Origin of the sequence: Paenibacillus sp. UNC217MF (assembly GCF_000686865.1) — a bacterium.
GTDB lineage: Bacteria > Bacillota > Bacilli > Paenibacillales > Paenibacillaceae > Paenibacillus_B > Paenibacillus_B suaedae.
Genome location: NZ_KK366027.1, coordinates 892,738 through 950,408, shown reverse-complemented (window position 1 = coordinate 950,408; position 57,671 = coordinate 892,738). Strand labels below are relative to the sequence as shown.

Genomic DNA, 57,671 nt, shown 5'->3' with positions numbered 1-57,671 from the left:
ATAGACAAATGGAATGAAAGGAAGGCCGGTCGATATGTTCGACTGGTCTTTTTTGCATGCGAACATGGATGACAGGTTGGTACAGAAATAGAAAAGACGATTTACTCATCGATATGCAAGATAATGTCATACTTCATTTCTAACTTCATATATCTGATTTGGAAGGCGTTTGTTGATACGACCTTTTGCGTTCGTGCCCAAGTGGGGGTCACTCACGGATGAGCATCACTATCTACTAGAACTGAATCATTTACGAAAAATGTTTTGTGTGAGGGGCATATTTATGCCATCTAGCAAATAAGATGTTACTAGTCCAAAAGCATGTACGAGTTGCGTCGAAATGCCCTTGTACGACGTGAAATCTCGGCGGCGAACACTGGCGACAACGGCAACAGCTCAATCCTAGCAACGGTGCCAATCGTTTCTGAAGGGCGAGAGGCGAACGTTGTCTCGTAGTCCGTCGGAAAAATTTGAGGAGGGGATATCAATTGGAGAAAGTGGACATTTTTAAGGACATAGCCGAGCGTACCGGCGGGGATATTTACCTCGGGGTCGTCGGTGCGGTCCGCACAGGGAAATCGACGTTCATCAAACGATTTATGGAAACGGTCGTATTGCCTAATATCACGAATGAATCCGACCGCATTCGCGCAGTTGACGAATTGCCGCAAAGCGCAGCAGGTAAGACCATTATGACGACCGAACCCAAATTCGTTCCGAATAATGCAGTTCAAATTAAAGTAGCGGAAGGCTTGGATGTTAACGTTCGTCTAGTGGATTGTGTTGGCTATGCGGTAACTGGAGCCAAAGGCTACGAGGATGAGAATGGCCCGCGCATGATTAATACGCCGTGGTTCGAGGAGCCGATTCCATTCCAGGAAGCGGCCGAAATCGGGACACGCAAAGTCATTCAAGAGCACTCCACATTGGGCGTCGTTGTGACGACTGATGGTACGATTGCTGAGATTCCTCGAAGCTCGTATATCGAATCCGAGGAGCGCGTCATTCAAGAGTTAAAGGAAGTTGGCAAGCCATTCGTACTGATTATTAACTCGACGAAGCCTCGCAGTGATGAGACGATTGCACTCCGCAATGAGCTGCAGATTAAATATGACATCCCAGTAATGGCGCTCAGTGCAGCGACGATGGGCGAAGAAGATGTAATGGGCGTTCTTCGTGAAGTTCTATATGAATTCCCAGTACATGAAGTCAACGTGAATCTTCCGAGCTGGGTTATGGTTCTGAACGATACTCATTGGCTGCGCTCCAGCTATGAGTCGTCGGTACGGGATACAGTCAAAGATATTAGACGCCTGCGGGATGTTGATCGTGTTGTGCAGCAATTTATGGAGTATGACTTTATTGCCCGAGCTGGTTTGAGCGGTATGGACATGGGTCAAGGTGTTGCTGAGATTGATTTGTATGCGCCGGACGAATTGTACGACCAAATTCTGATGGAAGTGGTCGGGGTAGAAATACGAGGCAAGGATCACTTGCTTCAGTTGATGCAGGAATTCGCACATGCGAAGCGGGAATATGACCGATTCGCGGATGCGCTTGAAATGGTGAAGACAACTGGCTATGGCATTGCAGCGCCTACCTTGAACGAAATGGCTCTCGATGAGCCTGAGCTGATTAGACAAGGCTCACGCTTCGGGGTACGGCTCAAAGCAACTGCTCCTTCCATTCATATGATTCGCGTAGATGTTGAATCGGAATTCGCTCCGATTATCGGAACGGAGAAGCAGAGCGAAGAGCTGATGCGTTACTTGATGCAGGACTTTGAAAACGATCCAACGAAGATTTGGGAATCTGATATTTTCGGTAGATCCCTGCATTCCATCGTTCGCGAAGGCATACAAGGCAAAATCGCCATGATGCCAGACAACGCTCGCTACAAGCTTCAAGAGACATTGGGCCGGATCATCAACGAAGGCTCAGGTGGATTAATCGCCATCATATTGTAATCGGATTGCAAGGAAGCCTAAGTCGCTATTCCAGATTGGATTAGCCACTTAGGCTTTTTGTATGTTCCTGTAAAAATTCATCGATCTTTTATTGCTAAATCAATTTACAGACTCGAAGGAAGCGGGTATATTTAAGAATAATGCCGTTAACGGTAAAAAGTGGGATTTATTCGTCATGCAAAAATCGAATGGATCAGTAAAGTTAAGAGGCGGGATAGAGATGAGCAGCGTATGGAAAACGCAAGGAGTATCAAACTTACGTTCCGCGCATGTCTCCGATACGGAAGCGGCAGGCGATTGTCAATTTGAAGCGGATTCAAATTTGTACATGCTTGGAATTACAAAATCGTATAATGGGCTATCTGTTCTGAAGCAAGTCAACTTTACTGCATCTAGCGGAGAAATTCACGCTCTTGTTGGCTCTAATGGAGCGGGGAAGAGTACGTTGATGAATATATTGTCAGGCGCATGCCGATCCGATGTCGGAGTCATCCAGTTAGGAAGCGAGCAATTATCAATTCATTCACCTGCTGATGCGAAGAAACAGGGAATTCATTGTGTATATCAAGAGGTAGATGTGGCACTTGTTCCCAAGCTTACAGTAGCAGAGAATATTATGATGGATGACTTTAGCATGGGGAGAAGTTCTTGCTGGATTCGCCCTGCACATCTGAAGAAGAGGGCTGAGAGCATCATGGATGCTATCGGCCTGTCGATTTCGCCTTCGCTGCGTATGGAGGAGTGCACATTAGCAGAGAAGCAGATGGTGCTTATATCGCGAATATTATTGAATGAAGCGAAGATTGTCATATTTGACGAACCAACTGCATCCCTTAGCTTTGAGGAGTCAGAGCGGTTATTTACGATTATGCAAACACTTCGAGATCAAGGAGTTATCGTTCTATTTATTACTCATCGCCTGGCTGAAGTGTTTCATCATTGTGATCGTATCTCTATCTTGCGTGACGGTGAATTGGTTCACAGTTCGCTAATCTCTGATATTTGCCCCAAGGAAGCAATTCAATATATGCTGGATAAAACCATAGAAGAAGAACCCGGGGTACATTCCTCTGTTCGTGAAGAGGTTCTGCTTACTGTGAAGGGAATCTCTTGCGGACAGAAGCTTAAAAATGTAAACTTCGAATTGAGACGCGGGGAAATTCTTGTATTTGTGGGGCTGATAGGAGCAGGGAAGACGAAGCTGGCTCGGATTCTTGGTGGGGCCGAGCTGTGCGATGGCGGAGAGATAACGTTGAATGGAGAAGTGCTTCAGCCGCGTTCTATTCGTGATGCGATTCGTGCGGGCATCGTGCTTGTTCCCGAGGAGCGACGCAAATATAGCTTATTTATGGATGAGTCGTTACAGAGCAATTTATGTATCTCTACATTGCCAAAATACTGCACAGCGGGTTTCGTATCAACCACGCGAGAGCGGCTGTCAGCAGAGCGCGTGATCGAGCAGCTTAATATCAAGACCGCTTCTGTGAAGCAGAAAGTGAGACATTTAAGTGGAGGCAACCAGCAGAAGGTTGCCATAGGGAAATGGCTTGGCACTGATGCGCATGTATTTGTCTTAGATGAACCTATGAATGGGATCGATGTCGGTGCGAAAAATGAGATTTTCCGCATCATTGGACGTTTGTCAGAGGAAGGAAGAGGAATCATTTACTTCACTAGCGACATGTATGAAGCGTCAATGGTTGGCGACCGCATTGTTGTTATGTATGACGGGGAAATGGTGCGGCTATTTGAGCGAGGAGAGGCTTCGGAAGAGCAGTTATTGTTCTATGCTTCAGCTGGTGGCAGGCTGCGAGATGTTGAAGATAGAGTGAAGGGAATATCAGATAAACAGTAGGGGAAACACATAGGCTTATCGTTGTTCTTCAGTCCCTACTTGCATTTGTAACAACGGTATATTACTATAAATTTGTTCTGTGAACCGATTTGGCAGCAGATTGGATATCGTATTGAACTGTTTTGCTGATGATAAGGTATAAATTCTAGAGAAACAGTAAAGAAAATGGATAACGATGCATACTTGAATCAGGAGGTGAACAGAATGAATAAATCTGAATTGGTAACTGAAGTAGCAGAGGCTACGGAATTGTCGAAGAAAGATGTGACGAAAGTAGTTGATGCTGTATTCGAAGCGATTTCGACTGCACTTCAGAACGGCGACAAAGTCCAATTGGTAGGCTTCGGTAACTTTGAAGTGCGCGAACGTTCCGCACGCAAAGGCCGTAACCCGCAAACGGGCGAGGAGATTGAAATTCCTGCAAGCAAAATCCCTGCGTTCAAACCAGGCAAAGCACTTAAAGATGGCATCAAATAAGTGAACTTACATACTTTTGTCTAATAGGGGAACGCAAGTGAGGTAGAAGCCGCGACATGAATGTCGCGGCTTCTGCTCCTTTTCAGAGGGGAAGTTGTGGAGTAGGATGCTCTAGATTACTCTTAGCTGCTCTAGAGCTCTGTGCACTGCCGCTGTAGGCGACCAGTACAATACGCTGACCACTTACTTGACTTAATTGCTCTTCCCACTGCTGAAGCAGCTGTAGCTGGTTAGATTGTAAATGTGCTGGGTGCATCGCATTAGCTCCTTTTAGATGAAACGTGCTACACTAGTAGTATGCCCGAAGAATGGTGATTCACATGGTTGACGCTGCAAGGAAGCCAATACATATGCAAGGAGGTCAAGCAGTTGGAAACACAAAATGACTTTATCGTAATAAAGGCCAAAGATCAGGGAGTTCAGGTGATCGGTCTGACACGCGGAACAGATACGAAGTTTCATCATACGGAGAAGCTGGACAAGAATGAAGTGCTTGTCGCCCAGTTCACGGATCATACGTCCGCAATTAAAATTCGCGGCAAAGCAGTTGTTATGACAAAACACGGTGTAATTCATACCGATACAGACGAATAGGAATGAAATTTTTTGTTTTCATGAGGGAAGCAGGCATAGCCTGCTTTTTTTCATTATAGACATGAGGTATGGACATACTCTGGAACGTCGACACTGTCTTTTATCTGGAGTGTTGACTTGATCTACAATATGTGGAGGTGCAAGGTTCAGAATGAAGAATATGCATCGCTATAGAACTCTGGTCATCGTGCTTTGCGTTACGATTATGCTTCCGCTAGGATTAGGGCTATTGTATTCACTGGGTGAGCAGAAGCCTGACGCAAATAAAGATGTGGCTGTATTTACCCCTTCACCTCGCATGGTCAAGCTCAATTCCGAGGAGATCGTGGATTATTTATCAGAGCTTCCACTTCAATTGAAGTTTAGTCGGGTTACTTGGGAGTCAGATAAACTGGTGATTGATGTAAAAGTGGCTGCAACAATTGTCCATCCAGAAATTATTTATCATGATATCCATGAGCTTCTTCGCTTCGCCTTCATACAAACAAGCAATGTCGAACGTCTGCAGCTCCGTGTCGTTATACAGGATGACATGGCTAAAAAGAGATATGTATTGCTTGGTATGGATGCGCAGCGTTCTCAAGTAGACGTGGAAAGTTTGAAGCTTCTCCAGAAATCGAAAGGAACAATGCCGAAGGAGCTTGAAGAAGCATGGCGGATTATTTATACACCGCATTGGGAGCGTCAGTTTCCGGCAGTCAGATGAGAGTAAGGGTCTTGGTCCTAAGAAATAGGAGAACGAAGAAATGTTGTCCTATCACTTTAAACATATGCTATAATGATTTAGATTGCGACATCCGTAAGGATGACTAACCGGTACAGTCGGAGGCAGCAGATGAATGGTTATCATATCTCGCAATTGGCTAAGCGGTATGTTGAACATGACATGATCCAGGCGCACACGGAACTGCCTGCGTTTCCTAACGCAAGAGTGGAGCTGATGTTCGCCTTTTTAAACCGCAGTAAGCCAATAGCGGAACATAGTGAATTATTTGCGCTAGTTACATCGCTCGTGCAGGTTGGATTAGACACGCATGATACGATTGAACTGGCAGCGGTGCAGCATAACGACCGCAACTTGCGTTCAAGGCAGCTGAAAGTATTGGCTGGAGACTATTTCAGCAGTCGCTTCTATAACCTGCTTGCGCAGCAAGGTCAGATTGATACGGTAAGGGCTTTGAGCCAATCCGTATGCGATATTAATCGTCTGAAGATGACGATGGTGGACAAGATGAAGCATTGGACAATGACCGCAGAAGAATATTTGCGGGCGAGCGTTACACTGAAGAAGTCGTTGTTCCAGTCCTTCAACGCTCAGATGAATCAAGAAGACATCTCCACATGGGAGGAACTGCTTGATTCGTTGACAGAGCTCGAAGTACTAGAAAGAGAACAAGAGCGAGCGGATCATTTCGAACGATTCGAAGGCAGCTGGTCATACTGGCATGTATGGCAGCAAGGCACGGATGAGGAAAGAAGAAAATTGAAGCAGAAATTGGTTGACGAGATGCTCTGGAATGCGCTCATGTCCAAGTATGAGGTGAGGGAGCAGCTGGCTTATCAAGTTCGTGTATCACGGGATAAATTGCATACGCTAGCGGTGACATTGCCGCTTGATGAGAGCACCAGACAACGTCTTGACACATTTCTTGCCTTACCTCGTCTGTAAATGATAGTGAGCGTTCAACCTCCAATAGATCGGCGATACGTTCGGCGAAGAAAGGAATAGGTGACAGATCGTGGAGACACATTCGCCTAAGACTGGCAAGACCAAAGAACATTATGTTCAAGAAGTATTTCAGAGCATAGCTCCGAAGTACGATATTATGAATGATATACTGAGCTTCAGACGTCACAAGGCTTGGCGCAACTTCACGATGCGCAAGATGGACATGAAGCAGGGGGAGACAGCGCTTGATCTGTGCTGTGGAACTTGTGACTGGACGATTCAGTTGGCGCAAGCGAGCGGCACAGGCAAGATTACAGGGCTGGACTTCAGTTCGAATATGCTGGCGGTAGGTCAGAAGAAGGTGGATCAAACAGGCCTGCACAGCCAAATTGAGCTTGTTGAAGGAAATGCAATGGAGCTTCCATTCCCCGACAACAGCTTTGACTATGTGACGATTGGTTTCGGTTTGCGCAATGTTCCGGATTTTGAGCAAGTCATTCGTGAAATGCGCAGAGTGGTCAAGCCGGGTGGACAAGTTGTGTGTCTTGAACTGAGCAAGCCAACATGGCAGCCGTTCAAGGGCATTTATTATTTCTACTTCCGCCATGTGCTTCCATTGCTTGGCAAGCTGATTGCGAAGCGGTATGAGCAGTATAAGTGGCTTCCAGAGTCGCTTGTTACGTTCCCGGGCCGCAAGGAGCTAGAACAGATGTTTAGAGTTAATGGACTTGATCGCGTACAAGCGTATTCGTTCTTCGGTGGCATTGCCGCTCTTCACATCGGGACGAAGGGGAATGGTCATGCTTAAAAAAGTACGTATCTTCTTAGAAATGATTAAGTTCGAGCATACGATATTTGCTCTTCCATTTGCGTTTATGGGCGCACTGCTGGGAGGAATGGTTGTTCATCAACGCTTCCCAACGCTCCCTGAATGGGGATGGATCCTCATGGCGATGTTCGGAGCTCGAAGCGCGGCAATGGCGCTCAATCGGTTAATTGACGCTGCCATCGACGCGAAGAACCCAAGAACTGCAAATCGAGCAATACCCGCAGGATTGCTGAAGGCAGGAGAAGTACTGTTATTTACGGCCGTGTCGTTCGGTCTTTTATTTTGGGCAGCGGCTAATCTGGAGCCATTATCTGTATACTTGCTTCCGGTTGCCGTCTTTATGTTAGTATTTTATTCGTTTACCAAGCGCTTCACATGGCTATGCCACGTTGTGCTGGGACTTACGATTGCATTGGCACCGCTCGGAGGATGGGTGGCTGTAACGAATGGAATCGATTGGGCAGCTCTCACCTTTTATTTAACCGTTGCGTTTTGGACTACCGGGTTCGATATTATTTATGCGTGCCAGGATTATGAGTTCGATAAGAAGGAAGGCTTGAAGTCGATTCCGGTACGTTTCGGAATTGCGAAGTCACTCTGGATTGCAAGAGGCTTCCATATTGCTACAGCGTTTGGATTTATACTGCTATTATTTTTAACTCAATTAAGCTGGTGGTATATCATAGGTACGGTTATTGCAAGTGCCCTGCTTATTTATGAGCATATGCTTGTGAAGCCGTACGATTTGAGCAAGCTGAACACAGCCTTCTTCACGATGAACGGTGTGCTCAGCATCGTTGTATTTTGCTTCACGCTTATTGACATGGTGGTGATGAAGTAATGAGTGCTGCATCTCGCAAGCATTACGTAGTTGGTATTACAGGAGCAAGTGGTGCTATATACGGTGTCCGATTGATTCAATGTCTGTTGGAAGCCGATTATGAGGTTCATCTCATCGTATCAGATGCTGGATGGCGCGTACTAAAGGAAGAACTCGGATGGAATGTTACGAAGCGTCAGCAAGCGATTGAGCTGGCATTCGGCGATTTGGCGCATCGGGTTACGTATCATCCGAACCAGGATATTGGGGCAAGCATAGCAAGCGGTTCATTTCGGGTGCACGGCATGGTGATCATGCCGTGCTCCATGGGAACCTTATCATCGATTGCACACGGCGCTTCCGATAATTTGATGGGGCGAGCTGCTGACGTTATGATGAAGGAAGGCCGTCCGCTTCTAATCGTTCCGCGCGAGACGCCGATGCATGCGATTCATTTGGAGAATATGCTGAAGCTTGCGAATATGGGTGTACGTATTGTGCCGGCGATGCCTGCATTTTATTATCATCCGCAGACTCTGGATGACATCATTAATTTCCTTGTCGGCAAGGTGTTGGACTGCATGGATATCGATCACCAGTTGTTTACAAGGTGGGGGAATTCGGAAGTACAGACTGCCGAAGATTCGGATCGGCCGAATGGATAACACAAACATGTGGCCGATCTTTTATCTTTTCGTGTCTGTATTTTTAAATTGCAATTGAGTTGGGACTTATTGATCTTGAGGTTCACTTGGAACTTGGGTCGGAAAATACAGTTGGTTAGGTGAAGGCATGAAACTGTGGGACATTTATGCGACAATGAAACAAGATGTAGCGTATATTGAACGTGAATTGGAGCGGAACATCCGCTCCGATCACGAGCTCCTTACGGAAGCGTCGCTGCATCTGCTGAAGGCGGGCGGGAAGCGAATACGTCCGGTATTCGTTCTGCTTGCAGGGAAATTCGGTACATACGATATAGAACAGTTGAAGCGCGTTGCTGTTCCCCTGGAATTAATTCATATGGCCTCACTCGTGCATGATGATGTCATTGATGACGCTGAAACTCGGAGAGGGCAACTGACAGTTAAGGCCAAATGGGATAATCGCGTTGCTATGTATGCCGGCGATTATATGTATGGCCAAGCGCTGGTTGTAGCTACAGAATTGAAGCAGCCAGAGATTCATCGCATATTTTCCAAAGCAATGGTTGAAATGTGCATCGGTGAAATGGAGCAAATTCGTGACTTCTTCAATACAAAGCAGACGATCCGTCAATATATGCTTCGGATCCGTCGAAAGACAGCGTTGCTGATTGCGATTAGCTGTCAGTTGGGGGCAATTGCCGCACATGCAGAGCCGAAGATTGGTTATGCGCTGTATCGCTTTGGCTACAATGTGGGCATGGCATTTCAAATTCGAGATGATGTGCTTGACTTAACCGGTACTGAAGAGCAAATAGGCAAGCCGCCAGGGAATGATATTCGTCAAGGGAATTTGACGCTTCCAGTAATATTTGCGCTGCAGGACACGAAGCTTCGCGAGTCTCTTCTTCGTGAAATTGAACGTATCCGTGAGCGAAATGGAGATACAGATGTATCTGCTGCGCTCGATATGATTCGCCAAAGTGATGGTATTAAGCGGGCTGAAGAGATAGCAAATCGGTATATCGAGAAGGCGCTTGCGGTATTAGAACATCTGCCTAACATCCGTGCTCGCCGCAACCTGCGCGATATTGCTTACTTTATTGCAAATCGTAATCATTGATTTGAACTATGGTGAAAAAATCGAGTGCCATTTGAAGAAAAATCTGGTATAATGCGTGTGTTGGACGACTTCACATTTGAGTAGGAGTGATCGTATGGAACGCACATTCATCATGGTCAAACCTGACGGAGTACAAAGAGGCCTCATAGGAGATATAGTAGGTCGCTTTGAGCGGAAGGGCTTTAAACTTGTAGCTGGAAAATTGATGCAAGTCTCGCGTGAACAAGCTGAACATCATTATGCAGAACATGCACAAAAGCCTTTCTTTGGCGAACTGGTCGATTTTATTACCTCAGGTCCAGTATTCGCTATGATATGGGAAGGTGACGATGTTATCAGCTTGTCACGCTTGATGATCGGCAAGACGAAAGTGACTGAAGCTGCACCAGGGACGATACGCGGAGATTATGCAAGTCATACGAACTTCAATGTGGTTCACGGTTCGGATTCACCAGAGAGTGCTGAACGTGAAATCGCAAACTTATTCTCAGAAGTGGATTCATTTCGTTACGAGCGGGCATTGGAGCCATGGATTTAATCGGCAGCCATGAGCGCGGCTCACACACGCAGAAACATAATAATTATTTTTTTGATTTCTGATGTAAGAGCTTACATAGGGCAGGACTATGGAAGAACGCGGCGAATAGTAATATTCGACCGTGTTTTTTTATGTTGCGGTGTTGCTGAGCGATCTTGGGCTATGCTTGTTGTCGATCAGGAACTCAGTTGCAGCATATATACGAACTTAGAAGGTGTGAGCACAATTGTCAGAGCGCAAGACGACCTTATGGGATGCAGCCACCATTTTCCCTGCTGCTAACGGATTCGGCCAAGGGGCACCCGTGGATCATGGAGATGATCAAGATTATGCGGATTTTGTCCAATATTTCCGATCAACTACAGGCATCGATTTATCACAGTATAAGGAGACCCAGATGCGTAGACGCTTGTCTACGTTACGAATGAAGAATGGCTACTCGACATTTGCCTCCTATGCCAAGGCGATGAGTGCTAATTCTTCGTTATTTGATGAAATGCTGGATCGTATGACGATCAATGTATCTGAATTTTGGCGTAATCCACTGCGTTGGGATACCCTGCGCACTCGTGTGCTTCCAGAGCTGTCGCAGCGAACGCGCCAGCTGAAGTGCTGGAGTGCCGCTTGCTCGACGGGTGAGGAGCCTTACACACTAGCGATGATTCTCGATGATATGAGCTTGCTTGATCGGACAGAACTCTCAGCTACGGATATTGACGAGAATGCACTTGCAAGAGCACAGCAAGCTTCCTATATTGAGCGCTCTTTGAAAGACGTTCCCCCATCATTCAAGTCAAAGTACTTTATGCAGCAGTCGAACAGTTTTCATATCATTGATCGCTTGAAGAAATCGATTCGATTCCGCAAGCAGAACTTATTAACCGATACTTTTGCTACTCAGCATGATTTGATTATTTGCCGAAATGTGATGATTTACTTTACGGAAGAAGCGAAGCATGAGTTGTATCGAAAGTTTGCCAATGCGCTTAAGCCAGGTGGGGTATTGTTCGTCGGAAGCACAGAGCAAATATTCAATCCACAGCAGTATCAGCTTGAAACGATGGAGACGTTCTTCTATCGGAAATTATAGCTGCTTGAACGTAAAGACTGTATTCGACTATTTCAGTCATACTGGAATTACATACCATCGAATGGCTAAATTGAACATAGACAGACTACACGTCGATAACGAAAGATGCGCCCTAATGCTTGAAACAAAGCGGCAAGGGCGCGTTTTGTTTTCTTGTCAAACGTTGCCTCCTATACTATAATGAGAAAAAAGTTAAGGGTTTTAGCCATTTACAGCATCACAGTTAAAGGGGGAGCAACTTGTGAGTCTACGTTATTTGACTGCAGGAGAAACACACGGACCGCAGCTAACTGCCATTGTTGAAGGGATGCCTAGCAACATGGTTATTGATTTCGAGCAACTCAATTTCCAACTTCATCGCCGCCAGAAGGGGTATGGCCGCGGCAGACGTATGCAAATTGAGAAAGATACAGCAACGATCGTCGGCGGTGTGCGTCATGGACGTACGACAGGTGCTCCAATTGCTATTGTAGTGGAGAACAACGATTGGAAGCATTGGACGAATATTATGAATGTGGAGCCGATTGAAGGGACAGATGAAGAGAAGCGTCGTGTTCATCGCCCGCGTCCAGGTCATGCGGATCTGAACGGAGGCTTGAAATATCAATTGAAAGATCTGCGCAATGTATTGGAGCGTTCAAGCGCTAGGGAGACAGCTGCTCGCGTAGCTGTGGGTGCAGTAGCGCGCCAGTTCCTTGCAGCATTCGGCGTCAAGATTGCAGGACAAGTTATTCGCATTGGTGAAATCGAAGCTCCTGCTCACAATTTGTCAGTTGACGAGATTATTGAACGTACGGAGGTTTCTTCTGTTCGTGTGGTCGATACCGATACGGAGAAGAAGATGGAAGCGTACATCGATCAAATCAAAGGCGAAGGCGACTCGATCGGCGGTATTGTCGAGTGCATCGTGGAGGGGCTGCCGGTTGGACTAGGCAGCCATGTGCAATATGATCGCAAGCTGGATGGACGCATTGCGCAAGCAGTGATGTCGATCAATGCTTTCAAAGGTGTTGAGATCGGTATTGGCTTCGAGGCAGGTCAACTGCGCGGATCACAAGTTCATGATGAAATTCTATATAGCGAGGAAACGGGATATACACGAGCTAGCAACCGACTTGGCGGTTTCGAAGGCGGTATGACGAACGGAATGCCAATCGTCGTGCGTGGGGTTATGAAACCTATTCCGACCCTTTATAAGCCATTGCGCAGTGTTGATATCGATACGAAGGAGCCGTTCACTGCACAAGTGGAACGCTCAGATGCGTGTGCAGTGCCGGCTGCGAGTGTTGTCATGGAGCATGTAGTCGCTTGGGAAGTTGCGAAGGCGTTCCTGGAGAAGTTCGGCGGCGATTCGATGGAAGAAATTCGCGCCAACTATGAGCACTATTTGGAACAAGTGTCCCGATATTAAAAGGGGGGAACGTCATGAGCAAAAATCTCACTTTAGATGCAGCAGAGCTTACTGTTGAACTAGGAGAACGCTCTTATCCAATTTGGATTGGCAGTGGTCTTCTCGGTCGAATCGGTGAGGCATTTCAAATGCGCAGCATTCCCACTCGCAGTCCAATTGTGATCATCACGGATGATCATGTGGCTCCGCTATATTTAGAGCGCACGGAAGCAGCACTGCGTGAGGCTGGCTATCAGGTTTCTTCCTTTGTAGTAGCAGCTGGTGAATCCTCCAAGTCGCTGCAGGTGTACGAACAGTGCATCACTGCAGCACTTGATGCGGGCTGTGATCGCCATTCTTCCATCGTCGCCCTCGGCGGTGGCGTAGTCGGGGATTTGGCAGGTTATGTGGCGGCAACTTACATGCGAGGAATTCGCTTCATTCAGGTGCCTACGACGATATTGGCTCATGACAGCAGTGTCGGCGGCAAGGTTGCGGTTAACCATCCGTTCGCCAAGAATATTATCGGGGCTTTCCATCAACCAGAAATGGTGCTGTACGATACAGAGACCTTGCTTACGCTTCCTGATCGGGAAGTCCGCGCAGGACTGGCTGAAATGATTAAGCATGGCCTTATCTGGGATGAAGAGTTTACAGCATGGTTCGAAGCACAAGCTGAACGCTTGCTGGCTAAGGATGAGGAAGCACTCACGTATGGATTGCTTAAGGGCTGCGCGATTAAAGCGCAGGTCGTCTCTCAAGATGAACGTGAACATGATCTAAGAGCGATATTAAATTTGGGACATACGATTGGCCATGCTCTAGAGGCAGTTGCCGGCTACGGAGAATTGCTGCATGGCGAAGCCATCTCAATTGGAATGGTTGGTTCTGCGCGTCTTGCTGAGCGGTTGGGTGAAGATAAGCAGATTGCTGTTCGAACAGAAGCGATATTGAAGAAATACGGCCTGCCGGTGGCAGTGCCACAGCATATGAATTCGGATGATATTATTCAAGCCATGATGCATGACAAGAAATTTAAGGAAGGGCACACCGTATTTATTGTGCCTACTGCAATCGGTCATGTAGAAATTCGCAAGGATGTACCGGTCAGCCTAGTACGAGATATCATCGAGGAGTTGAAAGGAGAGAAGGCGTGACCATGTATGCAAGAGGAATTCGCGGAGCAACTACGGTAACCCGCAACGATGCAGAAGAGATTCTGCATGCGACTACGAAGCTGCTCCAGGAGATAGTTGCGCAAAATACGGTTCAACCTGAACAGATCGCAAATATTTGGATCACGATGACAGAGGATTTGAATGCTACTTTTCCAGCACGTGCGATACGTGCCATGGAAGGCTGGGATCTAGTGCCACTCATGTGTGCCATTGAAATTCCAGTGAAGGGCAGTCTGCCTTTGTGCATCCGCCTAATGGTAACGATCAACACGGACAAGGAGCAACACGAGATTCGCCATGTCTACTTGAATGAGGCGATAGCTCTGAGACCTGATTTGTCTAGTAAATAGAGATGTGGGAAACCCAATCTGAAGATCGTTTATGTCTGAAATTTAGTTTGCTGGATTGACGAAGCCGACATTTCCGGTTATATTGATATCAGCATAGTTGAGCAGAGTTGAGTTTGAGATTGAGATGAGTTGAGCTGAGACGAGATAGAATATGGACATCATGTCTATATAGGCTAGCGCCTATTGTATTTGCTGTACATTGATTTATTGCAGCGGCACAATGGGAGGCCTTATATAAGGCGATCCATATCCTCATGAATTGAATTACTCATCCACAATTTCATCGTATACCAACAAGCCTCTGCCTTGCGCAGAGGCTTTTTTTATTCGTACACGTTATTTTTCAGCAGTGTCTTTCATTCGTGATTCGCCTGATTCTGATAAGGCACTGCAACAAGCGTAAACAAGTGAATAAGAAATGGTTGGTAGACGCTCTCGTTCATCACGCGGTATGTAATCGTCGTAACGGCTGCATAACGAAGTTGAAAGGAGTGGAAAGCGATGTATCCCCAATTGGACGAAGTAATCCATCTAGCCCGGCAGTATAATGTCATACCTGTTGCCGAGACGATGATGGCTGATACCGAAACCCCAATTCGATTATTTCAAAGATTGCGCAATGAACCATATGCTTTTTTGTTGGAGAGTGTGGAGGGTGGCGTCCAATGGGCCCGCTATTCCTTTATCGGAACGGATCCGTTCTTGCTCCTTCAAGGGAAGAGTGGACGATTGCGGAAGATAGAGCATGGCCATATCACCGAGGTGCGAGAGCGCCCAATCGAGATGATGAAGCAATTGATGCATAAATATAGAAGCCCTGCACTAGATGGACTTCCTCCAATGACAGGAGGGGCAATTGGCTGCTTCGGCTACGATTTGGTTCAGCAGTATGAACGCCTGCCGCGTCATAAGTACGACACGCTGCAAATGGACGACATCCGATTTATGTTCTGCGATCAGCTTGTTGCCTTCGATCATATGAAGCAGCAAATGCAGTTTATTGTGAATATTCATGTGGAACCAGGGAGTTCGGCAGATGTGATACGGCATCGCTACGAGCAAGCGAGAAAGAAACTGCGCAGCCTGCAAATGAAGTTGACAGCACCTCTAGTGAGCAACACCCGACCGGTACAGCAAGCAACGGCAGCATCTGCGGCTGAAGAGGTACTGCAGGGGGTTCGATCCTCGGAGACGAAGGAATCATTCGTTGCGAAGGTGAATCGAGCCAAGGAATATATTCGGTCAGGAGATATCTTTCAAGTGGTGCTGTCACAGCGCTTCGATCGGCAGACACAAGCAGACCCGCTTGATGTGTACCGGGTGCTGAGAATGACTAATCCTTCCCCGTATATGTATGTGCTCAAGACAGAGGACGACATGATTGTCGGCACTTCTCCAGAGATGCTTGTGCGTATTAAGGATGAGCGGGTAGAGACGAGGCCGATTGCAGGAACAAGACCACGTGGCGCCACAGCTGAAGTTGATGCAGCGCTGGAAGAAGATCTGATGCAGGATGAGAAGGAGCGAGCCGAGCATGTGATGCTTGTTGATCTCGGGCGGAATGATCTCGGCCGCGTATGCGAGTTCGGCAGCGTGCGCTGTGATACGTACATGAATGTTGAGCGTTATTCCCATGTCATGCATATTGTATCTAACGTTTCTGGCAAGCTTCGCAAGAACAAGGATTTCTTCGATGCCTTCCTCTCCTGCTTGCCAGCAGGTACATTGTCCGGAGCGCCGAAGCTTCGTGCAATGGAGATTATTGCAGAGTTGGAAGAAGAGTCACGTGGGATATATGGGGGCGCTATCGGATATTTAGGATTCAATGGGAATATGGATTCCTGTATTACGATACGTACGATTATTTTCCGAGAAGGCCGTGCTTACGTGCAGGCTGGTGCTGGTGTTGTATGGGATTCGGTTCCGGAAATGGAATACGAAGAAACGATTAACAAGGCGAAAGCATTGCTGCTGGCAATTCGGATGACAGAAGAGATGTTCGGCAGCGAAGGTGGTGCTGAAGGGCAAGAGGGCTATGCTAATGAGAGCGAGCTAACGAACGCAGCTGAGGGAAGTGCGGTTGGATACGCGGCATCCTATACTTCGATGATGCCGGCGAACTGGGACTATTATATCGGAACGGAAGAACGGGCTGCTTCGATTCCCGTCGCCGAAGGGAGGAAATTAGGATGACGAGCCAACTTGTAATCGGAAGTGCACTCATGAAGGAGGCGCTTGGTCAAGTGCTGTCAGGGCATCACTTAAGCCGCTCAGAAGCGAGGGATGTAATGGCAGATGTTATGGATGGCCATGCGACTTCGGCTCAGATTGGAGCACTGCTTGCAGGTCTGCGTTTGAAGGGGGAGACAGTTGATGAGATTGCGGGCTTTGCTGAAGCGATGCGCAGCCGCGCCCATCAAGTGGTCACTTCGTATGAGCGCCTGCTTGATACATGTGGAACAGGCGGATCGGGCATTCATAAGTTGAATGTCTCCACAGTTGCTGCCATCATCGCCTCATCCGCATCCGTGCGGGTTGCGAAGCATGGCAACCGATCGGCTTCCAGTCGCTCGGGGAGTGCGGATGTACTGGAGGCGCTGGGTGTAAATATTCAGCTGACGAGTGAGGAAGCTGCACAGTGCTTGGAACGAATCGGCATCTGCTTTATGTTCGCGCAAGTCTATCATCCTGCAATGAAACATGCGGCTGCACCACGCAAGGAACTAGGGATACGCACCGTATTCAACATGCTTGGCCCGTTGACGAATCCAGCGGGAGCTGATCGGCAAGTCCTTGGGATCTATGATCGCACGAAGACGGGGACGATCGCATCCGTATTGCGTGAATTGGGGTTGAAGCGTGCGCTCGTTGTTGCGAGTGAAGATGGATTGGATGAGATCAGCCTGTCGGCACCAACTCAAGTTAGTGAACTGAAAAATGGAGAAGTATTCACATATACCATTACACCCGAGGCGCTTGGTCTACACACGCAGCCGTTGACTAGTGTGCTGGGTGGAGACGCCGCAACGAACGCGCAAATAATAAGAGGTCTGCTTCGCGGGGAGCAAGGCGCACATCGCGATATTGTTCTTGCAAATGCGGGCGCATGTATTTACGTTGCGGGACAATCGAGCTCCATTGCAGAAGGCGTGCGGATTGCAGCTGAAGCAATCGATAATGGGCTGGCGAATCAGAAGCTTGAGCAATGGATCGCAGCAACAGGAGGGCTAAGTCATGTTTCTTGAACGGATTGTACGAACGAAGGAAGAAGAGATACAAGCGCTTAGACGAATGATGAATCGGAACGAAGCAATTCTGGAGGCAGCAGCGCTTTCACCTTGCCGCTCCTTCATTGGGGCACTTACTGTAAATAAGAACCGTTCGGTTGCCTTGATTGCTGAAGTAAAGAAGGCATCGCCATCCAAAGGGTTGATTCGCGAGCATTTCAATCCCGCTGAGATTGCAGCTGGATATGAGGCGGCAGGTGCTGATGCATTGTCTGTACTTACAGATCGCGCATATTTTCAAGGCGGCAATGACATTCTGCAGCAGGTGCGTGCGCTGACAGAACTGCCGATTTTGCGGAAGGAATTTATTATCGATGAGCTTCAAGTGCTTGAAGCAAGATTAATAGGTGCGGATGCAATCCTGCTGATTGCAGCGATCTTGAGTGACGACCAATTACAGCATCTGCACGGAACAGCTAGACAACTTGGCATGGACGTTCTCGTGGAAGTCCATGATGAAGTTGAAATGGAGCGTGTAGGCAGAATTGAAGGAATCAAGTTAGTCGGCATCAACAATCGAAACTTGCATACGTTCGAGACCGATATCGAGCAGACCCATCGTATTCGCCATTTGGCTCCGTCAGATTGTATCTTAGTCAGCGAGAGCGGTATCCATCTTCCGGAGCATCTCCGTCGCATGGATGAGCTGCATGTCGATGCGGTGCTGGTAGGGGAACATTTCATGAGACAAGACAATGTAAAGGATGCAGTAGAGCATTTGATGAGCGGTCTTCTAAATTCGAACACTGCTTCGTAAACAGACGTAAGGAGTGAAGAAGATATGGAAGTCGAAGCATCGAGGGAACAAGCGTCATCTATAGCGAGTGCACGTTCATGTGCTGCTCGTGCAACGAAAGTGAAAATATGCGGTCTGATGAATTTCGAGATGACGCGTCGAGTTGTCAAGCTGAGACCAGATCATATTGGATTCGTCTTCGCACCGAGTCGAAGACAGGTGCAGCCGTCTCACGTTAAGCAGTGGCTGTTGAAGCTGAGAGAGGAAGGAGACGCACTTCCAGACCTAGTAGGTGTGTTCGCGAATCCAACTCGTGAAGAACTGAAGCAAGTGCTGGATGAAGTGCCGCTAACAAGTGTTCAGCTCCATGGGAAGGGCGATACGGCATTGTTGAAATGGATGAAGGATCACTATGATGTTCAAATATGGAGGACGGTTCCTATCATTCGTGATGACGAGCGCCAACCTCGCCAGTCTATAGCAGCAGCTGCGGCGGCATATGAGTTGGATGTCCAATATGCAGATGTTGTCCTGCTAGATACACATTGTCCGATTCAGGGAGGTGGTTCTGGCAAAGTGTTCGACTGGACGGTAATCCCATCTTATGCAGACCAATTGGCTTCATTAAGGCTCCCTCTCTATATTGCTGGCGGATTGTCTGCTGATAATGTCGGTTTAGTTGTGAGAGAGTACGATATAGATGGCGTTGATGTATCGAGTGGTGTTGAAACAAATGGAGTAAAAGATATATCCAAGGTTGAGGAGTTTATCGAAAGGGTGAGGGGAAATGAGCATGGAAAAGAGTAGTGCGACAGCAACAGCAGCAGCGACAACGGTTCTACCGGACGAAAAAGGCAGATTCGGACCATTTGGAGGCCGTTTTGTGCCCGAGACATTGATGAGTGCGCTTTTGGAACTGGAAGAGGCTTATCGTACACATGTGAAGGATCCAGAATTTCAAGCAGAATTGATCAAGCTGCTGACTCAGTACTCAGGGCGACCTACTTCACTCTATTATGCAGAGCGGCTTACTGCGAAGCTGGGCGGAGCCAAGATTTATTTGAAGCGTGAGGATTTGAACCACACCGGTGCCCATAAAATCAACAACACCATCGGTCAAGCCTTATTAGCCAAGCGTATGGGCAAGACGAAGGTGATTGCAGAAACAGGGGCGGGACAGCATGGTGTTGCCACCGCAACAGTAGCAGCGCTGCTGGGCATGGAGTGCAAAGTATTTATGGGTGAAGAGGACATGAAGCGTCAAAGCCTGAATGTGTTCCGTATGAAGCTCCTCGGTGCAGAGGTTGTGCCTGTGATGTCAGGTACAAGAACGCTGAAGGATGCAGGGAATGAAACGCTGCGCTACTGGGTCAGCAATGTGCAGGACACATTCTACATTCTCGGCTCCGTTGTGGGGCCGCATCCGTATCCGATGATTGTGCGGGATTTCCAACGAATTATTGGAGATGAGACACGCAAGCAAATCCTTGAATTAGAAGGACGTTTGCCGAATCTGCTGATCGCTGCTGTTGGCGGAGGGAGCAACTCCATGGGGATGTTCTATCCGTTTTTGCAGGATGAGTCGGTTCAACTTCTTGGGGTTGAGGCAGCAGGCAAAGGAATTGATACCCCTTATCATGCGGCTACGATGACACTTGGGACACCAGGGGTTTTCCAAGGATCGATGAGCTATCTGCTTCAAGATCAGTTTGGTCAAGTTCAGCCGGCACATTCCATATCCGCTGGATTGGATTATCCGGGAGTAGGGCCAGAACATGCCTATTTGAAATATTCGGAACGAGCATCGTATGTGCCTGTTACAGATGATGAAGCCATGGATGCGCTGCAGCTTCTTACCCGTACAGAAGGCATTATACCCGCACTGGAATCGTCACACGCGATTGCGCAGGCGATCAAATCAGCACCTGGCATGAATAAGGATGATCTAATTGTGATTTGTTTGTCAGGCCGTGGGGACAAAGACGTTGCCACCATTATGGAGAGATTGGGGGAGGAACTGCTATGAGTCAGACACTAGCGAGCCGCAATTTACTGGATGATACATTCCGTACTTTACAAGCACAGGGCAAGTCCGCATTGATGCCATTTATAACGCTAGGTGATCCAACCTGTGAAATCACTCTTCGGCTTCTTCTGCAGATGGAGCAAGCCGGTGCAGACATTATTGAACTTGGCATACCGTATTCCGATCCGATGGCTGACGGTCCGGTTATTGAGCGAGCATCGGCACGCGCGTTGCGCAATCATGTATCGATCGCTGATGGACTGCGCATTGCAGCTCAGGCTAGGAAACAAGGTGCACAAATTCCTTATGTATTGTTTACTTATTATAATCCAGTTCTGCAATTTGGACTGGACAGCTTCTTACACCAGGCTAGGGATGCCGGAATTAGCGGCATAATCATTCCTGATCTGCCCTATGAAGAGAGTCATGAAGTCCGTGAAGCTGCTGATCGAATGGGCATTCATCTCATTCCACTCGTTGCGCCGACTTCGGAATCTCGGGTTAGCTCCATTGTGGCAGAAGGAAGAGGCTTTATCTATTGTGTATCCTCGCTTGGCGTTACGGGTGTAAGAGACACTTTCGACTCACAAGTAGATGCGTTTATTGAACTGGTGCGACGCAGTACAGAGCTTCCTATTGCGATCGGATTCGGCATTTCTACAGCAGAGCATGTGAAGCATTTTGCGAAACGCTGCGACGGTGTGATTGTAGGTAGTGCCATTGTAAGGCGCATTGAAGAAGCTCTGCCGCTTTTGGAGCATCCTGATTCATCTGAAGAAGGGATCTTGCAAATTTGTGATTTTGTGCGACAATTAAAACATTAATTTTTTGCAATGATCTATGTAGATGAGAAAGGTGGTACCCATATGCAGCCGAAGAACAGTGTTGTACACCTGCCTGTATACCAGCCAGGCAAATCTGTTGATGAAGTGAAGCGGGAGCTTGGCTTGGATCGTATTATCAAGCTGGCTTCCAACGAGAATCCGTTCGGATCCTCTGAGCATGCGAAGCAAGCAATATTGAATGAAGTGAACAATACGAGCATTTATCCCGATGGAGCGGCTAGAGCACTGACAGATGCTGTTGCGGCACACTTGAGCGTTGAGCACAATCAATTGATTTTCGGCGCAGGTTCCGATGAAGTTATATTAATGATATGCCGTGCGTACCTGATTCCAGGTGATGAGATTGTCATCGCAGATCAGACGTTTCCTCAATACAAGCATAACGCAGAGATTGAAGGGGCTGTCACAGTAGAGATTCCTTTGAAAGAAGGAGCGCATGATCTGGAAGCAATGCTTGCTGCCGTAAACGAGCGGACGAAGATCGTATGGATCTGCAATCCGAACAATCCGACAGGCACAATTGTAAGTGCGGAAGAATTGGAGCAGTTTGTTGCACAAGTGCCTGCAAATGTCATGGTTGTATTGGATGAAGCTTACTGTGAGTACGTGACAGATCCTTCCTTCCGTGATGGATTAGATCTGGTTCGCCGTTATCCTAATGTCGTGTCTTTGCGCACGTTCTCGAAAATTTATGGACTTGCGTCCCTACGTATCGGCTACGGGGTTGGACATGCTGACGTGATCCGTACAATTAATCAAGTGCGTGAACCGTTCAATACGACTCGCTTCGCACAAGCAGCAGCATTGGCTGCCGTTCAAGACCAAGGGTTCATTGAAGATTGCAGACAGAAGAATGCAGCGGGCATTCAATATGTAGAGCAGCAATTTGCGCGTATGAATTTGGAGAGCTTCCCGGCTCACGGCAACTTCATTATGGTTGACGTAGGCTTTTCTGCAATTGAAGTCTTTAACGCACTCCTGCGTCGTGGCGTTATAGCGCGTGCGGGGCATCATAAATACCCAAATCATTTACGTATTACAATTGGCAGCCAAGAAGAAAATGAGGCAATGATTCAAGCCTTGGAGGAAGCGCTGGCCGAGATTAAGGTGACTTCATGAGAACTAAGATAGCTATATTGGGCGTGGGACTAATCGGAGGCTCCCTCGCCCTCTGTTTCAAAAATAGACCTGGCATGCATGTAGTTGGTTACTCTCCGAGCCCGTCTTCAACAGAGAAGTATGTGCAGCGCGGCGTTGTAGACGAAGCGACGACTTCCTTGCACGAAGCGGTAGAGGATGCGGACTACATATTCGTATGCTGTCCGGTTGGAATGCTGGAATCGATGCTGAGTGATTTGCGGAATTTACCGCTTAAGGCAGGCTGTATCGTAACTGATGTGGGGAGTACCAAGGCTTCGGTCGCACGCTGCGCGCGTTCTCTTTCATGGGACGATGTGCATTTTATAGGCGGGCATCCAATGGCAGGATCGGAGCGTTCAGGCGTTGAAGCGGCAACGACATTGTTGTTCGAAAATGCTTACTACGTGCTCACTCCTGACGATTCGGCGGATGAAGAAGCTTACAGCAGACTTGTATCTCTGCTCCGCTATACGAAAGCGCACATTATTCGGATGAATCCAGAGGAACATGATGAAGTGGTTGGCGCAATCAGCCATTTGCCGCATGTAGTGGCTGTAGCATTGGTTAATCAAGTACGATCCTATAATGAGAGCAATGAGCTGTACGAACTGCTCGCTGCCGGCGGCTTCCGGGATATTACCCGCATTGCATCAAGCGATCCGGTCATCTGGAGAGATATTTTGATTAACAATAGGGATGTTGTTCTCCATTTACTTCAGGACTGGAAAGCGTCTACGGAACGATTTATTGATATGTTACAGCGTCAGGATGGTGAAGGGATTATCCAGCAGTTCACTGTGGCTGGCGAGTTCCGCAGTCGCATGCCGGAACGCCGCAAAGGTGTAATTCAATCGCTTTATGAACTGTACGTGAATGTTCCTGACCATCCGGGTATTATTGGCAGCATTGCGACAGAGTTGGGAAATCATCACATTAACTTGAGCAATGTTCAAATTATTGAAAGTCGTGAAGATGTGCCAGGTGTGCTCCGATTATCGTTCCGGCAGCAGGATGACTGGGATCGTGCGAGGGAGCTGTTAAAATCGAAAGGTTATGAAATATTCATCTAACGGAAAAATTTGTGAATTGAAGAAAATTTTTTACGAAAACCTATTGACGTCATGAAAACGTATACATTATAATAGCAGTACAGTATGGTTTCTCTCCACTCCTATCCAATAGAATTGCACAAGTGTGCAGCCACTCCAATCGGAGTGGTATTTTTTTTGTTTTGAAATGGAATTGGCGCTAAGCGTCCTGGTAGCAGTAGAGTATAAACTAAGGATAAACAGCTGAAAAACAGCTTCGTTTAGGTTTTTGACAGGTAGGTGTTCGGCTCTCTATAATTGTGTAAAAGTACCAGTAATGCAGGGGGGCAGCATCACTGATATAAAATGTATGTCTGCCTCAACAAATATGCTTGAATGAAGGGGAAAGGATGAGGGTTGCGATGAAGAATGATCTGCTCCATATTGGCCCAATCACCATATATGGATATGGACTAATGATTGCAATTGGAATTTTTACTGCATATCAAGTATTGGTTAGGCGAGCAGAGAAGAAGCGCATAGAGCGCTCCCATATATCTTCGATTACGCTCTGGGGGCTGCTTGGCGGGTTTATGGGAGCTAAGCTCTTATTTTGGATAACCCAAGGCAATAATCTCATTGATCATCCCGAGATGATATGGGATTTGTCATCGGGGTTCGTCGTCTATGGTGGGATTATTGGAGGCGTGCTTGCAGGCTATGTGTATTGTAAGGTGAAGGGTCTGTCCTTCATGGAGCATCTTGATCTGTTTGTTCCTTCCATTGCCTTGGCACAGGGCTTTGGCAGAATCGGATGCTTTTTGGCAGGGTGCTGCTATGGAGAGGAGACAAATGGATGGTTCGGCATTACGTTTCACGAATCCGAAATCGCGCCTAATGGTGTGAAACTGATTCCTACACAGCTCATGGAAAGTGGATTTAGTTTTGCGCTTTTTTTCCTTCTACTTTATGCAGCGAAGCGCAGTAAGACGGCTGGTGTCATTGCGAGTCTGTATCTGCTTCTCTACAGTCTTGGCCGATTTATCATCGAATTCTACCGTGGTGATATTATTCGTGGAAGTGTCGGCATGCTCTCGACTTCTCAATTTATTTCATTACTCGTGATTGCAATGGCTTGTATCATTTTTGTTAGTATGACATATCAATCGATGAAACAGCGGAATACGGCGTTGTAAGACTGGCTTGAATCACTCCTGAGGGGGTGATTTTTTATGAAATCTGAATCTTAAAAAATTTTTAAGCAATTTTCGACTTTATTATGCTAAAATACGACTTGAAATGATAAAGCTCGAGTGTCATGTTTTCATGGCACGGATCATACCCATAGTACGTATCATTAGGCCTATAGAGGCTTTTATAACATTTTTCTCCGATTCGCAACTTTTTTTAACTTCAAGAGTATAACCATTCAGGTAGCGCATCGGGATGGATATGGAAAGCAAGGAGGACTTGAATCCATGACCGATTCCCAAATCATCCGTGAGATCAAGGACGGCAACACAGACTGTTTCGCGGAATTGATGAATCGTTATCAACGCAAATTGCTATCATTTATTTATCATATGTTGAAAAATTCCCAGTTGGAGCTGTTGGCAGAAGATTTGTGTGCAGAGACATTTTACAAGGCATACCGAAGCCTGCATACGTTCAGGGAATCAGATGCCTCTTTCTCGACTTGGCTGTATACGATTGCGCGCAACACCGTGTTAAGCGAACTTCGTAAGCAGAGAAGCATTCAAGTATCACTTGATGAGGAGCAAGGAATCGTTCCGGAAGCGCCGAAGGAAGCGGCGCCTGAATATGCATTGCTGCGGCATGAGAAGGTAGAATTGGTGCGTGAGGCAATCAGCAAGTTGCCTGACAAACAACGCTCCGCTCTCATTCTTCGAGAATACGACCAACTGGACTATCAAGAAATTGCCCAAGTATTAGGGCAAACCGTAAGTTCGGTTAAATCGTTGTTGTTCCGGGCTCGAGCTAGTGTAAAGATCCAGTTAGAACCATACATAAGGGAGCCTGGTCTTGAAGGGATGAACTAACATGAAATGTGCGGAAGCGCTCGAATGGATATCGGATTATGTCGATATGCCTATTGACGATCCGCAACGTGAAGCTATCGATCGACATCTGGAAGGATGCGAAGCGTGTGCGGAGCAGTTCGCAGTATGGTCTGCGAGCATGGATTGGATGGAAGATGAAGTTGAGTTAGAGCTTGATGCGGAACAAGCGAGCAGCTCAGCAGCGAGTCGCGTTATGGATCGCATATATGAGGAACAAGATTGGCTGATGCCTGTACATAGACGTTCTCATGCGTTATCCCTGCGCTCACGTCAAGTGATTGCGGGGATAATCGCTTTTTGTATGGCCATGTTCCTCTGTGCTCTTGTTTTCCTTCTTATTCGCAATGAACAGTCTAATATTCATGCAGTTAGTGGGATACTGCCGACTGCGTTGGCAGGCAGTGATCATTCTGGCCTTGATGCATTTGATATTGAATTGCCGGTTGCAAGCAATGTAAGTGAACCGACAATATTGCGGGTTGTTCCAACGATTCCTCATTATTGGATTGCATTGTCATTGTTTGGGGTGACGTTTGCATTACTGCTGTTGAACTGGTTGACACGAGTGCGTCAATAACGGATGACTAAGAAGGAGTAACAATGAAACAACATATTGGTTTGGTACGCCATGGGTTAACCGATTGGAATGCGCAGGGGAAAATACAAGGACAGACGGATATACCGTTGAATGAAACAGGTCGTGAACAGGCAAGGCTGCTGGCAGAGCGCCTCGTCCAAGAGACTGCGCCATTCGATTATGTCATATCAAGCGGATTACAGCGAGCAGAAGAGACTGCATCGATTCTGGCAGATGCACTCCAAATTCCATTACTGTCACCCGCAGAGGGTCTGCGTGAGCGAGCATATGGTCTCGTAGAAGGCACGACGCCGGAAGAGCGAGAGCAACGCTGGGGTTCAGGGTGGCGTAAGATGGATCTCGGCCAGGAAAAAGATGAAGAACTTCAGTACCGCGCAGTTCAAACGCTAGAGCATATCGCGAATCAGCATATGGGATCTAATCTCTTAGTAGTCTCTCATGGGAGCTGGCTGGCTCAATTGTACATTGCTCTATTTGGAAGCGACAGACAAGGACACATTGGGAACTTGTCCTATTCAATATTAGAAAAACGTTCGGAAGGCTGGTATCCGCTGCTCTATAATTGCGTGGAGCATATTCGCCATCTGGATCTGACAGCGAAACCGCGATAATGAAAGCTATCATAAAAAGCAGTTCGACTTCACGTGAAGTGAAGCGAACTGCTTTTTTGTGTTTGCATGATCAAATGACTGAGGGCTATGAGGAGAATCTTCCCGTTATATAATATTCGATGTTTTCTACGACAATGTGAATAAATGTGATAAATATTCCAATAATGAGTAATGGACATCGAGGATTCGGCACATTACGTCTGACGGAAACGGAGGTCATGCATGAATTTAGCGGATATGCTCAGTTACGCGGATATTAATCAACTAACTCGAATTGCTCAGCGTTATGGGTGCGTCTGCAATGAACATTCCAAGCACGAGCTGATTCAGTCCATTCTGTCAGTGTTAGGCAGAAGGGATGTGTTCGAACAGCATGTGAACGAGATGACGCTTGAAGAGCTTAGGTTCCTTAACTCCATTTTGTTTGATAAGCGTGCTTCATTTAGCTTGGAGGAATTGATCGCTCGAGTGCAGCAGACAAAGTTCGATTTAGAACATGCTGGTGCTGAACAGCAGGCGGTGACGTCAATGCCGCATCCACGTGAAACGATATCTAAATTTAAGCATAGTGGATGGCTGTTCAATGGCTGCTCGCATCAAACCAAGTATTTGTTCCAAGTGCCGAGCGATTTGAAAATGAGATTAATTGATGTACTCAGACAGTCATTCGCGATGCATTTGACAGAAACGGATACCCCTTCCTCTTATCGGGATGAAGATGGAAGAATGGCGGAGGACGTGTTACAGCTTCTGAAATTCATCGTGGACGGAAATGTATTGCTGAATGCGGAAGGTGTTATGTACAAAAAAACGCAGCAGCAGCTTCTCGATTACTTTGGCGTACAAGAAGCCCCTATTGCCCGTGGTGAATGGAGATTTGGATACGGGAGAAGATTCCATGATTATCCGAACCGTATGTCGCTTTTATATGACTACGCCTTTTATCAAGGGTGGTTGGAGGAAGGCGATGGACGGTTAAGCTGTACACCGAAGGGGATTGAGCGTATCGCTAACGGGGGGATAGAGTCGTCTGCTTCGTTGTATCGATTTTGGTTGAAGCTGTACAAGAATGCGATTCCGAATTTGTTATCCATCGTGCATTGGATTCAGTTATGTACCAAGCAGTGGACAACGTTAGATTCCTTGGAGCGGGCTCTACTCCCGTTCGTGCGGCCATTCTTCTTCGATTCGTCACAGGCCGTATTCAGACAGCGAATTATTATGATGCTGGTTCATCTAGGCGTCATTCGATTCGGTGAAGATGAGCAGTATGGTTCGGTCATACAGACGACTCGCAGAGGGCAGCTTATTATTGATAGTGTTTATGTCGCGCATGAGGACAAAATTCAGCTAGATGTTGACAAGAGGCATTCTCATTGATACGATGGGGCCAAAAATTTCCTATGCCTAGTGAATTTGCAGCTAGAGCTATGTGGGAATGGTCGATCGGGAGGATGTTATCGAATGTACATACCTTATCAAGGCATATTGCCAGTTGTTGATGCTTCCGTATATGTGGCAGAAGGCGCTAAGCTGATTGGAGACGTGACGATTGGCGCTGAATCCAGTGTGTGGTTCAATGCAGTGCTTCGTGGAGACATGGCACCCATACGGATTGGCAAGCGAGCGAATATCCAGGATGGCGTTATCGGACATGTGAATGCCAATCAGCCGCTAATCGTTGAAGATGATGTATCGGTAGGCCACGGTGCAATTATACATGGCTGCCGGATAGGCAACGGTACATTGATTGGCATGGGGGCTATTGTACTGAACGGCGCTGACATTGGTGAATATGCTTTAATAGGAGCAGGTTCTGTCGTAACAGAAAATAAAAAAGTACCGGCCTATACTCTTTCTCTAGGTTCACCCGCAAAAGTCATACGCGAACTGACAGATGAAGATGTAGAGCGAATGAAACGGACAACTCAGAACTATGTGGTGAAAGGAAAGGAATATAGGATCTCTTAATCGTGTTGGTTGGAGGTGTATCCTATGGATAAAATGAAGGTATCGTATGAGGCGATGTTAAGTTTAACAGCGGAGATGATATGGGACGATGCCATACGGAAATACCGTACGGAAAAAATATATGAACAAATCGACAAAGCACTCGCAACAGGGGATGAATCCTCGTTCCGAACCTTGACGGACGAATTGAAAACATTGCAGTAGCTTCTAAGAACTTGTCCAAAAGGATGCCTTACAAATCGTTATGAATGAAGAGCGCAATTTTGCGGTTCTTCATTTTTTTGTTCATTTCAGTATAATGGGGAGTAATGACAAGGAAAAAGATGGGGGAGACGTCGTGAAATTTAGTGAACTGACCGAAGAACAATGGGAAGAATGGGGGCCGTATCTGGACACGTGCATATTGCCAGTTACAGGGCTGAACGGGACTGAATCCCCAATCGTAGCTGGGTATGGTCTGGAGAAGCTGCGCGACTGGCTGGATGGCATTGAGATACCTTTCCGAGGAAGAACGGTAACCTATCCTGCATACCATTTCGTATCTGAGCAGCTTGATGCTGATGAGCTGAGGCTATTGAATGGATTGTGCACCAGACTCCGACGCCAGGGATTTGCGTATATTGTCGTCGTATCGGCACAACTGCCGCTTACTTCAGACAAGCTTCCGGCCGCGGATCTAGTCATTACTCCTGCTGAGCTGATGGAAGAAGAGGCTGGGCAAGTACGTTCTGCGATGAAGATATGTGTGCAAAATATGTGGAGCGTCACACAAACTCAAGGATAAATGTGACAATATTCAAACATTTTACATAAGAAAAAGGTTCATTCTGGTAATTATATTGGTAAATTCTTGACGCTTTCATAGTGCTGGGATATTATAGTGATGTCCTAGTTAGAATGTGATTATCGTCATAGCAAGCTCTCAGAACGGTTGTGTAAAGGGGGGTTAGACAGTATATGAGTAAACCGCAGAATAACGAGCATCCACCTCAAAAGCCGCGAAAAGAAATGTCCCGTCGACAATTTCTTACATACACGCTGGGTGGGGCAAGTGCTTTCATGTTTGTTGGTCCTACTCTGCCGATGGTCCGGTTTGCAGTTGATCCGTTGCTTCAGAAGAAGTCAGAAGGCGAGTACATTAAGGTTGCTGAATTGAGCAAGATTTCAGAATCACCTACTGAATTTACCTTCGAAATCAAGCAAGTCGATGGCTGGTATGAGAGTACTCCAACGCTCACGGCATGGATAAGCAAGGATAAGGAAGGCAATATATTTGCATTGTCTCCGGTGTGCAAGCACTTGGGATGTACGGTTGACTGGAATAAGAATCCGGCATACAAGGATCAATATTTCTGCCCGTGCCATGGTGCGCACTATACGAAAGAAGGCAAGCAGTTAGCAGTTGCTCGTGCACCGCTCGACGAGTACAAAGTGCAGGTTAAGGATGGCTTTGTATACTTGGGCGATATCATTGCGAACCAACACGTGCAATAACGAGGAGGCGTAAATAACAGATGTTTAAAGGTGTTTATAACTGGATTGACGAACGTCTGGATATAACGCCGATGTGGCGCGATGTGGCGGATCATGAGGTGCCTGAGCATGTTAACCCTGCACACCATTTTTCTGCGTTCGTGTACTGTTTCGGTGGCTTGACGTTTTTTATTACAGTCATTCAAATTCTGTCAGGCATGTTCCTGACCATGTATTATGTCCCTGATATTGTGAACGCATACTACAGTGTCGAATATTTGCAGACGAAGGTTGCCTTCGGACAAATTGTTCGCGGTATGCACCACTGGGGAGCAAGTTTAGTTATCGTTATGATGTTATTACATACGCTTCGTGTATTCTTTACTGGTTCCTATAAGGCACCACGTGAGATGAACTGGGTAGTCGGCATGCTTATCTTCTTCGTCATGCTCGGACTTGGTTTCACGGGCTATTTGCTGCCTTGGGACAACAAAGCTTACTTTGCAACTAAGGTCGGCATGGAGATCGCGGATACCGTACCATATATCGGTCCGTATTTGAAAGAATTGCTGCAGGGCGGAACGGTCGTCGGGGCGCAGACATTGACGCGATTCTTCGCGATTCATGTGTTCTTCCTGCCAGGGGCACTTCTTGCCTTGCTTGGAGCGCATTTCTTCATGATTAGACGCCAAGGCATTTCGGGACCGCTATAAGGGAGGAGGAAACGAGATGGCACATGGGAATTCCAAAGAAGAAAAAGTCGTCTTTGTTGGCGACTCTCGTGTTAAGAAGAGAACAACCACAATCAAACAACCGGATTACACCTCATTTCCAGGGAAATCCGAAGCCTTCATTCCTAACTTCTTGTTGAAAGAGTGGATGGTTGGCTGTGTGGCACTGGTCGCTTTTCTAGTATTAACGATCTCGGAAGCTGCACCGCTCGGTTATCCGGCGAACCCGAATAACTCGGCGTTCGTACCGATTCCAGACTGGTATTTCTTATTTCTCTATCAGTTCTTGAAGTATCCATATGCATCAGGAAGTTATGTTGTTATTGGTACAGTGTTAGTTCCTGGTCTTGCATTCGGAGGCCTGCTGCTTGCTCCATTCCTCGATACAGGGAAGGAACGCAGATTCTATCGCCGTCCAATCGCATCCTCAATGATGATTTTGACATTGATTGCATGTGTATATTTGACAAGAGTCGCTTGGGTTCACTATGAGGCCGAGATGGCTGAGAAGAATATGATACCAGAGCATGTCGAGCGTGAGGAAAAGGCACGTGAGGCTGCTGAGAAGGGTGAGGCTTCTAACCAGCCAAAACCAAGCAAAGGCATCGCAATCGTTGAAAAGGATGATCCAGCATTTGCGAACATGAAGAAGGTTGGCTGCTTAAGCTGCCACGCAGTTGATATGAAGGGTGCTGCGGGCCCTGCCCTTGTTGGTATTGGCGACAAGCTCAGCAAGGATGAGATCTTAACGGTCATTAAGGATGGTAAAGGCGGAATGCCTTCTATGGTGGAAGCAGCCAAGAAGGAAGGCCTGAATGACCAAGATATCGAACATATTGCCGACTGGCTCTCGAAGCAGAAGGCAGCAAAACAATAGATTCAAACGTGTGACAGACCTGATTGCCAAAAGTGCAGTCAGGTCTTATTCTAATATTACATAGAAATTGACACCCTAGAAATGCATACGAACTTAATATTCCTAATAATCGGAGCAGAGCAATTATGAACTTGTTATCAGTAATGAGCACACGTTTTCTTTCGCAGCGATGGGTATTATGGTTATTGTTTTGGAGCAATCTTCTTGGAACAATTTACGGTTACTACTGGTATAAAAACCAGTTGATCTATACGTGGGAGCACCATCCTGCATGGCAATTGATCTTCGTTCCAGATAGTCCTACGGCAAGTCTGTTCTTTACGATCAGTATTGGATTTTTGCTATTTCGGCCGCAGCCTCGAACCATATTCGGCATGATTGCAAAACGTATTATTGAAGCGTTAGGTGTTGTTACGTCGATTAAATATGGGATTTGGGCATGTGTCATGATTGTCGCTGGAGCTTATTTGGGTTCGCCAATGGTATGGCAGGATTGGATGCTAATTGGTTCACATTTGGCGATGGCGGTTGAAGGGCTGTTATTTGTCCGGTTGTTTGCATTTGGCAGTGCAGCGCTGACGCTGGCAGCGTGCTGGACATGGCTTAATGATACCGTTGATTACAGTGCTGGGGTGTACCCATGGCTTCCGTATACGCTAGTAAATGAACTGACTGCAGTATGTATTTTTACTTTTTCATGGACAGGGATTAGTGTCGTTATGACTTGGCTAGCAATGCGCTATCGAGACCAAAGAACGAACATATCGAAGGAAGCTATGTTCTAAATGTGGACATCCTCCCATACGATGATGGGGGAGGGATGTACATGCGTGCGGTAATGGTTGTGTTATGTATTCTCGGATTATTAGGACTGCCCGATTTTACATATGCGGGGTCTCGACTTGCTGCTGATCCGGCTCAGACGGCGAGCGAGAAGTGGAAGCAGCTAGATCAGTATGCAGAACAGATTTATCGGGCGAGCGTTGCAGGAGAGATCGAGAAAATACAACAAGCGGTTCAGGCTATGGGCAAGCTGTTCACGGAGACAACATTTAATGATGTGACAAGTGTTGAAGGTGTACGTGCACTTAGCGATGCAATCGTACAAGTGAAGCGGATCTTGCCTTCCATTCAATTGAAGCAAGAGGAATTGATGAGTGCATCGGCCAGATTGCGCCTTGCTACGGATGCATTAACCAATCCGAAGCAACCGATGTGGCTCCAATACGAACAGGTGCTGCGTGATGATATGGCACGATTGCTTGCTACGGATAATAAGAGAGAATGGATTCCCTATGCCAACCGCTGGTTGGAGCATATTGATCGGATTCGCCCTGCTGCGACCATCCAGCGAGATGTGCAGACAATTGAGATGATGGAATCGTTGAGCCAGCTTATCCGTGAGACAATAATGGGAAAACACAGTCCTAAGGAAGCGAATCAAGCGTTAAATAAATATGGGGACTCGGTGCTGATCCAGTTATTTGGTTCGAGTAAGGCGAATCCGACATTAGGGCCGACTGCGTATACACCGATGCCGTTTCAGTGGATTTTTATGCTGGCCTTTATCGTATGCATGATGTTGGCTTATGTAGGTTTTCAGAAGTATCGCTATGAACAATATGCTATTCGTCCAGGGAACTTCCGCAATAGTAAGAGGTAGAAGGCAGTTTTATCAGTATATTGTTCGGACAGGCAAGGAATGAAAAAAAGAATGAAGGATGGGATGGGCGAATTCTTCTAGGAGTGCCTATCTTACAGTAGACCTCGATATAGGCCAGCGACAGCAGGCTTGCTTCGAGGTCTGTTTATTTGTAATTAAGATATGACTTGAGTAGAACGTGAGCAGGCAGTGGGATGGGAATTCCCAGTTTTCGCGAAGGCAGAGCTTCGTCTTCTGCTTACTCCTCTCGAAATCCTTCACCAAGCACATCATGAACATCGTTCACAACAATAAATGCCCGTGGATCGATTGTTTTTACGATCGTTTTGAAACGGCGAATTTCTGTGCGGCTAACGACACAGTACACCATTTGCTTCTGAGAGCGGGAATATGCTCCTACTGCTGGAATAAGTGTGACCCCGCGTTCCATTTCATTTGTAATCGCATCCGCAATCTCCTCCGAATGATCAGAGATAACGGTGAATGCTTTGGCCGCATATGCACCCTCTTGAATAAAATCGATGACTTTAGAGGAAATGAATACAGCAACGAGCGTATATAGAATTTTTTCCTTCGGAATATAGAACAAAGCAGCCCCTATGATGAATATATCGAGGATAAGGATGAATTGCCCCATGCTGATACCGAATCTACGGTTGGCAATCCGGGCGATGATGTCGACGCCACCTGTGGTACCGCCAAATCGAAAGACAATACCGAGTCCAGTTCCTACGGTAACGCCGGCATACAAGGTGGCCAAAATGAAGTCATTCGAAGTTTGAAATGGTGAAATCCAATGCATGGAGACCGCACGCTCGAACAACCATAGGAAGAACGTGAGGTTAAGAACACCGTAAAAACTTAGTGCCAGCTGCTTCATGCCAAGTGCTCTCCAACCGATGATGAACAGTGGGATATTCAAGACTAGCGTAGATATTGATGGATGGATTCCTGCTGCATAATTCAATAGGACGGTAATTCCAGTAACGCCGCCTTCCATCAACTGATTGGGCATGATGAAGTAAATTAATCCAAATGCAAAAATCGCGGTTCCAACCGTTATCGGGAGAAACGTATTCCAAATGCGTTGAACAATGGTCGATTTCACTAAAATTCAGGCTCCTTTAGGCAGGAAGATGCTCATTCGTTCATTAGTATATCGGATTACGAAGCAGATAAAAAGCATTTGTTTTCCAGACGGTGATACGATAACATAGTAGCAGAAAGTAACGAAGTCGTTACCCTCATTATAGGTAGCAGATTTCATTCATTTCAAACCACTTTTGCATGAATAAAGAAGGGGATCGTATGACAAATCCAGAGATGAAGTCTTTCCTCACTTCCCTGCGCAGCAAGCCACTCGCGCAAATGCAGCAGGAAGTTGATGACTACATATCACAGTTTAAGGAAGGCTACTTCAGCCCCCTTGCGATGCTTGCCCGATTGTCTGAAGAAGTAGGGGAATTGGCGCGTGAAGTGAATCATCGCTATGGGGAGAAGCCGAAGAAGGCTTCAGAAGAAGACAACTCCATTGAGATGGAGCTTGGAGATATATTGTTCATTCTGTTGTGCTTCTCGAACTCGCTCGGTATCGACTTGACGAAGGCTCATGATGCCTGCATGCACAAGTTCAATACACGTGACGCGAATCGATGGACACGGATTGATGAACAGACATCAAACGAATCATAATCGAAAAAAAACATATCGTTATTGGAGCAGTTGGGGGGACATAAAATGGAACGAATTCGCGTAGCCGTCTCGGGTGCAAGCGGACGCATGGGAAGAGAAGTTGTGAAAATGGTACTGCAGGACGAGTCCTTGGAACTGGTTGCAGCAATTGCACCGTCAGCGGGCGCTGTCGATGCGGGCACGCTAGTAGGTCTACCTGCATGCGGTGTTACAACTACAGCAGATGTTGAAGAGACACTGCAGAAGGTAGAAGCAGATGTCATGGTTGATTTCTCGATCCCGCAGGCCGTAATGAAGAATACGATGCTTGCAATTGAGTATGGAGTTCGCCCTGTTATTGGGGCAACAGGCTTCCAGCCGGAAGAGATTGAGCAATTGACGCAACTTTGCCAAGAGAAGAAGCTTGGTGGTCTGATTGCGCCGAATTTCTCTATTGGGGCCATTCTTATGATGCAATTTGCACAGCAAGCGGCCAAGTATTTCCCGGATCTCGAGATCATTGAATATCACGGAGATCAGAAACTCGATGCTCCTTCCGGAACTGCTGTGAAGACAGCAGAATTGATCTCTCAGGTAAGAGCGGAGCATCGCCAAGGCAATCCGAATGAAGAAGAGAAGATCGAAGGTTCCCGCGGCGGATATTACAACGGATTCCGTATTCATAGTGTTCGCTTGCCAGGGGTCTTTGCTCAGCAGGAAGTTATCTTTGGGGGCTATGGGCAATCTCTTAAAATCCGTCACGACTCCTATGAGCGTGCAGGGTATATGCCAGGTGTGAATATGGCAGTCAAGAAGGTAATGAATCTGGAGCAATTGGTATACGGCTTCGAGCACCTGCTTGATGACTGATCAATTGACTTCGATTTCGCTTAATGCTTGTATGCATTTGTATTTTTAGATAGCTCGAAATGAATGTGAGCAGGGGACACACAACGGAGGGATAGACATGCTAAATATCGCATTTATTGCACATGATCGCAAAAAAGATGAAATCGTTAATTTTGTTATCGCATATGAAAAAGTGTTCCAAGGTCATAAATTATATTCAACGGGTACGACAGGGCTGCGCATTATGGAGCAGACAAGCCTAGATATTCATCGCTTCCAGTCTGGCCCGCTCGGCGGCGATCAGCAGATCGGCGCACTTGTTGCGCAAAATGAAATGGACTTTATTATCTTCTTGCGCGATCCGTTAATGGCTCAGCCTCACGAGCCGGATATTATTGCTCTTCTTCGCCTATGCGACGTGCAGGGCATTCCAGTTGCAACGAATATTGCGACAGCAGAAATTCTTGTTAAGGCGCTTGAACGCGGCGACTTCGCATGGCGTGAACTGACACATAAATATAAGCCGGGAACGGAAGAATGATGAATACTCTCGACATTCTTGCATTCGGAGCGCATCCTGATGATGTCGAGATCGGCATGGCGGGCACAATTGCCAAGCATACGAAGGAAGGGTATCTTGTCGGCATTTGCGATTTGACTGAAGCGGAGATGTCCTCGAATGGTACGGTAGAGCTGCGCAGAGAGGAAGCGAAGGAAGCAGGAGAAATTTTGCGGCTCTCGGCACGCGGTAATTTGTGCCTTCCTGATCGCGGCTTACAGGTGACCAAGGAGCATATCAATGCGGTGGTAACTGCTATTCGCAAGCATCGTCCTCGTATTGTCTTCATGCCTTACTGGGAGGATCGCCATCCAGATCATATTGCCTGTAGCCACATTGTTCAGGAAGCGGTGTTCAATGCGAAGCTGCGGCGTTATATGCCAGAGCTGCCTGCGCATACGGTTGAGCAAGTCTATTATTACTTTATTAATGATGTTGCTGCTTCTCAAGTTCTGGTGGATGTGTCTGATGTATATGATCAGAAGCGGAAGTCACTTCAAGCATATCGCTCTCAGTTTATGAAGCCAGATGGCGACAATGACTTCGTCGCAACTCCATTGAATCAGAATTATGTGGAGCGGGTTGCTGCACGAGACTCGCTGCTTGGTCAGACTCACGGATTTGAGTATGCGGAAGGGTTTGTCGTGAAAGGCCCGTTTGCGGTATCTCTTTTCTTATAGTGATCCGTGTGAGTGAATGGCGAAAAGGGGGATCGTTTATGAACGAAGGTCTTAAAATCGGCATTACGTGTTATCCGTCGCTCGGTGGCTCTGGTGTTGTGGCGACGGAGCTTGGCAAGCTATTGGCTGAGCGGGGACATCAGGTTCATTTTATTACACATAATATTCCGTTTCGCTTAGGTGCAAGCTTTCAGAAGAATATTCATTATCACGAGGTCGATGTTAACGATTATTATGTCTTTCGTTATCCTCCTTACGATTTATCTCTGGCAAGCAAGATGGCACAAGTGGCAAATATGCAGCAGCTTGACTTGCTGCATGTTCATTATGCGGTTCCGCATGCGGTATGCGCTTATTTGGCAAAGCAAATGGCCCACCCAGGGCTGAAGGTAGTCACTACCCTGCATGGAACCGATATAACGGTATTGGCTCAAGATGAATCGCTCAAGGATATGATTCGCTTCGCCATTAATGAGAGTGATGCGGTTACGGCTGTATCGAATGATTTAATTAAAGAAACAAGAGAATTGCTTGATATTACACGTCCGATTGATCTTACGTACAATTTTGTTGATAAGCGTGTGTACTATCCAAGGGAAGTTGCTCAATTCCGTGCCGACTTCGCCTATCCGAATGAGAAAATATTGATGCATATCTCGAACTTCCGCCCTGTTAAGCGGGTGAGTGATGTGGTGGATATTTTCAATCAGGTTCAGGAGCAAGTTCCGTCACGCCTCGTCTTCGTCGGGGAAGGGCCAGACATGCCGAAGGTTCAGTGCCGCATCCGGGAGTTGGGACTGGAAGAACGGGTACATTTCCTCGGCAAGCAGGATGAAATCGCACAGGTGATTTCGCTGGCAGATGTGCTGCTGCTCCCATCCGAGAAGGAGAGCTTCGGGTTAGTGGCCCTGGAAGCAATGGCTTGCGGTGTACCTACGATCGGCTCCGAAGCAGGGGGCATACCAGAGCTGGTGAGCCATGGAGAGACGGGTTTTTTAGCGCCAACAGGAGATACAGCGGCGATGGCCAATTATGCGATTCGACTGCTGTCTGATTCACAATTGTCGCAGAAGATGCATGAGGCATGTTTGCATCGGGCACGACATGTATTCTGCAACGATCTCATTACGTGGCAATATGAACAAATTTATTATCGTGTGCTTGGGAAGGAAGCGTTGGATCCGAAGCCGGTGTGCTGAGGGTAATCTGCTGTATACCGTACCCATTACCACCACACGTCGAATGCGCGCAATGGCCATCTCCGTTGCGCGCTCTTGTATGTATTGATGGGAGGAGACCTGATGATGGGCGATGAATATGGAAGCAGGGGCGGCTTGACCGATAACTCGCTGTTCCGGGAAGCGGAACAAGTGATGAACTGTCTCCTGGAAGCGGGGTTCAGTGCTTATATGGTTGGGGGCTGTGTCCGCGATCCGCTGATCGGGCGGCCGATCTATGATGTGGATATCGCGACATCCGCCCACCCAGAACAGGTAGTGGCTTTGTTCCCGAAGGTGATTCCAACAGGGCTGCAGCATGGGACGGTAACTGTTGTGATGCCGCAGCATACCTATGAGGTGACCACCTTTCGCAAGGAAGCGGCGTATGAGGGGCACCGTCGGCCAGAGGAAGTCGAATTTATTGATGATTTAGATGAGGATCTAAGAAGACGGGACTTCACGATTAATGCGATGGCTAAGGATGTGAACGGGTGCATTCATGATCCATTTGGTGGACAAGCCGATCTGAGAAGGCTCATCATCCGTTGTGTTGGCACAGCCGAGGAGCGTTTCCGCGAGGATGCGCTGCGAATGATGCGGGGCGTGCGCTTCGCATCTTTGCTTGGCGGCGTGTTCGCCAAGTCGACTTGGAAGGCGCTGCGGGTCAATAAGAAGACGCTTGAATTCGTTGCGATGGAACGTGTACGGGACGAGATATGGAAGCTTACAGCAGGCCCGAATCCGGCGCGCGGCTGGGGGCTGCTCGTACGCAGCGGTCTCCTGGGTCATACGAAGGAGCCGCTGGGAGCACTTGCGTCGACCGATGCTGCCGTGTGGCAGCCGCTGCTGTGCGCGCTCGGCCAGGTGGATACGGCCGAGAAGCGCATGGCGCTGCTGCTGCTTGGGCATGAGGTAGACGAAGCGGAGGCGCAGCGCATTGTGCAGGCGCTGCGCTGCTCGGGTACGCAGCAGGACGCCATGCTGGCCGTCCTGCGCGCGGACGCCCGGCTCGCGGCTGGCGGCACTGCCGCCTTGGCCGCGGCCGGGGAAGATAGCGGCGCCTTGGACGCGTGGCGCCGCTCCTTCGCGGAGACCCTGTTCGCTGTCGGCGAACAAGGTCTCCGCGATGCACTCGCGTGCCGCCGCGCCCTACTGGGCGTTGGGGCGGCGCGCGAGTATGCGGCTGCAATGCAGCCGTTCCTCCAGCACGGCGAGGCTTGGCTGGAGGACATTCCCGTCCGGGGCTTGCGAGATATTGCCCTGACGGGCTCGGATGTGTTGCAAGCCACAGAACGGATGGCAGGGCCATGGCTACGCCAATGCTTGGAGCAGGTATGGCTCTCCGTAGCATTAGGGGAACTTGCTAATGAGCGCGAAGCTCTGCTTGACTATGTAAGGAAAGCGTGGAATGAACAATGAGTGACCAATTACTAGCATGGTTCAAAGAGCATCCAGGAGAGTTTATATCCGGTGAAGAGATTAGCCGGAGACTTGATATATCACGTACCGCCGTGTGGAAGCAAATCAATCGTCTTCGTTCGAAGGGCTACGAATTCGAAGCTGTGCCGAAGCTGGGCTATCGACTCGTTCAAATGCCAACGCAGCTGGATGAATTGTCGCTGCTTGAGAAACTGAAGACGAGCAAGCTGGGTCACCAGCTACGTATCATTGCCCGTACGGAATCGACGCAGAACGAAGCGGCTGTGTGGGCACTGGAAGGAGCAGCAGACGGTGCGGTCATAATCGCGGAGGAACAGACAGGGGGGCGAGGTAGACAGGGAAAAAGCTTTCACTCTCCCGCAGGCAAGGGAATATGGATGAGCCTGATCCTCCGCCCGCAAATTCCGCTACAATTCACGCCGCAGTTGACACTGCTTTCCGCAGTTGCGCTATGCCGCGCAATGAAGCGGATGACGGACGTGGATTTAGGAATAAAGTGGCCCAATGATATTTTGTATGAAGATAAAAAAGTATGCGGAATACTGACAGAATCTTCAGCTGAGGATGAACGACTTGTTCATGTTATTGCGGGGGTTGGCATCAGTGTAAATTTGGAAGAGCATGACTACCCGGAGGAATTGAGGTCTAAAGTGACATCGCTCAAAATTGCTTCGGGTAAGGAAATTGATCGTGCCTCACTGCTTGCAGAGTGCTTATTTGAATTAGAGCAGTTATACAAGCTGTATGTTGAGCAAGGATTTGCACCGATCCGTACGCTATGGGAAGCGCAAAGCGTAACCATTGGACGCAGTCTGTCGGTGACGACCCCGAACGGAATTGTATCTGGGGTTGCACAGGGACTTGATGACTCCGGAGCGCTTATCGTGCTGGGCGAGGATGGTTGCTACCGGAAAATTTTTTCCGGGGATGTACACTTTACGTGATGTAAGTAGGAATAAACTTTGGTATAATAAGTGTCGGCTTGGCGGTATCCTCGCGGAACCGCACCGGCCACACACAGCAAGGAAGAATGAAGTTAAGTGCATATTCCTTGACGAACGTGTAGCACGTTTCTGCTCTGAGCCGAAGGGACCGAGACAGAAGGACGTCCGCTTGCGACCTCTTTTTTTCTTATGGACCCTTTTAGTGGAAATGCTAAAAGGTTTTTTGTTTTGCACACACTAAGAAAAATGCGCACAGCAACAGCTATCAGGCAAAAGAGATGATGGAAGATTGTGTTGAAACGCGCCAAAGAGACGTTGAAGGAGATGAAGAAAGAATGAACAAACCGAAGCAGCCACTAAGTATTGTCAAAATGAAAACGATGAAGAAACAAAACGAACCCATTGCCATGGTGACAGCCTATGATTATCCTACTGCCCGATTGGCAGAGGAAGCGGGCGTCGATATGATCCTCGTCGGTGATTCCTTGGGCAATGTCGTGCTAGGCTATGATTCTACATTGCCAGTTACGATCGATGATATGGTATACCACTCCCGCGCAGTGCGCCGGGGAGCGCCGAACACGTTTATTGTGACTGATATGCCATTCATGACTTACCACAGCACGGTGGCTGAGACGCTGAATGGGGTTCGCCGCATTATGCAAGAAGGACACGCAACAGCTGTGAAAATGGAAGGCGGAGCGGAGATTGCACCTATGGTCAAGGCTTGTGTGCAGGCAGGTGTGCCGGTACTCGGACATATCGGCTTGACACCGCAATCGGTACATCAAATTGGAGGATATCGAATCCAAGGCAAGACGATGGAAGATGCACAGCGATTGCTTGAAGATGCCCTAGCACTGCAGGAGGCGGGAGCCTTCGGTGTTGTACTAGAACTTGTGACGGATGAGGTGGCTGCTTATATCTCAGAACGGCTAGAGATTCCGACAATCGGAATCGGAGCCGGTGTCAAATGTGATGGGCAGGTGCTCGTATTCCATGATATCGTACGATATGATGCAGACTATCGTCCTAAGCGGTTCGTAAAAACATATGCGGATGTAGGAACGACCATTCGTGAAGCGTTTGCTTCTTATGTAGAAGAAGTGAAGCAGCGCACATTCCCAGCCCAGGAGCATGTATTCGCTGCAGATGAGGAATTGGCAGGACAATTATACGGAAGTGGGAAGGTGCAGACACCATGATCACAGTACATTCCATACAAGAGCTGAGAGACGCGCTGCGTCGCATGAAGCTTGAACATAGACGTCCGGACGGAGACCCAACCATTGGCTTCGTTCCGACGATGGGGTATTTGCATGATGGGCATGCGAGCTTGTTAAGCAAGGCTCGCAGTCAATGCGATATTGTAGTCCTAAGTATATTCGTCAATCCGATACAGTTCGGGCCCAACGAAGATTATGAGAAGTACCCTCGTGACGAAGAACGGGATCTGGCGGTAGCGAAGAAGCATGGTGCGGATATCGTATTCATGCCAACACCGGACATGATGTATCCTACACCTACCAAAACCAAAGTGCATGTGGATGACATTACAAGTCCGCTGTGTGGTGCTACGCGTCCGGTTCACTTTGACGGTGTGACAACCGTTGTTACGAAGCTGTTCCACCTCGTGCAGCCAGATCAAGCCTTCTTCGGTATGAAGGATGCACAGCAGGTTGCTGTCATTCAGCGCATGGTGGAGGACTTGAATTTCCCAGTTGAGATTGTTCCATGTCCGATTGTACGCGAAGCAGATGGTCTGGCAATGAGCTCGCGCAATGTGTATTTGTCTGAGGGAGAACGGGCGCAAGCGCTCGTACTATCCCGCTCACTGCGTCAAGTTGACGTCTGGCTTGAAGAGAATCCGCAGCTGACAGCCCCAATGCTTCAGCAGAAGATGAAGGATATGATAGCACAGCAGCCGTTGGCAGACATCGACTATGTTGAAGTATTGAGCTTCCCAGATTTGGAGCCACTGGCGCCGGAGATGTCGCTAGATCAGCGAAACACCAATATTTTGATTGCACTTGCAGTCAAATTCGGTCGGACAAGATTAATTGATAATCGTATGTTAACTCATGGAGAGTAGGGTGAACTAAATGATGCGCGAAATGATGAAATCCAAAATTCACCGTGCTACGGTGACAGAAGCAAATCTGAACTATGTTGGCAGTATTACGATCGATGAGCATTTAATGGAGCTGGCTGATATTTGGGCGAATGAAAAAGTTCAGATCGTAAACAATTATAATGGAGCTCGCTTAGAAACTTACGTGATTCCAGGGCCTAAGCATTCAGGGGTGATTTGCTTGAATGGTGCGGCAGCTCGATTGGTACAACCAGGGGACAATGTCATTATTATTTCTTACGCATCCATGACGAATGAAGAGGCACGTCAATACAAGCCGAATATTGTTTTTGTTGATGGAGATAACAAGCCTGTTGAAGTAATGAATCTAACAGAAGAGCATTCAACCATTCGTTAATGCATTTCAATTAGGGGCATGATTATGGCCGAATTGCTTGCTTGCGCTACCATGCAGGACGTATTGCTGCTCTGCTTCGCTGACAACGGAAGCCAGCGCACGGGAATCGTTGGAGCACCGAATGAAACTTAGCTGTGAGACACACAATGAACGTGAGCCGATAAGACAACGATACGCAACACTTGTGAAGGTGGGATGGAATCGTGCTGCAACATGTATTCGAGACCATGAATGAACTGTTGGATGAAGTGATTGCTCAATACCCGCATGCGAAGGGAAAGCAAAAACAGGAACTCGATCATCAAGTGTCGCTGCTTCGCTCCATGAGTGACCATATTGTGGAGGAATGGCTGCGCTTCGAAGAGCGTCTGTCATTGTTAAGGCCCAAAGCAGGCAAGGGAAGCTCAGTACCCGTACAGCCATGCCCAGTGAAGGAGAGCAAAATAGCTATTCCGGACTATGGGGATCCCTATCAGCGGGGTCAGGGGTATTATTTGCTCATGATGTATAAGGAAGCAGTTATGTTTTTGGAACAGGCGGCTAAGATTCAGCCAGAGAATATCGAGGTGCGCGCGTATTTGGCGATGTCGCACTTGCATTTAGGGAATTGTCAGGAAGCAGGACATCATTTTCAACTTATCATACCTTTGACTGACAACAACAGCATGAAGGCCATTGCCTGCAATGCGCTTGGCTGCATTCATGCGAAGCAGCATCAGTTTGCACAGGCAGAAGCATGCTTCCTGAAGGCGCATGAATGGGATCCGGCTCTGCCGGAACCGATTATGAATTTGAAGGTATGCCAGTCCAAAAGCGGTCATTTTGAACTCGGCGGCGAGCACATGATGCATATCCAATAACATGCATGTAATATCAATGATTCATGACATCGGAGGGGAACGACTGTGTGGAAAAAATACGCACAGATGTTTCCCTCTAGTCATTTCCAAACGCCTGAACATCTGTTATGCTAAGAACAGAAATTGTGAGAGGAAAGCTATTGAGATGAGATTTGCTGTTTTGGATTTTGAGACGACCGGCAGTCAGCCGAACGATGAAATAATTCAAATTGGTTTGGTTATTCTTGGCCATGATTTGAAGATAGAACGCGAATATCATACGCTTGTGCGGCCAACTGTTCCCATACCGGAATTTATATCGCAGCTCACTGGCATTACCGGGGAAGATGTGAAGGATGCTCCGGATATTGATGATGCCATGACGGGGCTTGTCCCTTTGCTAGGGGATGTCGTACTGGTCGGCCATAATGTGGCCTTCGATTATCAATTCCTATGCAGGGCGCTGGAACAGACAGGATATTTGCCGTTCACAGGTCGTATATTAGATACAATTGAACTGCTTCGCATCCTCTTTCCATCGCTGCCTTCCTTCCAGCTTGGTTCTGTGTCACATGAGATGGGGATTGTTCATGATCGCCCGCACCAAGCAGACAGTGATGCGAGGGCGACAGCAGATATATTTATTCGCTGCTTAGAAGCGATTGACCAGCTTCCGTTATTGACGCTACAGCGCGTCGTTGATGTGTTTGGCGATCAAGAGGAGCGGGATTTGAAATGGCTGCTTGCAGAGAAGCTTCAGGAGCGTGAGGTGTCTGATTGGACAGAAGAAGAAGGGTATTATCCGTTCCGCCAATTGACGTTGAAGCAAACGGATTGGACAGAGACGGAGGCGCCGCGTGATTCTTCAGCAGAGAACCCACTTAAGGGAGTGACCTTCGCTCAGTTCCTAGATCAGGTTAAGACGAATCTGGCAAGCCGTTTGGATAATTATGAGCCGCGCGAATCGCAGGAGCAGATGTTCAATGAAGTGATGGAGTGCTTCGAACAAGAGCATCACCTGCTAATCGAAGCAGGTACTGGTACCGGCAAGTCGCTTGGGTACTTACTGCCATCCATATATCAGAGTGTTTCTCAAGAGAGCAAAGTGATTGTTAGCACACACACAATCAATCTGCAAGAACAACTGAGACAGCGTGATTTGCCGCTCTTGGAGAAGATTGTGCCGGTTCCATTTAAGGCATCCGTATTAAAAGGCCGCAGTCACTATTTGTGTTTGAGAAAATTTGAACATAAAATAAGTAATAGAGAGTATGTACATGCACGCGATGATAGTTTGACAGCTGCCCAAATGTTGGTGTGGCTCAGTCAGACGGAGCATGGAGATGACGAAGAACTGCATTTCGTTCATAAGGGTGCAGACTTCTGGGATACCGTTGCCAGTGATAGTGATTCCTGTCTGAATCGCGCATGTCCTTGGTTCCGTCGGTGCTTCTACCACCGGGCGAAGAATGATGCGAATTTATCGGACATTATTATAACGAATCATTCCCTATTGTTTACGGACGTGATTGCGGAGCATCGTTTGCTCCCCGCATACGAGCAGCTTGTCGTAGACGAAGCACATCACTTCGAAGAAACGGCAGGCAAACATTTAGGCATTCACTTGCAATATTTTTCACTCATTCATCCGCTGACCCAATTGTTCAAAGACAGCAAGAATGGTGCGCTTGTATTGCTGCAGCTGCGTCTTCGCTTGTCAGGCAATGAAAAAGCGCTCGTATGGGCTGAAGGGATCGAGAAGCTGTTAACACAGCTTGTCGATGTTAAGGATCAATGGGATCGGCTGCATGAGCTACTCTATCAAATGCTTCCTTCCATGAATGAAGCGGGGCAGGCGGAAGGCGGGCAAGCTGTTCTCCGGCTGCCATCTGGCAATCGTCCTGATGGATGGAGCTCCGTATCGGAGCTCGAAGGCGATATTCACACGCGTTTAAGTGATATTGTTCGTTCGGGGGAGAAGCTCGTCAATGAATGGAAGGATTATGATGATGATGAAGTGCAGGGCGTCACGGCTGATGTGACAGGTTTATTCAAGGACATAGGGCAGCTTCGCGATGAATTCCGTGAATTTATGCAAGGCAAGGATGCGGATACCGTCTACTGGATGGAAGGCAATCTCCAATACAAGCATAAATCAATGCAAATGTATGCGGTCCCTGTCGATGTAAGCGAAGCGCTGAAGCGATACTTCTTCGAGCCGAAGAAGAGCGTAATCTTAACTTCGGCTACATTGTCCGTTGATAAATCATTCCAATTCGTAGCTGAACAGCTTGGCTTGAAGGATGCGCAGCGGGATGGCCGTCTAAATACGGTCATACTTCCGTCGCCGTTCAACTACCGGGAACAAGCACTTGTTGTCATCCCGCGTGACTTCCCTAGTGTGAAGGGAGCATCAGATGCCAAGTTTAACTCGACGCTGATGCAGTCCTTGGCTGATGTAGCCAAGGTAACAGAAGGACGTATGCTTGTCTTATTCACGTCATACCGCATGCTGCGGGATGTGTATGAACCGCTGAAGGAGGCGCTTAGCCTGCATGGCATTCAAGTGCTGGGACAAGGGATTGACAGCGGCAACCGAAGCAAGCTGACACGCCGATTCCGAGATCAGCCGAATTCAGTCCTGCTAGGAACGAGCAGCTTCTGGGAAGGCGTTGATATTCCAGGAGATGCGTTGACATGTCTTGCGATTGTACGGCTGCCATTCCAGCCACCGAATCATCCACTCGTGGAAGCGAAGTGCGATCGGCTGAAGCGGATGAATCAGAATCCATTCCGCAAATATTCCGTCCCACAGGCTGTAATTCGCTTCAAGCAAGGATTCGGCCGCCTTGTGCGTACGACGCAGGATAAGGGAATTGTCATCATTTATGACACTCGTGTAATAGAGACAAGCTACGGCAAACATTTTCTTTACTCGCTGCCTGGCCCAAAAATGGAGCATATGGCAACAGAACAACTTGTACCACGTATTGATACGTGGCTAGACCATAATCAAAGAGGCATTGGAGAGCGATGAGAGGGGCTTGTTAGAATGAAAGCACTAAAGATATCAGAAGCTGTCGTTCGGCGATTACCCGTGTATTTACGCCATCTATTGGAATTGAAGCAGCGAGAAGTGCTCACAGTTTCTTCTCAAGATTTGGGACAGAAGCTGAACTTGAATCCTGCGCAAATTCGGAAGGATCTAGCGTATTTCGGCGACTTCGGCCGCAAGGGCATTGGGTATGATGTATCGTATTTGATTCAACAAATCAGACATATTTTGAAACTGGATCAAGTTATCCATGTTGGATTGGTCGGTGCAGGTAAATTAGGTCACGCACTCTGTAACTACACCGTATACTTGAAAGATAATATGAAGATCGTTGCAGTGTTCGATGCACAGGAATCCAAAATCAATACCGAGATAAATAACCTGAAAGTTCAGCCGATGTCTGACCTAATTACGACGGTACGCGAGAAGCAAATCCGTATCGGGATTATCACGGTTCCTGCTACAGAAGCTCAGTATGTAGCTGATCAATTTGTAGAGGCGGGAGTAGAAGCGATCTTGAACTTTGCGCCTGTCATTTTGAGGGTTCCTTCGAATATCCGTGTGCATACTGCCGATTTTACAACGGATTTGTTCAGTTTGGCCTATTATTTATCTGATAATGGAAAGGAAGTACCCGCCGAATGACACACCGAATCATTATTAAAAATGGCATGTTCGCCGATTTGTCTCCAACTGCGAAGCAGTCCTCATTCCATGGGTTCATGGTTGTTGAGAATGATCGCATCGTTCATATTGGATCGGAGCTGCCTGAGCAATATGCAGCAGCTGATGCTGAAATCATCGATGGCAAAGGTCTATTTTTCATTCCAGGCCTTGTTAATACACACGGGCATGCTGCAATGTCTCTGCTTCGTGGGTATGGGGATGACTTGGCGCTTCAGACATGGCTGCAGGAGAAAATGTGGCCAATGGAAGGCAAGTTCACGGCCAATGATGTCTATTGGGGAACAGCTCTGTCTGTGATCGAAATGCTGAAGGGCGGTACAACAACCTTCGTAGATATGTATGACTACATGGACGAAGTAGCGAAGGTATGTGAGCAATCCGGTATCCGTGCATCGCTTATGCGCGGTGCGATTGGCTTATGCCCAGAGGATGTACAGCGCGAGAAGCTGAATGAGGCGATTCAATTCGCGAAGGATTGGAATGGGAAGGCAGATGGCCGCATTCGTACGATTATGGCGCCGCATGCTCCGTATACTTGTCCTCCAGCCTTTATTGAGAGCTTCGTACAGGCTGCTCATGATCTGGATTTGCCATTGCACACGCATATGTCAGAGACAAAGGCAGAAGTTGAACAGAATGTGAAGGATTATGGACTGCGTCCGGTTGCGCATTTGGAGAAGCTCGGATTCTTCTCCCGTCCTTCCTTCGTTGCGCATGCTGTTCATTTGACGGACGAAGAGATTGAGACGCTTGCGAAGTATCAAGTTGCGGTGTCCCACAATCCAGGAAGCAACCTTAAGCTGGCGAGCGGTGTCGCTCGTGTTCCTGAGATGCTGCGTGCGGGTGTTGTTGTATCCTTGGGTACGGATGGTGCAGCAAGCAACAACAATCTGGATATGTTCGAAGAAATTCGCCTTACGGCCTTGATTCATAAAGGGGTGTCCGGCGATCCAACTGCGGTTCCTGCTGCAGAGGCGCTGCGCATGGGTACGATCTATGGCGCGCAGACCATTCGTCTTGACGATATTGGAGCGCTTGAAGTAGGCATGAAGGCTGACTTCGTTGCGGTAGATATTGATCAGCCTCATTTCCTGCCACATACCGACTTGGTATCCCACATGGTATATTCAGCGTCTGCGAAAGATGTCAAGCATGTATGGGTTGACGGCAAGCAGGTTGTGAAGAATGGGGAATGTTTGACGATGGATGAAGAACGAATCCTTCGCGAGGCGCAGCAATGCTTTGATGGCTTGCTGGCAAGATAGGCAGGAGGAGAATTCATGCAGAGAAGACGCGTACGCCGGAGGTCGCATTGGAAGTGGTTGATTCCGGTACTCGTTCTCTTATTTCTAGTCGGATTGTTCTTCGCCACTTATCAGTATGTGCAATACATCAATAAGGACGAACGGGTCAAGGAAGCGGAAATAATAAAGCGGGCGAATGAAGCAGTGAAGCTCGTAAATGTGACAGAAGTGGAGAAGGGTGTATGGGATCAAGTCGTATACATGGTGCGGGGAACTGACGAACATGGTAAGGAGCAGACCGTGTGGGTACTCCCTGATAAGGTAACTCCTATGGCGGAATCAACCTCTAAAGAGACGATTCAAGCCCAGATAGAAGCCCAATATCCGGATGCGGATGTAATCCGCATTACGCCAGCATTTAAGGATGATCAATATGTATGGCAGGCATTGGTCAAACGCAAGGATGAACAAGGGGTTGTTCATTACTTCTATCATTTCTATTCATTTGCGAATGGTTCCTCAATAGGGGATGTCTATACGCTGCCTAATAAATAACGTATTCAATGTTAGCCAATAACGAGTAATAGGCGATTTTGCAGCGCTGCTGCTTTGCATATGACGTACATATTGTACGCTATGCGAAGCAGCAGCGCTTTTTGTATTGTAGCAGCTCCATTTCGATGGCAATCATGGTACACATTACATCCATAGTTGAAGTAACATATGTGATATACTCTTGATATATCAGAAAGAGATTACTAGGGGTATTGATATATATATTTGCAACAGGAGGTTTCAGCATGGCGAAAAAGATTCGAATCATGCCTACTTTGCTCATTATGGTCACGACAGCTGTTGCACTATTTGGAGGTTGGACACTGTATGAACGTAATTTCGTGAAGCAGCCTGTGGAACGAGTATTGAAGCAGCATGCTGAAATTACGCAGTATGATGTTCAATGGTATCCTGATGCGCTGCAAGTGAAGCTGAAGAGCAAGGATGGCACCAATATTAGCACCCTGATTGAAAGAGTGTCGGACGAGCTGCAACAGAATTCGAGCGGGAAAAAAGTACAATTGGAATACTTGAATGATGAGAGCACGCCGCTTATCGATAAGTTATGGTCACGTGCAATGTTCGACATTGCAGATGCAATGGTACATCAGAAATACAGCGATATTCCTGTTAGGTTGAAGGAACTGCAGCAGCAAAATCCAGGTATTCAGATCCAAACGGAAATGGATTCACGATATGTGTATATTCAACTCAAGGATGAGAAAGGAAGCAAGACCGTATTGCTTCCTTTGCAAGCATCGCCTGTGGGGGTATGGCCTAATGAAAAAGCAACGGCAATCCGTTCGTAGTTGGGAATTGGCATTAGGGATCGTAATCCCAGCGATATTATTTGTCAGTTATCTTGGAGTTAATATATGGCCGGTCATCGCGGCAGTTGCCGCGATCAGTGCTCTTCTGCTGTTTGTAAATCGCAGAGGACAAGCTGGCTTGGCGCGTTCGTCAGGGCGTGTGAAGTCAGGCAATAATCAGATTAGTGAAATGAGCTTCGAGCGTATTGGCGGGCAGGATAGAGCCAAGAATGAATTGATTGAAGCTCTTGATTTTCTGGTACGGCCAGATGACATTCGTAAATTCGGTATTCGTCCTATGAAAGGGATATTGTTAACAGGCCCCCCAGGGACGGGGAAAACATTAATGGCGAAAGCATCTGCTCATTATGCAGACGCGATATTTATTGGTGTCTCAGGCAGTGAGTTTGTTGAGATGTATGTCGGTGTCGGAGCGGGACGTGTACGAGAGCTGTTCAAGGAAGCAAGACAGCGTGCAGAGAAAGAGAAAAAACAAAATGCAGTTATCTTCATTGATGAAATTGATGTGATCGGCGGCAAGCGTGAAGGTGGGCAACAAAAAGAGTATGATCAAACGCTCAACCAGCTGTTGACGGAGATGGATGGACTGTACGCAGATGAGTCACCGCGTATTCTGGTAATGGCCGCCACAAACCGTAAAGAGATGCTGGACAGTGCATTGCTGCGCCCAGGCCGTTTTGATCGTCATATCCAAGTAGATATGCCGGATAAGAAGGGACGCAAGCATATTTTGGAGCTGCATGCTACGAATAAGCCACTGGCGGAAGAAGTAAGTCTGGAGCAAATCGCAGAAGAAACGTTCGGCTTCTCAGGCGCTCAATTAGAGAGCGTCCTGAATGAGGCGGCTATTTATGCAATGCGTCAGGAGCAAGAGGCGATTACGATGGAGCATCTCTCGCTTGCGATTGATAAGACGTTAATGGGAGAGAAGAGTGATCGAGAGACGAATGAGGAAGAACGACGCCGGGTGGCGATTCATGAACTTGGACATGCGATAGCCGCAGAGCTTGTCCGACCGGGAAGCGTATCTCAAGTTGCGTTAAGCCCTCGCGGCCAAGCATTAGGCTATGTTCGACATCAACCACAGGGAGATCGCTACCTGTATACAAAGCCATTTCTTGAGGAGCAAATCATCATTGCGCTGGGCGGATCGGTAGCAGAGGAGTTGTTCTACGGCAACCGTAGTACGGGCTCACAGGGGGACTTCGATCAAGCACTCAACATTGTAGAGACGATGGTGAATGCAGGATTGACGGATCTCGGCATTGTACGTTTGAAACATCTCTCACCAGATGTCTTGACAAAAGAAACGCAGACGATTATGGTAGATTTGACCTATCGAACGCGTGAATTGTTGGAACAGCACCGAGATGCTTTTGAGCGATGTTTGCAGCGTCTGTTGGAAGAGGAATTGGTGAACGGAGATACGTTCCGGTGTCTGTTATGTGACAAGAAACAATTACCAGCGTGATTTCACGCTGGTTTTTCTTTTTTGCTCTCATATTCATGATAAGATAAGGTGAGGTACCTATGCACTGATAACGAAACCATCATCTCGGGTACACTATGCAGAGCATAGCAACAAGAAAGGTGGAAGAAACCATGTTTTTCAAAAAGATCGGCGTCATCGGCGGCGGTACAATGGGCCAAGGCATTGCAGAAATGCTTGCTGTCAAAGGCTTGGACGTGCTGTTGGTGGAGCAATCGCCGGAGAAGCTGGACCACGCGTATGAAATGATTGAAACGAGCCTGGATAAGCAGCTTGAAAAATGGGCAATCACACAGGCCGAAAAAAAATTAATTCTTTCGCGCATACATAAAGTGACGCATCTGGCGGAACTAAGTGCATGCGATATGGTAATTGAAACAATATCTGAAGATCTGGAAGCGAAGAAATTGGTCTTCGCTGAACTGGATCGCGTATGTCCAAGCAGCATTATCTTGGCGAGCAACACATCAACACTGTCCTTGACAGAAATGGCAAGCTCAACGAAGTATCCTGAGCGTGTTATTGGCATGCACTTTATTCATCCGGTCTCCAAAGTCGATCTCGTGGAAATTATCCGCGGGTTGAAAACTTCTGACACTACTTTCAATGAAACAAAACGTTTCGTTGAAGAAGTTGTGCAAAAGAAAGGCATCATGGTATATGAGTCGCCAGGCTTTGTGACTTCACGCATGATCTGCCTTCTTATCAATGAGGCATTGCATGAATTGCAAGAAGGCGTCGCTTCTGCAGAAGATATCGACAGCGCGATGAGAATCGGATATAATTTCCAATACGGGCCGCTTGAAATGGCTGACCGTTTCGGCTTGGATTCCATACTTGCAGCGTTGGAGCGTATGTTCCGCGAGTTCGGCGATATTAAATATCGTCCGTCCGTATTGCTGAAAAAAATGGTGCGCGCAGGCCACCTCGGCGTGAAATCGGGCGTCGGATTTTTCAAGTATGATAAGGATGGGGATAGACTATGAAAATACTCGTAATCAATGCAGGCAGCTCCTCACTTAAATATCAGCTGTATGATATGCAGGACGAATCGGTACTGGCAGCAGGCCGTGTAGAACGTATCGGAATGGATTCCTCCATTCTCATTCACGAACCGCATCACACGGATGAAATTACAGAAGTAAGCGAAATTCTTGACCATACGATTGCGATTCGTAAAGTATTGGACAAGCTGACAGATGCTAAGGTTGGCGTAGTTAAGACGATCAATGAGATTGAAGCTGTTGGACACCGTGTCGTTCACGGCGGTGAATCGTTCAGCAATTCCGTATTGGTTGACTCCGAAGTCAAAGCGGAAATCCGTCGTCTGTTCGATTTGGCTCCACTGCATAACCCTGCTCACATGATGGGAATTAAGGCAGTAGAAACGAACTTGCCGGACGTACCGCAAGCAGTTGTATTCGATACTGCTTTCCATCAAACGATGCCTCAGAAGGCATACATGTACGCGATCCCGAAGGTGCTCTATAAGAAGCACAAAGTTCGTCGCTACGGCTTCCACGGGACTTCCCACAACTATGTAAGCCAACGTGCGGCTGAAGTTGTTGGACGCCCGCTCGAAGACTTGAAGATCATTACTTGCCATATCGGTAATGGCGGCAGCTTGACAGCGGTTGAAGGCGGCAAATCGATCGATACTTCGATGGGGATGACTCCGCTTGAAGGATTGATGATGGGTACGCGCAGCGGTGACTTGGATCCAGCTGTCGTACCATTCACAATGATGAAGGAAGACTTGACGGTCAACGAAGTCAACTCCATGTTGAACAAGCATAGCGGCTTGCTTGCAATCTCTGGCTTGTCCAGCGACATGCGTGAAATTACGGATGCAATGGCTGAGGGCGAACCAAATGCTACTTTGGCATTCGAAATGTATGTATATCGCCTGCGCAAGTACATCGGTTCATATGCTGCAGCGATGGACGGCGTAGATGTGATCGTATTTACGGCAGGTGTGGGTGAGAACTCCATCGTAATCCGTGAAGCAACATGCGAGAAGCTGACGTTCTTGGGCGTTGAAATTGATCCGGAGCTGAATAAGATTCGTTCGAAAGAGCCGCGTCTCATTTCGACTCCGAATTCCAAGGTTCAAGTTCTTGTCGTTCCTACGAACGAGGAGCTTATGATTGCACGGGATACTTACCGCCTTGTACAAGATCGAAATAATTAATGCGTAAGGGAGAGAGCGATCGATGACGACGACTTGTGTCATCCGCGAAGTTAGCCGTCATGTGGGCGAAGAAGTCCGCATGGGGTGCTGGCTGCACAACAAGCGTTCCAGTGGCAAGATTCAATTCCTGCAGCTGCGTGACGGTACTGGATTCATCCAGGGTGTTGTAGTGAAAAGTGAAGTGCCGGAGGAAGTCTGGGAAGCGGCGAAGAGCTTAACACAAGAGAGCTCCTTGTATGTAACCGGGACAGTTCGTGAAGAGCCACGTTCCAAGTCCGGTTTTGAAATGACTGTAACGAATGTGGAAATCATTCAGATTACAGAGAATTATCCAATTACACCGAAGGAACACGGTGTTGATTTCTTGATGGATCACCGTCATTTGTGGCTGCGTGCACCGAAGCAGCATGCCATCTTGACGATCCGTGGAGAAATCATTCGCGCGGTACAGCAATTCTTCGATGAGAAGGGCTTCACACTGGTGGATCCTCCGATCCTGACGCCTTCTTCTTGTGAAGGGACGACAGAGTTGTTCCATACCAAATACTTCGAAGAAGATGCATTCTTGACACAGAGTGGTCAGTTGTACATGGAAGCTGCTGCTATGGCACTCGGTAAGGTATACTCGTTCGGACCGACGTTCCGTGCTGAGAAGTCGAAGACGCGCCGTCACCTGATCGAGTTCTGGATGATCGAGCCGGAAATGGCGTTCGTCGATCATGAACAGAACCTGAAGGTACAGGAGCAATTCGTATCGCATATCGTACAATCTGTGCTGGAGAACTGCCGTCCAGAGCTGGAGACGCTTGGCCGCGACACTTCCAAGCTGGAGAAATGTGTAGCGCCATTCCCACGCATTACGTATGATGAAGCAATCAAATTCTTGCAAGAGCAAGGATACGATATTCCTTGGGGTGAGGACTTCGGTGCACCGCATGAAACGGCAATCGCTGAGAAGTATGAGACGCCTGTATTCATCACGCATTATCCAACGAACATCAAGGCGTTCTACATGAAACCGGATCCGAACCGTCCAGAAGTTGTTCTGTGTGCGGATATGATCGCTCCAGAAGGTTACGGAGAGATCATTGGTGGATCTCAGCGTATTGATGATCCTGCCTTAATGGAAGAGCGCTTCAAGGAGCATGAACTGTCTCCAGAAGCGTACCAATGGTATATGGACTTGCGCAAATACGGTACAGTTCCACATTCCGGATTTGGACTCGGGTTGGAACGTACAGTAGCTTGGATCTGTGGGTTGGATCATGTCCGTGAGACAATTCCGTTCCCTCGCTTGCTGTATCGCTTGTACCCATAAGCATATTGCTTGGATTTACAGTTTATGAAGATCGTCCCGTATCGCAACAGCGATGCGGGGCGTTTTTTTCACTAGTGACAAAGCCCTATTTCTACTGTTTGAAAACGTTGCCAATTTAGTGCTTATCAAATAGCCGTTCGTATGAGACAATAGAGGGGTAGTGAAGCGGAGAGGGGATTTATTGTATGAGTGGAGACGCTTTTCGCACCTTTGCTAAAGGGATGGCGCTAGGCATGCAATCAGGCAGCATCAGTGTGCCGTACCATCTGCTGCGCTGTTATCGACAGTTGAAGCTGAACGATACGGAGGCTATGCTGCTCATTCAGCTTATAGGCTTTAAGCAGCAGGAAATGAAGGACTTTCCGACGATTGATGAGCTGCAGGAACGAATGGGAACAGCTCCAGAACTTGTGATCAAATCACTTCAGCGCCTGTTGAAAGATGGCTTTATCAGCATTGATGAGGAGATCGATGCGGCTACGGATATTCAATATGAGCGTTATAATCTGACTGGATTATGGGAGAAAATGGCTGTGCTCCTGACGGAAGAGATACGAACGGAACGTCAGCGACTCAGACAATCATCTGCCTTAACGGATTCGGATCAGCCGAATCTGTTCAATATATTCGAGAAGGAATTCGGTCGTCCTCTTTCACCAATGGAATGTGAGACGATAGCTGGGTGGATTGATCAGGATCACTATCCAGAGGAACTGATCTTATTGGCGTTGAAGGAAGCCGTCTTTGCAGGCAAGGTGCACTTCCGCTATGTGGATCGCATCCTGCTGGAATGGAGCCGCAACCGCGTTCGCTCGATTGAAGATGCGAAGGCTTATACACAGAAATTCCGTTCTAGTGGAAGATGAGGTATGAGCTCCTGTAAGTTTGCATGGGAAAATAATTTTGAGGTTGCTGCAGAGAGGCTGTAATGGTGTTTCGGCGGCAATCTCAGATAATAATCTTATTCGGTTCTGGTTCTACGATCATGTATCAATGGACGAACACGGATAGCTTGATATTGACCTTGATATGGAAATGTTTAAAAAATCTCCGCCTTTTACTTCTCATTTGATATAGCCTCTACATATATTGTTCTTATCTGGATCTTTACCTTTATTTGTTGACTTTCCTTTAGTTATTCGAAACGACGATATATTCAATCTGGAGCTCTCATTCAGCTTATATGTGAGTTTTGTTAGATCGCTATGGAGGAACAACGCATGATTTATTTTCAAAATAGTGCAGAAGGATCAGAAGGACTTTGCAATCAGTTAATGTCCGTTTTTCGTGCCGTTGGTGAAGCGTTATATCATGCGAGCGAGGGCTCTCCTGCAGGAATCCTTTTACAAAATGTTCAAACGAGAACCTCGGTTGATTTTGATGTTACTCCGTATTTTCGAAGCATAGCAATCGATTGCTTCGTTGATGTACATGCGTTGCAGCAATTACTGTCAAGTCGACAGATTGATGTGAAACGTGCTGAAGAAGTACAAGCAGAAGTACGTAATCAAGCGGTTAACTGTAAAAGGTATCCGATCCGGCAGATGTCAGCAATCGAAAATAAAAATAGCGGATTGTTCATTGCCAATGCCTTTCCTTTCGCTAAGCACATCGTAGAATTATCTAATTTCATTATCGCTTCTATGTCCGAGAAGCATCAGTGGATAGCGGCTCATCTAAGAATTGAAAAAGATTTATTGCTAATTTCCGATATAAAAAGTATGGGGCTAGAACATTATGCGGAAAGTCAGCTTCACTGTATTTATGCTTGTATGGAGGCTAAGCAAAAGGTATCAGCCATATATTTAGCATCCGGTTTATTGGATGAAGAGTATGCAGCGATCGCAAAAGGGATACAGGAAAAAAACGGGGATATTATGATTTATAATAAAAAAATAGTGTTAGAAGGAAGCCCAAAACTGAAGCAGAAATTTGATTCCTTATGTCTAGAGGAACAAGCGCTGGTCGATTGGCTTGTATGTATTCATGCTCCTTATTTTATTGGACCACATTCCTCATC

The 57,671-nt window shown here is 47.4% G+C and carries 61 protein-coding genes (2 of these 61 only partly in view); 59 read left to right on the top strand and 2 right to left on the bottom strand.

Features of this window, described 5'->3' with window-relative positions:
• The 4 genes from BP95_RS0120270 to BP95_RS0120255 form a co-directional block, all read left to right on the top strand.
• Nucleotides 1-4, top strand: the 3' end of a protein-coding gene (locus tag BP95_RS0120270; protein WP_028533099.1) for a DUF3939 domain-containing protein. The gene continues 731 nt to the left of window position 1, outside the view; only the last 4 of its 735 coding nucleotides appear in the window; its start codon lies beyond the left edge, outside the window; the stop codon is at nt 2-4.
• A 484-nt stretch (nt 5-488) separates the two neighbouring features.
• Complete coding sequence (gene spoIVA, locus BP95_RS0120265; RefSeq protein WP_021252893.1) at nt 489-1,967, top strand: stage IV sporulation protein A; 1,479 nt, start codon at nt 489-491, stop codon at nt 1,965-1,967.
• Nucleotides 1,968-2,187: 220 nt separating this feature from the next.
• Nucleotides 2,188-3,822 (top strand): sugar ABC transporter ATP-binding protein, encoded by a 1,635-nt coding sequence (locus BP95_RS31040; protein WP_081819935.1) that lies wholly within the window; start codon nt 2,188-2,190, stop codon nt 3,820-3,822.
• A gap of 204 nt (nt 3,823-4,026) precedes the next feature.
• Nucleotides 4,027-4,299, top strand: coding sequence for an HU family DNA-binding protein (locus tag BP95_RS0120255; protein WP_021254695.1), 273 nt, complete (start codon nt 4,027-4,029; stop codon nt 4,297-4,299).
• Between the two features lie 82 nt (nt 4,300-4,381).
• On the opposite strand, the gene BP95_RS33250 is transcribed toward BP95_RS0120255, so the two are convergent.
• Nucleotides 4,382-4,555 (bottom strand): hypothetical protein, encoded by a 174-nt coding sequence (locus BP95_RS33250; protein ID WP_155987316.1) that lies wholly within the window; start codon nt 4,553-4,555, stop codon nt 4,382-4,384.
• Nucleotides 4,556-4,668: 113 nt separating this feature from the next.
• Between BP95_RS33250 and mtrB the strand changes: the two genes are divergently transcribed.
• The 33 genes from mtrB (at nt 4,669) to BP95_RS0120085 (ending at nt 33,591) form a co-directional block, all read left to right on the top strand.
• Nucleotides 4,669-4,893 (top strand): trp RNA-binding attenuation protein MtrB, encoded by a 225-nt coding sequence (mtrB, locus tag BP95_RS0120245; protein ID WP_021254694.1) that lies wholly within the window; start codon nt 4,669-4,671, stop codon nt 4,891-4,893.
• Between the two features lie 151 nt (nt 4,894-5,044).
• Entirely contained in the window at nt 5,045-5,599 is a 555-nt protein-coding gene (locus BP95_RS0120240) for a hypothetical protein (RefSeq protein WP_021254693.1), read from the top strand.
• 129 nt (nt 5,600-5,728) lie between these two features.
• Nucleotides 5,729-6,562 carry a heptaprenyl diphosphate synthase component 1 gene (locus tag BP95_RS0120235; RefSeq protein WP_021254692.1) on the top strand — a complete coding sequence of 278 codons (834 nt, stop codon included), beginning with the start codon at nt 5,729-5,731 and terminating at the stop codon, nt 6,560-6,562.
• Nucleotides 6,563-6,632: 70 nt separating this feature from the next.
• The gene (locus BP95_RS0120230) at nt 6,633-7,370 is read left to right on the top strand and encodes a demethylmenaquinone methyltransferase (protein ID WP_021254691.1); all 738 of its coding nucleotides are present in this window, start codon (nt 6,633-6,635) and stop codon (nt 7,368-7,370) included.
• Nucleotides 7,363-8,232: a UbiA-like polyprenyltransferase gene (locus BP95_RS0120225; protein WP_021254690.1), complete on the top strand. Its 870-nt coding sequence runs from the start codon at nt 7,363-7,365 to the stop codon at nt 8,230-8,232. Before BP95_RS0120230 ends, BP95_RS0120225 begins: the two co-directional genes overlap by 8 nt.
• Complete coding sequence (locus BP95_RS0120220; protein ID WP_021254689.1) at nt 8,232-8,876, top strand: UbiX family flavin prenyltransferase; 645 nt, start codon at nt 8,232-8,234, stop codon at nt 8,874-8,876. Before BP95_RS0120225 ends, BP95_RS0120220 begins: the two co-directional genes overlap by 1 nt.
• A gap of 127 nt (nt 8,877-9,003) precedes the next feature.
• The gene (gene hepT / locus BP95_RS0120215; RefSeq protein WP_021254688.1) at nt 9,004-9,978 is read left to right on the top strand and encodes a heptaprenyl diphosphate synthase component II; all 975 of its coding nucleotides are present in this window, start codon (nt 9,004-9,006) and stop codon (nt 9,976-9,978) included.
• Between the two features lie 94 nt (nt 9,979-10,072).
• Nucleotides 10,073-10,516 carry a nucleoside-diphosphate kinase gene (ndk, locus tag BP95_RS0120210; protein ID WP_021254687.1) on the top strand — a complete coding sequence of 148 codons (444 nt, stop codon included), beginning with the start codon at nt 10,073-10,075 and terminating at the stop codon, nt 10,514-10,516.
• A gap of 265 nt (nt 10,517-10,781) precedes the next feature.
• Nucleotides 10,782-11,606: a CheR family methyltransferase gene (locus BP95_RS0120205; protein ID WP_269321458.1), complete on the top strand. Its 825-nt coding sequence runs from the start codon at nt 10,782-10,784 to the stop codon at nt 11,604-11,606.
• 241 nt (nt 11,607-11,847) lie between these two features.
• Entirely contained in the window at nt 11,848-13,017 is a 1,170-nt protein-coding gene (gene aroC, locus BP95_RS0120200; RefSeq protein ID WP_021254685.1) for a chorismate synthase, read from the top strand.
• 14 nt (nt 13,018-13,031) lie between these two features.
• The gene (aroB, locus tag BP95_RS0120195; RefSeq protein ID WP_021254684.1) at nt 13,032-14,153 is read left to right on the top strand and encodes a 3-dehydroquinate synthase; all 1,122 of its coding nucleotides are present in this window, start codon (nt 13,032-13,034) and stop codon (nt 14,151-14,153) included.
• A 2-nt stretch (nt 14,154-14,155) separates the two neighbouring features.
• Nucleotides 14,156-14,524: a chorismate mutase gene (gene aroH / locus BP95_RS0120190; RefSeq protein ID WP_021254683.1), complete on the top strand. Its 369-nt coding sequence runs from the start codon at nt 14,156-14,158 to the stop codon at nt 14,522-14,524.
• Nucleotides 14,525-15,025: 501 nt separating this feature from the next.
• A complete protein-coding gene (gene trpE, locus BP95_RS0120185) occupies nt 15,026-16,717 on the top strand; it encodes an anthranilate synthase component I (protein ID WP_021254682.1) in 1,692 nt (563 codons plus the stop codon).
• Between the two features lie 29 nt (nt 16,718-16,746).
• Nucleotides 16,747-17,769, top strand: coding sequence for an anthranilate phosphoribosyltransferase (gene trpD / locus BP95_RS0120180; RefSeq protein ID WP_414813097.1), 1,023 nt, complete (start codon nt 16,747-16,749; stop codon nt 17,767-17,769).
• Nucleotides 17,759-18,568, top strand: a complete 810-nt coding sequence (trpC, locus tag BP95_RS0120175; RefSeq protein ID WP_028533097.1) for an indole-3-glycerol phosphate synthase TrpC — start codon at nt 17,759-17,761, stop codon at nt 18,566-18,568. Before trpD ends, trpC begins: the two co-directional genes overlap by 11 nt.
• Before the next feature lie 24 nt (nt 18,569-18,592).
• The gene (locus BP95_RS0120170; protein WP_021254679.1) at nt 18,593-19,354 is read left to right on the top strand and encodes a phosphoribosylanthranilate isomerase; all 762 of its coding nucleotides are present in this window, start codon (nt 18,593-18,595) and stop codon (nt 19,352-19,354) included.
• Nucleotides 19,341-20,573 carry a tryptophan synthase subunit beta gene (gene trpB / locus BP95_RS0120165; protein WP_021254678.1) on the top strand — a complete coding sequence of 411 codons (1,233 nt, stop codon included), beginning with the start codon at nt 19,341-19,343 and terminating at the stop codon, nt 20,571-20,573. Before BP95_RS0120170 ends, trpB begins: the two co-directional genes overlap by 14 nt.
• Entirely contained in the window at nt 20,570-21,397 is an 828-nt protein-coding gene (gene trpA / locus BP95_RS0120160; RefSeq protein ID WP_021254677.1) for a tryptophan synthase subunit alpha, read from the top strand. The genes trpB and trpA overlap by 4 nt, the downstream gene beginning before the upstream one ends.
• 42 nt (nt 21,398-21,439) lie before the next feature.
• Nucleotides 21,440-22,537 (top strand): histidinol-phosphate transaminase, encoded by a 1,098-nt coding sequence (gene hisC / locus BP95_RS0120155; protein WP_021254676.1) that lies wholly within the window; start codon nt 21,440-21,442, stop codon nt 22,535-22,537.
• The gene (locus BP95_RS0120150) at nt 22,534-23,628 is read left to right on the top strand and encodes a prephenate dehydrogenase (protein WP_028533095.1); all 1,095 of its coding nucleotides are present in this window, start codon (nt 22,534-22,536) and stop codon (nt 23,626-23,628) included. The genes hisC and BP95_RS0120150 overlap by 4 nt, the downstream gene beginning before the upstream one ends.
• A gap of 380 nt (nt 23,629-24,008) precedes the next feature.
• Nucleotides 24,009-24,782 (top strand): prolipoprotein diacylglyceryl transferase, encoded by a 774-nt coding sequence (locus BP95_RS0120145; protein WP_021254674.1) that lies wholly within the window; start codon nt 24,009-24,011, stop codon nt 24,780-24,782.
• A gap of 282 nt (nt 24,783-25,064) precedes the next feature.
• The gene (locus tag BP95_RS0120140) at nt 25,065-25,646 is read left to right on the top strand and encodes an RNA polymerase sigma factor (RefSeq protein WP_021254673.1); all 582 of its coding nucleotides are present in this window, start codon (nt 25,065-25,067) and stop codon (nt 25,644-25,646) included.
• A gap of 1 nt (nt 25,647) precedes the next feature.
• Nucleotides 25,648-26,244 carry an anti-sigma factor family protein gene (locus tag BP95_RS0120135; RefSeq protein ID WP_021254672.1) on the top strand — a complete coding sequence of 199 codons (597 nt, stop codon included), beginning with the start codon at nt 25,648-25,650 and terminating at the stop codon, nt 26,242-26,244.
• Between the two features lie 23 nt (nt 26,245-26,267).
• Complete coding sequence (locus tag BP95_RS0120130) at nt 26,268-26,876, top strand: histidine phosphatase family protein (RefSeq protein ID WP_021254671.1); 609 nt, start codon at nt 26,268-26,270, stop codon at nt 26,874-26,876.
• A gap of 222 nt (nt 26,877-27,098) precedes the next feature.
• On the top strand, nt 27,099-28,256 hold the full coding sequence (locus BP95_RS0120125) for a hypothetical protein (protein WP_021254670.1): 1,158 nt from the start codon (nt 27,099-27,101) through the stop codon (nt 28,254-28,256).
• Between the two features lie 84 nt (nt 28,257-28,340).
• Entirely contained in the window at nt 28,341-28,847 is a 507-nt protein-coding gene (locus BP95_RS0120120) for a gamma carbonic anhydrase family protein (RefSeq protein WP_021254669.1), read from the top strand.
• A gap of 24 nt (nt 28,848-28,871) precedes the next feature.
• The gene (locus BP95_RS0120115; RefSeq protein ID WP_021254668.1) at nt 28,872-29,051 is read left to right on the top strand and encodes an IDEAL domain-containing protein; all 180 of its coding nucleotides are present in this window, start codon (nt 28,872-28,874) and stop codon (nt 29,049-29,051) included.
• Between the two features lie 133 nt (nt 29,052-29,184).
• The gene (locus BP95_RS0120110; protein WP_028533094.1) at nt 29,185-29,631 is read left to right on the top strand and encodes a DUF2487 family protein; all 447 of its coding nucleotides are present in this window, start codon (nt 29,185-29,187) and stop codon (nt 29,629-29,631) included.
• Between the two features lie 173 nt (nt 29,632-29,804).
• A complete protein-coding gene (locus BP95_RS0120105; protein ID WP_021254666.1) occupies nt 29,805-30,341 on the top strand; it encodes a Rieske (2Fe-2S) protein in 537 nt (178 codons plus the stop codon).
• A 20-nt stretch (nt 30,342-30,361) separates the two neighbouring features.
• Nucleotides 30,362-31,033 (top strand): menaquinol-cytochrome c reductase cytochrome b subunit, encoded by a 672-nt coding sequence (qcrB, locus tag BP95_RS0120100; RefSeq protein ID WP_005546984.1) that lies wholly within the window; start codon nt 30,362-30,364, stop codon nt 31,031-31,033.
• A 16-nt stretch (nt 31,034-31,049) separates the two neighbouring features.
• A complete protein-coding gene (locus BP95_RS0120095; protein WP_021254665.1) occupies nt 31,050-31,928 on the top strand; it encodes a menaquinol-cytochrome c reductase cytochrome b/c subunit in 879 nt (292 codons plus the stop codon).
• Nucleotides 31,929-32,053: 125 nt separating this feature from the next.
• Nucleotides 32,054-32,713 (top strand): DUF1405 domain-containing protein, encoded by a 660-nt coding sequence (locus BP95_RS0120090; protein WP_021254664.1) that lies wholly within the window; start codon nt 32,054-32,056, stop codon nt 32,711-32,713.
• 41 nt (nt 32,714-32,754) lie between these two features.
• The gene (locus BP95_RS0120085) at nt 32,755-33,591 is read left to right on the top strand and encodes a sporulation protein YpjB (protein WP_021254663.1); all 837 of its coding nucleotides are present in this window, start codon (nt 32,755-32,757) and stop codon (nt 33,589-33,591) included.
• 238 nt (nt 33,592-33,829) lie between these two features.
• Here the strand turns inward: BP95_RS0120085 and BP95_RS0120080 are convergent, their stop codons facing one another.
• Nucleotides 33,830-34,699, bottom strand: coding sequence for a YitT family protein (locus tag BP95_RS0120080; protein ID WP_021254662.1), 870 nt, complete (start codon nt 34,697-34,699; stop codon nt 33,830-33,832).
• 200 nt (nt 34,700-34,899) lie between these two features.
• Here BP95_RS0120080 and BP95_RS0120075 point away from each other — a divergent pair, with 200 nt between their 5' ends.
• The 22 genes from BP95_RS0120075 to BP95_RS0119965 all read left to right on the top strand — a co-directional run.
• Nucleotides 34,900-35,283, top strand: a complete 384-nt coding sequence (locus tag BP95_RS0120075; RefSeq protein ID WP_021254661.1) for a MazG nucleotide pyrophosphohydrolase domain-containing protein — start codon at nt 34,900-34,902, stop codon at nt 35,281-35,283.
• 45 nt (nt 35,284-35,328) lie between these two features.
• The gene (gene dapB, locus BP95_RS0120070; protein WP_021254660.1) at nt 35,329-36,132 is read left to right on the top strand and encodes a 4-hydroxy-tetrahydrodipicolinate reductase; all 804 of its coding nucleotides are present in this window, start codon (nt 35,329-35,331) and stop codon (nt 36,130-36,132) included.
• Between the two features lie 97 nt (nt 36,133-36,229).
• Nucleotides 36,230-36,652 carry a methylglyoxal synthase gene (locus BP95_RS0120065; RefSeq protein WP_021254659.1) on the top strand — a complete coding sequence of 141 codons (423 nt, stop codon included), beginning with the start codon at nt 36,230-36,232 and terminating at the stop codon, nt 36,650-36,652.
• On the top strand, nt 36,649-37,350 hold the full coding sequence (bshB1, locus tag BP95_RS0120060; protein WP_414813096.1) for a bacillithiol biosynthesis deacetylase BshB1: 702 nt from the start codon (nt 36,649-36,651) through the stop codon (nt 37,348-37,350). Before BP95_RS0120065 ends, bshB1 begins: the two co-directional genes overlap by 4 nt.
• Nucleotides 37,351-37,388: 38 nt before the next feature.
• Entirely contained in the window at nt 37,389-38,549 is a 1,161-nt protein-coding gene (gene bshA / locus BP95_RS0120055; RefSeq protein WP_021254657.1) for an N-acetyl-alpha-D-glucosaminyl L-malate synthase BshA, read from the top strand.
• Nucleotides 38,550-38,651: 102 nt separating this feature from the next.
• Nucleotides 38,652-39,989, top strand: coding sequence for a CCA tRNA nucleotidyltransferase (locus BP95_RS0120050; RefSeq protein WP_231515149.1), 1,338 nt, complete (start codon nt 38,652-38,654; stop codon nt 39,987-39,989).
• Nucleotides 39,986-40,954: a biotin--[acetyl-CoA-carboxylase] ligase gene (locus tag BP95_RS0120045; RefSeq protein WP_021254655.1), complete on the top strand. Its 969-nt coding sequence runs from the start codon at nt 39,986-39,988 to the stop codon at nt 40,952-40,954. The genes BP95_RS0120050 and BP95_RS0120045 overlap by 4 nt, the downstream gene beginning before the upstream one ends.
• Before the next feature lie 335 nt (nt 40,955-41,289).
• Nucleotides 41,290-42,159, top strand: a complete 870-nt coding sequence (panB, locus tag BP95_RS0120040; RefSeq protein ID WP_028533089.1) for a 3-methyl-2-oxobutanoate hydroxymethyltransferase — start codon at nt 41,290-41,292, stop codon at nt 42,157-42,159.
• Nucleotides 42,156-43,046: a pantoate--beta-alanine ligase gene (gene panC / locus BP95_RS0120035; RefSeq protein ID WP_021254653.1), complete on the top strand. Its 891-nt coding sequence runs from the start codon at nt 42,156-42,158 to the stop codon at nt 43,044-43,046. Before panB ends, panC begins: the two co-directional genes overlap by 4 nt.
• A 10-nt stretch (nt 43,047-43,056) precedes the next feature.
• Nucleotides 43,057-43,443, top strand: a complete 387-nt coding sequence (gene panD / locus BP95_RS0120030; protein WP_021254652.1) for an aspartate 1-decarboxylase — start codon at nt 43,057-43,059, stop codon at nt 43,441-43,443.
• 203 nt (nt 43,444-43,646) lie between these two features.
• Entirely contained in the window at nt 43,647-44,303 is a 657-nt protein-coding gene (locus tag BP95_RS0120020) for a tetratricopeptide repeat protein (protein WP_021254651.1), read from the top strand.
• Between the two features lie 145 nt (nt 44,304-44,448).
• On the top strand, nt 44,449-47,319 hold the full coding sequence (gene dinG, locus BP95_RS0120015; protein WP_021254650.1) for an ATP-dependent DNA helicase DinG: 2,871 nt from the start codon (nt 44,449-44,451) through the stop codon (nt 47,317-47,319).
• Between the two features lie 15 nt (nt 47,320-47,334).
• On the top strand, nt 47,335-47,982 hold the full coding sequence (locus BP95_RS0120010; RefSeq protein ID WP_021254649.1) for a redox-sensing transcriptional repressor Rex: 648 nt from the start codon (nt 47,335-47,337) through the stop codon (nt 47,980-47,982).
• Nucleotides 47,979-49,289 (top strand): amidohydrolase, encoded by a 1,311-nt coding sequence (locus BP95_RS0120005; protein WP_021254648.1) that lies wholly within the window; start codon nt 47,979-47,981, stop codon nt 49,287-49,289. Before BP95_RS0120010 ends, BP95_RS0120005 begins: the two co-directional genes overlap by 4 nt.
• Before the next feature lie 15 nt (nt 49,290-49,304).
• Nucleotides 49,305-49,823 carry a hypothetical protein gene (locus BP95_RS0120000; RefSeq protein WP_021254647.1) on the top strand — a complete coding sequence of 173 codons (519 nt, stop codon included), beginning with the start codon at nt 49,305-49,307 and terminating at the stop codon, nt 49,821-49,823.
• 245 nt (nt 49,824-50,068) lie between these two features.
• Nucleotides 50,069-50,632, top strand: a complete 564-nt coding sequence (locus BP95_RS0119995; protein WP_036667305.1) for a hypothetical protein — start codon at nt 50,069-50,071, stop codon at nt 50,630-50,632.
• On the top strand, nt 50,604-52,124 hold the full coding sequence (locus BP95_RS0119990; protein WP_028533087.1) for an AAA family ATPase: 1,521 nt from the start codon (nt 50,604-50,606) through the stop codon (nt 52,122-52,124). Before BP95_RS0119995 ends, BP95_RS0119990 begins: the two co-directional genes overlap by 29 nt.
• Before the next feature lie 131 nt (nt 52,125-52,255).
• Nucleotides 52,256-53,128, top strand: a complete 873-nt coding sequence (locus tag BP95_RS0119985) for a 3-hydroxyacyl-CoA dehydrogenase family protein (RefSeq protein WP_021254644.1) — start codon at nt 52,256-52,258, stop codon at nt 53,126-53,128.
• Complete coding sequence (locus tag BP95_RS0119980; RefSeq protein ID WP_021254643.1) at nt 53,125-54,333, top strand: acetate kinase; 1,209 nt, start codon at nt 53,125-53,127, stop codon at nt 54,331-54,333. The genes BP95_RS0119985 and BP95_RS0119980 overlap by 4 nt, the downstream gene beginning before the upstream one ends.
• A gap of 22 nt (nt 54,334-54,355) precedes the next feature.
• On the top strand, nt 54,356-55,651 hold the full coding sequence (gene asnS, locus BP95_RS0119975) for an asparagine--tRNA ligase (RefSeq protein WP_021254642.1): 1,296 nt from the start codon (nt 54,356-54,358) through the stop codon (nt 55,649-55,651).
• Between the two features lie 185 nt (nt 55,652-55,836).
• Nucleotides 55,837-56,517 carry a DnaD domain-containing protein gene (locus BP95_RS0119970; RefSeq protein ID WP_028533086.1) on the top strand — a complete coding sequence of 227 codons (681 nt, stop codon included), beginning with the start codon at nt 55,837-55,839 and terminating at the stop codon, nt 56,515-56,517.
• Nucleotides 56,518-56,871: 354 nt separating this feature from the next.
• Nucleotides 56,872-57,671, top strand: the 5' portion of a protein-coding gene (locus BP95_RS0119965) for an O-fucosyltransferase family protein (protein ID WP_021254640.1). It continues 112 nt past the right edge of the window; only the first 800 of its 912 coding nucleotides appear in the window; it begins with the start codon at nt 56,872-56,874; its stop codon lies off the right edge, out of view.

Bases quoted from the DNA above. Each gene is read 5' to 3' on its own strand.
- BP95_RS31040 (WP_081819935.1), top strand. From the start codon at position 2,188: ATGAGCAGCGTATGGAAAACGCAAGGAGTATCAAACTTACGTTCCGCG.
- BP95_RS0120255 (WP_021254695.1), top strand. From the start codon at position 4,027: ATGAATAAATCTGAATTGGTAACTGAAGTAGCAGAGGCTACGGAATTG.
- BP95_RS33250 (WP_155987316.1), bottom strand. From the start codon at position 4,555: ATGCACCCAGCACATTTACAATCTAACCAGCTACAGCTGCTTCAGCAG.
- BP95_RS0120240 (WP_021254693.1), top strand. From the start codon at position 5,045: ATGAAGAATATGCATCGCTATAGAACTCTGGTCATCGTGCTTTGCGTT.
- BP95_RS0120235 (WP_021254692.1), top strand. From the start codon at position 5,729: ATGAATGGTTATCATATCTCGCAATTGGCTAAGCGGTATGTTGAACAT.
- BP95_RS0120225 (WP_021254690.1), top strand. From the start codon at position 7,363: ATGCTTAAAAAAGTACGTATCTTCTTAGAAATGATTAAGTTCGAGCAT.
- BP95_RS0120220 (WP_021254689.1), top strand. From the start codon at position 8,232: ATGAGTGCTGCATCTCGCAAGCATTACGTAGTTGGTATTACAGGAGCA.
- hepT (WP_021254688.1), top strand. From the start codon at position 9,004: ATGAAACTGTGGGACATTTATGCGACAATGAAACAAGATGTAGCGTAT.
- ndk (WP_021254687.1), top strand. From the start codon at position 10,073: ATGGAACGCACATTCATCATGGTCAAACCTGACGGAGTACAAAGAGGC.
- aroB (WP_021254684.1), top strand. From the start codon at position 13,032: ATGAGCAAAAATCTCACTTTAGATGCAGCAGAGCTTACTGTTGAACTA.
- aroH (WP_021254683.1), top strand. From the start codon at position 14,156: ATGTATGCAAGAGGAATTCGCGGAGCAACTACGGTAACCCGCAACGAT.
- trpE (WP_021254682.1), top strand. From the start codon at position 15,026: ATGTATCCCCAATTGGACGAAGTAATCCATCTAGCCCGGCAGTATAAT.
- trpD (WP_414813097.1), top strand. From the start codon at position 16,747: ATGAAGGAGGCGCTTGGTCAAGTGCTGTCAGGGCATCACTTAAGCCGC.
- trpC (WP_028533097.1), top strand. From the start codon at position 17,759: ATGTTTCTTGAACGGATTGTACGAACGAAGGAAGAAGAGATACAAGCG.
- BP95_RS0120170 (WP_021254679.1), top strand. From the start codon at position 18,593: ATGGAAGTCGAAGCATCGAGGGAACAAGCGTCATCTATAGCGAGTGCA.
- trpB (WP_021254678.1), top strand. From the start codon at position 19,341: ATGGAAAAGAGTAGTGCGACAGCAACAGCAGCAGCGACAACGGTTCTA.
- trpA (WP_021254677.1), top strand. From the start codon at position 20,570: ATGAGTCAGACACTAGCGAGCCGCAATTTACTGGATGATACATTCCGT.
- hisC (WP_021254676.1), top strand. From the start codon at position 21,440: ATGCAGCCGAAGAACAGTGTTGTACACCTGCCTGTATACCAGCCAGGC.
- BP95_RS0120150 (WP_028533095.1), top strand. From the start codon at position 22,534: ATGAGAACTAAGATAGCTATATTGGGCGTGGGACTAATCGGAGGCTCC.
- BP95_RS0120145 (WP_021254674.1), top strand. From the start codon at position 24,009: ATGAAGAATGATCTGCTCCATATTGGCCCAATCACCATATATGGATAT.
- BP95_RS0120140 (WP_021254673.1), top strand. From the start codon at position 25,065: ATGACCGATTCCCAAATCATCCGTGAGATCAAGGACGGCAACACAGAC.
- BP95_RS0120135 (WP_021254672.1), top strand. From the start codon at position 25,648: ATGAAATGTGCGGAAGCGCTCGAATGGATATCGGATTATGTCGATATG.
- BP95_RS0120130 (WP_021254671.1), top strand. From the start codon at position 26,268: ATGAAACAACATATTGGTTTGGTACGCCATGGGTTAACCGATTGGAAT.
- BP95_RS0120125 (WP_021254670.1), top strand. From the start codon at position 27,099: ATGAATTTAGCGGATATGCTCAGTTACGCGGATATTAATCAACTAACT.
- BP95_RS0120120 (WP_021254669.1), top strand. From the start codon at position 28,341: ATGTACATACCTTATCAAGGCATATTGCCAGTTGTTGATGCTTCCGTA.
- BP95_RS0120115 (WP_021254668.1), top strand. From the start codon at position 28,872: ATGGATAAAATGAAGGTATCGTATGAGGCGATGTTAAGTTTAACAGCG.
- BP95_RS0120105 (WP_021254666.1), top strand. From the start codon at position 29,805: ATGAGTAAACCGCAGAATAACGAGCATCCACCTCAAAAGCCGCGAAAA.
- qcrB (WP_005546984.1), top strand. From the start codon at position 30,362: ATGTTTAAAGGTGTTTATAACTGGATTGACGAACGTCTGGATATAACG.
- BP95_RS0120095 (WP_021254665.1), top strand. From the start codon at position 31,050: ATGGCACATGGGAATTCCAAAGAAGAAAAAGTCGTCTTTGTTGGCGAC.
- BP95_RS0120090 (WP_021254664.1), top strand. From the start codon at position 32,054: ATGAACTTGTTATCAGTAATGAGCACACGTTTTCTTTCGCAGCGATGG.
- BP95_RS0120085 (WP_021254663.1), top strand. From the start codon at position 32,755: ATGCGTGCGGTAATGGTTGTGTTATGTATTCTCGGATTATTAGGACTG.
- BP95_RS0120075 (WP_021254661.1), top strand. From the start codon at position 34,900: ATGACAAATCCAGAGATGAAGTCTTTCCTCACTTCCCTGCGCAGCAAG.
- dapB (WP_021254660.1), top strand. From the start codon at position 35,329: ATGGAACGAATTCGCGTAGCCGTCTCGGGTGCAAGCGGACGCATGGGA.
- BP95_RS0120065 (WP_021254659.1), top strand. From the start codon at position 36,230: ATGCTAAATATCGCATTTATTGCACATGATCGCAAAAAAGATGAAATC.
- bshB1 (WP_414813096.1), top strand. From the start codon at position 36,649: ATGATGAATACTCTCGACATTCTTGCATTCGGAGCGCATCCTGATGAT.
- bshA (WP_021254657.1), top strand. From the start codon at position 37,389: ATGAACGAAGGTCTTAAAATCGGCATTACGTGTTATCCGTCGCTCGGT.
- BP95_RS0120050 (WP_231515149.1), top strand. From the start codon at position 38,652: ATGATGGGCGATGAATATGGAAGCAGGGGCGGCTTGACCGATAACTCG.
- BP95_RS0120045 (WP_021254655.1), top strand. From the start codon at position 39,986: ATGAGTGACCAATTACTAGCATGGTTCAAAGAGCATCCAGGAGAGTTT.
- panB (WP_028533089.1), top strand. From the start codon at position 41,290: ATGAACAAACCGAAGCAGCCACTAAGTATTGTCAAAATGAAAACGATG.
- panC (WP_021254653.1), top strand. From the start codon at position 42,156: ATGATCACAGTACATTCCATACAAGAGCTGAGAGACGCGCTGCGTCGC.
- panD (WP_021254652.1), top strand. From the start codon at position 43,057: ATGATGCGCGAAATGATGAAATCCAAAATTCACCGTGCTACGGTGACA.
- dinG (WP_021254650.1), top strand. From the start codon at position 44,449: ATGAGATTTGCTGTTTTGGATTTTGAGACGACCGGCAGTCAGCCGAAC.
- BP95_RS0120010 (WP_021254649.1), top strand. From the start codon at position 47,335: ATGAAAGCACTAAAGATATCAGAAGCTGTCGTTCGGCGATTACCCGTG.
- BP95_RS0120005 (WP_021254648.1), top strand. From the start codon at position 47,979: ATGACACACCGAATCATTATTAAAAATGGCATGTTCGCCGATTTGTCT.
- BP95_RS0120000 (WP_021254647.1), top strand. From the start codon at position 49,305: ATGCAGAGAAGACGCGTACGCCGGAGGTCGCATTGGAAGTGGTTGATT.
- BP95_RS0119995 (WP_036667305.1), top strand. From the start codon at position 50,069: ATGGCGAAAAAGATTCGAATCATGCCTACTTTGCTCATTATGGTCACG.
- BP95_RS0119990 (WP_028533087.1), top strand. From the start codon at position 50,604: ATGAAAAAGCAACGGCAATCCGTTCGTAGTTGGGAATTGGCATTAGGG.
- BP95_RS0119985 (WP_021254644.1), top strand. From the start codon at position 52,256: ATGTTTTTCAAAAAGATCGGCGTCATCGGCGGCGGTACAATGGGCCAA.
- BP95_RS0119980 (WP_021254643.1), top strand. From the start codon at position 53,125: ATGAAAATACTCGTAATCAATGCAGGCAGCTCCTCACTTAAATATCAG.
- asnS (WP_021254642.1), top strand. From the start codon at position 54,356: ATGACGACGACTTGTGTCATCCGCGAAGTTAGCCGTCATGTGGGCGAA.
- BP95_RS0119970 (WP_028533086.1), top strand. From the start codon at position 55,837: ATGAGTGGAGACGCTTTTCGCACCTTTGCTAAAGGGATGGCGCTAGGC.